The organism is Pseudomonas sp. NPDC087612, assembly GCF_044743505.1.
GTDB lineage: Bacteria > Pseudomonadota > Gammaproteobacteria > Pseudomonadales > Pseudomonadaceae > Aquipseudomonas.
This window is the reverse complement of record NZ_JBIUWO010000019.1, coordinates 1-52,307: the sequence shown is the minus strand read 5'-3', so window position 1 is coordinate 52,307 and position 52,307 is coordinate 1. Positions and strand designations below refer to the sequence as shown.

Here is a 52,307-nt window from a genome sequence, read left to right as displayed (position 1 = left end):
AATGGCACGAACTGGCCGGCGTCGTCGGCTACTGGTTGATCGGCCTGCACGCCGCTGCCGCCCTGTTCCACCACTTCATCAGCCGCGACAACACCTTCGTGCGCATGCTCCCCGGTCGCGACTAAGCCGCCTACGGCCTAGCAGTGGATGGAAGACTGATCACGAGATCTACATAGCTGATCATTTTCGTGCGGTTGCAGATATGGTTCTCGCCTGGACGTTCGGTCAATCGAAGCACTGTAATGTTGAGTTTTCTGACTGGTTTCCGGAAGGCTAGGATCGATGCTGCATCCTACAAATGCTGACCTCAGCCACTGACAAGCTAACAGACTCGCAGTGTGATCGTATAAATCAATGGACTGAGTTGCAGTTACGGCGAGCGGGCTGATCGACAAACACTCGCGAGTTTTGAGCTACCGTAGACGAAATTCGTCCACATCACTCAAGAAACAAAAAGTAAAAATAGCAGTTGGAGGATACCTACCAAGAAGATATCGAGGGTTGATAAAAATGCACCATAGATGCATTCCATTTTCCTGAGAGCATCTCGGATCCCTGACAGGTATGAAAACCTGACCAATCTCTCAACTTTCTATCAAGGCTTGAATTTACTGCCAGGCGCTGTAGCCAACTCGATCAATCTATCAATTACTGCTCGCAGCTTTGGCTGGATATAGGGAGTCTTGATCCAGATTGCGTGCATAGGTACATCGTCTCCTGCAAGCTCATCAAGCACAGAAACCAATGCACCGGTTCTAAGGTGTTCTTCCACTAACCATGTGGGCACTTGGGCAAGCCCGCAGCCCGCCAATGCAGCTGAAAGGATTGCTTCACAGTCTCCGATTTCATGCCGTATTGGAATCACATATGGCTCAGTCACACCCTCGCGGCTTTTGAGCAGCCAGCTATGCCGTAACGTCATTGGCCACCCAGTAACACACGAATGCTGCTGGAGATCTTCCTTGACAAGCGGGAAACCTCTTTGAGAAAAGTAAGAGGGAGAGCCGCAGATAACCCTTCGTTGCTCACCCAGGCGACGTGCGACCAGATCTACGTTGTCGTCAAGGTTTCCCACACGCACAGCTACGTCTATACCGTCCCCCATCAAATCAACAGTGCGATCGCTGAACGTAATTGATAGGTCAAGCTGTTCATGTTGTCTCGACAAATCCAGCAGAGAAGGCAGGATATATCTGCGACCAAATGCTGAGGGCAGATCAATCCGCACTCTGCCCGCTGGCGCCCGTTGCTCACTACCCAGTCGGCTTTCGGCTTCATCTAGGATCGCCATCGCGTTTTGGCAGTCAGCTAGGTATGAGTCGCCATCGTTGGTCAAACTCACCCGTCTGGTAGTCCTGTGCAGCAGCTTTGTTCCCAAGCGAGCTTCAAGGCGCATGATGCTTTTACTAAGCGCCGAACCGGTCATTCCCAATGCCTGCGCAGCTACGGTGAAGCTACCCGCCTGAGCGACCGTAACGAAATTTCGAATCTCAAAAAATTGGTTCTTGACCATCGCCATTGATTCCGCACAGGACTTAGACATTGGAATTCTAGGGACTTAATCAGCTTTTGTGAATGGCTTAGCCTTATCCAACGATACGAAAATGACTTCCAAAGGTAAGGACTGCGTAGACATGAACCCAGTAGAAAAGCTTCAAGACAAGATTGCCTTCGTACAAGGCGGCTCCCGAGGTATTGGCGCAGCGATCGTGAAACGCCTAGCCAGTGAAGGCGCTGCTGTCGCGTTTACCTATCAATCGTCAAGGATTGCGGCGGAAGGAATTGTCAATGAGATCGTAGGTGCTGGCGGGAACGCCATCGCTATCCAAGCCGACAGCGCGAATCCAGAGTTTCTGCAGCAGGCAATCCGTCACGCAACGGAACATTTCGGCGGGCTGGACATCCTGGTCAACAATGCAGGCATTCTTCCATGGGGCCCTCTGGAAGATCTCACACTCGCGGAAATTGACCTCACACTGGCCGTCAACGTACGCAGTGTGATTATCGCTAGCCAAGAAGCAATACGACACATGCGAGCAGGTGGACGCATTATCAATATCGGAAGCATTAACGCCGACCGAATCCCCATCGCTGGTGGTGCTGTTTATGCGATGAGCAAAGCTTCGCTTGTCGGCTTTACCAAAGCTTTGGCTCGCGACTTAGGCCCGCGCTCCATCACTGTCAATAATGTTCAGCCAGGCCCAGTAGACACTGACATGAACCCGGCTACTAGCGAGACGGCTACGCAACTTAAAAAACTAATGGCACTGGGTCGCTATGGAAAGGATAGCGAAATTGCTAGCTTCGTAGCCTACCTCGCAGGCCCTGAGGCTGCGTATATCACCGGCGCCAGCCTTAGCATTGACGGTGGATTTTCCGCTTAATACTTAAAGCTATGTGAATTTCAGGCCCTGCAGCTACGTATGCAGTGACGGGACAGCTTTGCTGTCATCCTAAATAAATGGAAGATTGACTATGAATAGCCTGACCAAATACTTAGCAACCATTACTTGTGGCGCAATGTGCTCCTTCTCCGCTTTGGCTACTGACAAGTTCCCTATTCCAGAAGGTTTTAAAAGTGGGTTCGAGGAAGTCAACGGTATCAAAATGCACTATGTCGCGGGTGGTAGCGGGCCTCTAGTTCTGATGGTGCACGGTTTCGCTCAATCTTGGTACGAGTGGAGTGAGTTAATGCCTGAGCTCGCGAAAACTCACCGAGTCGTCGCCGTTGACCTTCCAGGCCTAGGTTTATCTGATCCAATTAAAACCACTTATACCGGTGAGGACGTATCTCCCTACATTTACTCCTTCGCCAAACGCTTCAGCCCAGATGAACCGTTTAAGCTAGTCGCTCATGACATTGGTATTTGGGCGACCTATCCAATGCTTTCACAGCATCAAAAAGACATATCCAAAGTGGCCTATCTAGAAGCTGTTATCCCAGACTCGAGAATCTACAGCTTCCCAGCGTTTACATCTCAGGGCGAATCTACAGCTTGGCACTTCAGCTTCTTTTCAGCAGATGGCGCGCTACCAGAGACTCTGATTTCTGGGAATGAGAAAGTGTTCTTTTCTCACTTCATCAAAAAACATGCAGAAAAGCCAGAAGCTTTTACCGAAAAAATGCTTGACCTCTACGCAAACTCTTATTCCAAACCACACACCTTGCATGCTGCTTTTGAATACTACCGCGCACTTCCGACATCTGTGCAACAAAATGAAACGCTGCTGACAAAGGGTAAGCTTAATATGCCAATGTTGGCTGTATCGGGTAGCGGACGCGGCGGGCTTGGGCAGACTCAAATCGATCAGATGAACGAGTATGCTTCCAACGTAAAAGGCCATGTTCTGAATGGTTGCGGTCACTGGCTGATGGAAGAATGCCCTACCCAGGTCAAACCGTTGGTGGTCGATTTCATAAATGAAAAATAAAATCAAAGGCGAGTAGCTTGCTTTTGACTAAGACACCAGATAAAAGCTTTTATGGCAGTTGCTTATTTTAGAAAAATGCTCTAACTAAAACCAAAAAATTTCGGAAAGTGAAGGATAAATGAAAAAAATGGACACTCTCCAAGGAAAGATCGCTTTTGTGCAAGGTGGGTCTCGTGGCATTGGCGCCGCTATCGTCAAACGGCTAGCTCATGAAGGGGCAGCTGTTGCCTTCACTTATGCCGCTTCCGCAGAGCAAGCCGAAAAAACCGTCACCGAAATCACAAGCGCGGGTGGCAAGGCCATTGCGATCCAAGCCGACAGCAATCACGCATCCGCTGTGCAAACAGCATTGCGCCAAGCGGTTGAGCACTTTGGCGGACTAGATATTTTGGTCAACAACGCAGGGGTTCTGGCATGGGGGCCCCTCGAAGAACTTACTCTTGAAGATCTTGATCGCACACTCGCTGTCAACGTCCGCAGCGTATTCATCGCCTGCCAGGAAGCAGCGAAGCATATGAACGAGGGCGGCCGGATCATCAACATCGGAAGCGTCAATGCCGACCGCGTTCCGATGGCGGGAGGCGCCATTTACGCGATGAGCAAGTCAGCACTGGTTGGACTGACCAAAGGCATGGCTCGTGATCTGGGGCCACGCAGTATTACTGTCAATAACGTACAGCCAGGCCCCGTCGACACCGAGATGAACCCTGCCGACGGCGAAGGAGCGAGCCAGTTGCAAGCCCTGATGGCCGTGCAGCGTTATGGCAAAGCTGAAGAAATCGCCAGTTTCGTCACCTACCTTGCAGGGCCGGATGCTGGTTACATTACCGGTGCGAGCCTGACTATCGACGGTGGTTTCTCAGCATAGAGACCGCCCTCCCTCGGTTACTACGGATCATTGCCGGCGAAGCCTTTCGTCCGGCAATCGATCTGTTTTGCGTCGTTGAACGCAGCCGAAAGCGTCAACAACATCTCGTCTAAGAGTCAAAATCCAGGATCACTATCTGCGCACCTGATCGCTGATTAGCTCGGCTACCTATCTGCCCCGCCCCGCACACAGGTAGCTTCATAGCTCGTACTTAAAAGAGCTAGACTAACAAGCTTTCCATGAACTCCTCATTAGATGTGTGATGGACTGTTCTAAGCCTCATCACGAAGGGTTCATCGGCTTACGCTCCCTCAATTTTCAAGAGATAAAACAATTCCTATGGAATGGATTGCTGATCCAACGGCGTGGTTTGGCCTACTGACCCTCATCGTCTTAGAGCTTGTACTAGGCATCGACAACCTGGTTTTTATCGCTATCCTGGCGGACAAATTGCCACCCGAGCAGCGCGACCGCGCTCGGGTTATCGGACTATCTTTGGCACTCTTGATGCGCTTGGGCCTTCTGGCCAGCATCTCCTGGATGGTGACACTCACCGCACCGTTGATAGATGTGTTTGATAAATCATTCTCAGGGCGAGACCTGATCATGTTGTTCGGCGGGGTGTTCCTGCTGTTCAAGGCAACCATGGAGTTGCACGAACGACTTGAAGGGCACGTGGCCGAGCGCAAAGGCAGTGCCACATACGCCCTTTTCTGGCCCATTGTTGCGCAAATTGTCGTGTTGGACGCGGTCTTCTCCCTCGACGCGGTTATTACTGCTGTGGGCATGGTGGAAGAACTGTCGATCATGATGATTGCTGTGATCTTCTCCATTGGCTTGATGATTGTTGCCAGCAAGCCGCTGACCAAATTCGTAAACGGCCACCCTACCGTCATCATGCTCTGCCTTGGCTTCTTGATGATGATCGGTTTCAGCCTGACGGCTGAGGGACTGGGTTTCCATATTCCAAAAGGCTACCTCTACGCGGCGATTGGCTTCTCCATCCTGATTGAAGTTTTCAACCAGATTGCACGCAAGGGACGTAAGAAGAACCTGCAAGGTAAGCGGCCCGTGCGAGAGCGTACCGCACATGCAGTGCTGCGCCTTCTAGGCGGTCGAAAGGTAAGTGAAGATGAGGTGGGCGAAGAGATTGCCGACTTGCTGGAGGATGAAGCGCCAAAGGAAGTCTTCAATCGTCGGGAGCGGGTGATGATCAGCGGTGTTTTGCAATTGGCTGAACTAAAGATTCGCTCGGTTATGACGCCTCGTGGTGAGGCTGACTACATCGATCTGAGCGAAAGCACAGAACAAATCCATACACGCCTACTGAATTCGCCGTATTCGAGATTGCCTTTGATTCGCAACGGACGAATCGAGGAGCCGCTAGGATTCGTACACAAAAAAGACTTGCTAAAGGAAATGTTACAGGGAGGTGCTCCAGAAATTGAGAAGGTTTCGCGCGAGGCCATCAACCTACTAGAAAATTTTACCACTCTGAACGCATTGGAGCAGATGCGTAAAGAATCGACTCATATTGCGTTTGTGATCAATGAGCACGGTAACTTTGTCGGTATTCTATCCATGACCGATATCCTTGAGTCGATTGCGGGAGAGTTACCTGATGCCAGTGAAATAGAAGGGACGACTGCCATTGCCTAGGACAGCTCACTTTCGCCCCCTGCTACCTAGCCAACAGAGCTTTAAGATTTTCTTAAGAAACATTCGGAAAATCCAATAATTAGCAGATTTAAGGCACACCGATTTGTCTTATTCGAAAAATGCTTGCATCGTAAGGTGTGGGCATTTTTCAATCCATAAACCACTCAGAAAACAGCACCCTCGATAAATCCCGTTTAATTATGTTATAAACTGTGATAAACCCTCAGCTAATCGTTCCATAGGACACCGGAAAGAATTTTTACTTGTCCTACTACTGTTCTATAAAGCTTGGCCAATGATCTTACCAGAAAGCCCCGCCATCGACGCCCTATTGCTAATCAGCCAGACATATAAGAATCTAAAACTCTGGTAAAATAGGCGCAACAGCTAACGACTGCACCCTTGACAAGCGATGGCTTAGATCCATCAAGCTGACCGGCTTAAACAAGCAGCCATTCATACCCGCATCGAAACAGCGATCATTTTCGTACAGTTGTGCATTGGCAGTGACACCTAGGATAAAGCAGGTTTTTTTGCCTCGCTGTCGCTCTTCACCTCGAATTGTGCTAGTCAATGTATAACCATCCATAAGTGGAAGATTGCAGTCACTGATGATCACATCTACGTGATTATCTCGCCAAGCTTTTAATCCATTCACCCCATCCTCTGAGACAATTACTTTATGCCCAAGGTAATCTAACTGCTTGGAAAAGAGAAAGCGGCTGGCAGGGTGATCATCCACCACTAGGATTACCAATTTTCTGTTTTTCAGCATTGATTCGCTCATAGGAAACTCAGAAATTAATGCTATTTAAAATAGCAATAAAATGCAACCATGCTAACCGATAGAGCTTCGCCTTCTATAGATTACCGCCCAACAAAACCAATATTTATCGAGATTTATCACCGAATGGATCAGCGAGATTACGTATAGCCCCCGAACAACTCCAGGCTTAAAATTATTAATTACCTTGCCGCTTAACCACTTCAAACACTAATTTTTTACATAACCAACTTTCCAACTACCGAAAAATGGTTAGCACTGAGGCTGAACATTATCACCACACACCGAGCTTAACTTTAGATTAGGGAAATATGTGTAGCCCAACATAACTGCATTGATTGCTTTTACAAGTTCTGTAAGATCATCTGCTTTTGAGACATAACCGGCAGCACCAGCTTTCATACAGCGCATGGAAAGAATATGCGGGGAAAGCGAGGTCAATACCAAGATTTTTACTGGCATCCCCAAATCTGCGATTCTACTGAGAAACTCTAAACCATCAACCCTAGGCATCGATATATCAAGCAAAACCAGATCAGGCTTATGATCACGAAGAAGCTGAAAAGCGTCCACGCCATTATCAGCTTCTGATATTACATCAAACCCTTCTTGCTTGAGGATCATTCTCACTGTGGAACGAATGAAGGGATGATCGTCTACAACCATGGCGCTGTACATTTTTCACCTCAAGAAATGATAAAAACTTTAGAGCGACAGAAAACAAGGCATAACTTAGTAACCTCATCACTGATGAGTCACTTCCTGCAGCTCGCTCTCAAGTTCACGAAGACAAGCCTTTATCCTCTCGACCTGAACCTCATAAGGCATTTCAATATCTTCCAAGACGAACCTTTCTAGCTCACTACATGCTTCTACCAACTCAGAGTTTCCTGTCAATGTTGCACCACCGCGTATCTTATGAGCGATTCTTGCAAGACCTGGTCTATCACACTCCCGTGCTAAAACCTCCAAGTTAATACTGTCTTCACGGAGAGAAATTAAGATCTGTTCTACCAAAGGCGCATAAGACTCAGGACTCAACAGCCTGATTTTTTCCAACTCTCCACCTTTCTTAACTGCTGCCGCTTGCGCGCGGCGTGCATGACTTTGTGCTACTTCAGCTATCGCTGAGGCCAGTGTTTCGATGCTTACTGGCTTGAACAAACATCGATTCATTCCCGCAGCAAGGCACATCTCGCTCGCCTCTGACTGAGCATTAGCCGTAAGGCCAAAAATCGGATGCAAGCGCACAGCTTTTTGCTGCTCTATCTCCCGCATGCGTCGAGTTAACTCGAATCCGTTCATGCGCGGCATATTACAATCGGTAATTGTCAGATCAAATTCTGATTCAGCGTTCATCCACAACTCAAATGCAGCTTCGCCGTCATCACAAGGAACCGCTTCATGCCCTAGAAATTCCAGCTGTCGGCATAGTAACGTTCGATTTGGAGCATGATCCTCTACCACCAAAATTCTAAGTTTCTGGCCGGACTGCAGATTCGCATCTGGCGCATCTTTGTCTTGAATAATCTCGACCAACTCAGCCTCGAATAACAGGGTAAAGCACGACCCCAATCCAGGTTGACTATCAACACTCAACTTCGCTCCCAGTAGGGCAGCCAAACTGGCGCAAATGCTTAAGCCTAAACCGGTTCCTGCTGCACGGTGGGCCTGTGGATCTGCTTGAACAAAAGGTTCGAATACTTCCTTACGTTGTGCCTCATTCAGCCCCTTGCCTGTGTCTGTCACTTGGATCGCGAAACGTGCATAACCTTCAATCTGGGTACCTGGTAGTTCACGTAAGAGCAATTGAACACTGCCCTGCTCAGTGAACTTGATAGCGTTACTAATGAGGTTAGATATCACCTGATTGAGCATAAGCGCATCAATCATCACACCGTTATTCTGAACCTCAGTGACCAATCGGAACTCGATATTTTTTTTGCGTGCATTGGTCGCGAACAAGCGATAAATCGACTGAGTCAGTTCGATCAATTGGGTCGGTCGCGGCGAAGGTGTCATTGCACCTGCCTCGATTTTAGATAAGTCCAGAATATCTCCGATCAACGACAGCAACGACTGGGCAGACTGATGAGCAACTTCGAGACTTTCCTCGATCTCAGCAGCTGTACCACCACGCACGCGCAACAACTCTATCAAGCCAATCAAGGCACTGATTGGAGTACGAATCTCATGACTCATACTAGCCAGAAAAACCGACTTAGAACGATTAGCATTATTGGCGACTTCCTTAGCCTGACGTAACTGCTCTATCAATTGCGAGCGCTCTGTAACATCAAGCCAACCACCAATTACACCAATGTATTGGCCTGTACTGTTCAGATACGGAAGTATCCAGTGGTACACTCGGTACTGCTGTCCGCGCAGTTCGAAATCCATATCGTCAAATGTCGTTTGACCATTCTTAAGTGCATCCATGTAGATTTGATGGTAACGCGCGCTGATCTCAACACCAGCAACGTCGCTCTCCATCAAAGTTCTACCGATTACCGCCTCTCGTGTAATGTTGAAAAAATCCAGGTAAGCACGATTACAGTCCACCAAACGGCCCTCACCGTCTCGCACATAAAGCGCTAGGGGGGCACCATCAATCAGCGTTCTGGTGAACTGCAACTGATCCTCCAACGCCTGCTCTGCTTTCTGACGTTTATTAATTTGGACTCGCAGGTAGTAATTCCAGACTAAGAAAACTAGGCCAAACAGAGTCGCGGCCACGATGACGGTAAAAACTAAATCCTTGTAGGTACTCCAAGAGCTGGCTACTGCTGGAGGCTCATGAACTCGCCAACGATCAGTCATTGCCTTAAACTCGTCAGGACGGACTTTCAGCAGGGCAGAATTTATAATGTCTTTGAGCACTTGATGGCCAGGCCCGACTGCCATAGCGACCCTAGCAGGATGGGTTCCTATGGCTGAAGCGATATGCAAGTCTGCCTGAAAATGGTGGTTGATAAAGTAATCAGCCCCAAATTGAGTATGAACCGAGCCTTCGACTTCTCCTGCCGCTAGCATCTCGAGGCCCTTTGTTGCGTTTTGCGCCGTCACCTGAGTAATGTTGGGGAACTGATTGTGCACCGTGAAAGAAACCGGGCTACCCCACGGCAGAGCAAGACGCAAGCCATTCAACTCTTCCAGACTTTTTATACCAGCCTCATTACGACGCGTTACCACTACAAATGGGCTGATCATATAGGGGCGGGTATATTGATGCGGTTCTAAACGAAAATCTCCGATGCTCAACGCAGCGATTAGATCCACTTTACCTTCTTGTAGACTCTTCACCATATCGCTAACACTATCGCTGCGGACTACTTCAAACTCCAAACCTGTTAAACGCTCGACCAACTTCAACATGTCGGCACTGAGCCCTTTCAGCCGATTTTTGTCATCGAAAAAAGTCAACGGTGCATAAGCATCTGCCACCACGACTTTGAGCTTTGGGTGTTGTGCGATCCATGCCACTTGCTCAGGGGTAAGGTCAAGAGATTTAGGCGCAATCACAAAATTATTACTGAGCGCCCAATTAGAAGTGATCCTAAGCATATCAGCCACCGGAATTGCCGCCAGTGACTTATTTACAGCCTCTAGCAAGTACGGGTACCTTACACTAACCGCAAAATTTATATCGGCAACGCCACCCGCATTAGCATCTGCAGTAATATATAGGCTATTACGATAGTAACTTGACAAAAGAAACTCCGCAGTAACCGCATTGGTACGAACGACATCGACCTGATCATATGCTAAAGCCGCGAGAGCGTTCAGATGATTTACATAAGGTACAAGTTTGCTTCTAGGATGCTGCTCTTGTATACGCTTGATGTGTGAATCAGTCGCCCCGATATAGGCCATACGTTCTACAGCATTGTCGGCACTGGTTGTAATAGGGTCATTGATGCGTCGAATTATCACCTTATGATTCAATAAGTAAGGCTTGCTAGTTTTGAACACCGCGTTGTCGCCGTCGGTGACGTCGTTCAGCGCCAACATATCGACCTCTCCACGTGCCATCGCCTGCAGTGCTTGAGGTCTGTCTTCAAAACGCAGCATTTGCATGCGAACACCTAAGGTATTCTGCAATAGCCCCAACACGTCAGCGGTCACTCCCTCGAAGCTGTTCGGGTCAAAACCAATGTGCATCGGAGGGCGTGCCCCCCCCCAAAAAGCAACACGGATTGTCGACCTACGATCCAGCCAAGCTTGAGTTTTGCTATCGAAAACGACATCGGGAGCGGTTAAGGGCGTGTGCACAAGGAGCTTTACTCCCGTTTCACCAAAGGTGATCTGAGAAACGGAGGACAGCCAAAGCAGGCAAATGGATGTAATCCAACGATTGGCAGATATCTTCTTCAAGGTGCGAAACATCCGTTCAATGGAGCTGGAGGCTCTGTCTAGGCGATCTCTAAAAAGGAGAGCCTGGTCTGCTCTACAGTCTATACCGGCTCGTCCCAATTCAACCAAAAGATCCAGCCACATCCTGCGCTTTTGTACCTGCTATGGTGCCGTGGGGCCATGCAAACAACACTGACAAACTTGCAGCCCAGGCAGAACAAGACCTGTCTCAAATCTGACTTCTTGGTCACCTCCACCCCACCATCGGGTAGACCATAGTGGACAGGACACCTTCAGCGAATGATTTCCTTGAGCACCAGGTTGAGTTAATGTAGCTGCGCGATGAAAAAAAGCGGAGTCTTCTTCGATGATGCCTACCCTGAAGCCAAGCGCTGGAGTGCAATACCGATGAAATGGTCAGTGATGTCACCATTACGAATTATCCTCCTGGATGACCATGCACTGATTCGTGAAGCGTTAAAGATTCGCCTGAATGTGGAGGCGGATTTTAAGGTACTGGGAGCATACGCCAAGAGTAGCGAGCTAATTGACGCCCTGCGGCAGCAGAGCACTGATTTGGTGATACTTGACTACCAGTTAGCTGATGGTGAGCTTGATGGTATCAGACTGATTCAGTTAGTACGTAGTCACTATCCAGATTTGCGCATCTTAATTTTTTCGTCCATGGAAAGACCCTCAACGGTTAACCTAAGCATTCGAGCCGGCGCCAATGGCTTTGTAGGAAAGTCTCAAGAGACCGAAGAGCTCATCAAGGCTATTCGTATGGTAGCGATGGATAGAATGTACCTGGCGCCGAGCATGCTAGCCGAACAAGATAAGCCCCCTGTTCCGCAAGTAACTGACGACAATAACTTCACCACCGACAATGCCTTTCTAAACCATCCCGAGCTATCCCCAAAAGAGCGAGAGGTACTCCGCTGCTGCCTTGAGGGACTTTCCGTAATTCAGGTCGCGACCAAGTTTTCCCGCAGTAGAAAAACCATCAGCGGGCAAAAGCAAGCCGCCTTCAGAAAACTAGGAATCAAAACCGACACTGAGCTTTTTAAGTTACAGGCTCAGCTGAAAGATATTTGACTTAATAACCTTATTGCGTTCGCTTCATTACAAAACCTTATGCAGAAAATATAGAAACCTATTGTCCATTGACATGAGAGAGCGGGCTCCCCTTACAGATATTTCTATAGCATCTTCCTAAATTTTTGAGACAAGTCTTAAATTTTTATCTCACCCCTTAAGGTATTATCAAAAAATTTAAAGCTAAAACACCAAGGCTCTGGAGATGGAAAAAGTGGTTGACAAAAACCCAAAAGCACCAAGCGTCGCACTTCTTGCTCATCCAGCGCTACCGGAATATCAAGTGCTTTGTAGTGCGCAACCACTCACTGCGCTTGGCCAAATCAGCATGACAACATGCAAAATAAACTTCTCACTATAATTTTTAGTGGAGCCCAGAGAGGCCTACCCTGTATACAGACTAGGCAGTCACGCTAAAAATCACCAGTCAAATTTCCAACGCAAGACCTTTTAAATCAATTCAAAATCGTAAGCACGGACAAACAAAAATCCCCTATCAATGATGATAAACAAACTGACAGGTGATAATCTCCGGCGGCTTCCGATCCCAAGGATATTATTATGCGGCGCCTGTTAGCCTTAATATTGATGGTTTTTTCCGGACTAACCCATGCGGTACTTACCCCATTTGATGTCGAACCGCAGTTTCTCTCAGCAGAAAAAGCGTTCAGTTTCACCTCTGAACGTCTGCCCTCTGGAGAAACCCAGCTCTATTGGCAGATAGCTGACGGGTATTACCTCTATCAGCAGCGACTGACCTTCGATGGCCTACCGACTGAGCACAAACCGACGTTCCCTGAGGGCGAGACCCACAGCGATGAGTTTTTCGGTACTCAGCAGGTTTATCGACAAGGGCTGGAGCTCAAGATCCCCGCAGGAGCGACTGGTAAATTCAAGCTGGGCTGGCAGGGCTGTGCTGATGCAGGCTTATGTTATCCGCCGCAATCGCTGACCATCGATCTGGGTGGTAGCCCAGCAGTAAAGCCTGATAGCGAAGCACAAGATCAAGTTTTGGCAAGCGGCCTGCAGGAACGAGCCCTAGGCTGGAGCTTGCTCATTTTCTTTGGCTTGGGTTTGCTCTTGGCATTCGCCCCCTGCTCTCTTCCTATGCTTCCCATACTTGCTGGCTTGGTCGTTGGCAGCGGCGCGAGCCCTCGTCGTGGTTTTGCTCTCGCGGGTAGCTACGTATTTTGTATGGCCCTTGTGTATGCCTCTATGGGCGTGCTCGCCGCTATGCTTGGAGCAAACTTACAAGCACTGTTGCAACAACCCTGGGTTCTGGGCAGTTTTGCAGCGATCTTTGTACTGCTTTCGCTACCAATGTTTGGCTTTTTCGAACTGCAACTACCAAGCTTTGTGCGAGACCGCTTGGAAAACGCAAGCCGGCAGCGCAACGGCGGAAGCTTGGTGGGCGCGGGGGTACTTGGTGCGTTGTCCGGATTGCTGGTCGGCCCGTGCATGACAGCTCCTTTAGCTGGCGCCCTTTTGTACATTGCACAAAGCGGAAATGCTCTGCACGGCGGCCTGGTTCTGTTCGCTATGGGCTTGGGTATTGGCTTACCGCTTTTGCTTTTGGTGACTGTAGGCAATCGTTTCCTGCCCAAACCAGGCGCATGGATGAATCTGCTCAAGGGAGCTTTCGGTTTCCTGTTCCTTGGAACAGCAGTGTACATGCTTCGTCCTGTCCTAGATGAGTCGCTCTGGATCGGGTTGTGGGGCATTCTCTCGCTGGCTTTGGCGTACACACTTTGGCATCAACGCCACCCCCACCACGTATTCGGTATTGCATCGCTGACATTTGGTATTTGGGGCAGCCTGCTGATGGTCGGCGCAGCTATCGGCTCTGATGACGTATGGCGCCCTTTGAAAGTGCTAGGTACGGCCACATCCTCCTTAGAGAACCAGCAATCAGCAGGCCATGAAACATTCCTGAAGCTGAAGTCCCCTACACAGTTGCAGGCTGAACTTGATTCAGCAAAGGCAACTGACCAATGGGTGCTGCTGGATTTTTACGCCGACTGGTGCGTGTCCTGCCGGGTGATGGAGAAGGAAGTATTTGGCTCGAGCGAGGTAATGGAGTCTCTGAAGGATGTGCGCCTGTTGAAACTTGATGTGACTGCCGATAACGCTGATAGCCGCGAACTGTTGACCCGATACAAAGTACCAGGGCCACCAAGCTTCCTATGGATAGGCCCTGATGGAGAAGAGCGTCGCAGCCGACGCATCACTGGACAAGTTGGTGCTGAAGAGTTTCTACAACGCTGGAACCAAACGAAAGAGAGCCTTTAATGCTGACCTTTAACATCGGAAGTTTCGTCATTTCCTTGAGCCACCTGCTGCTTTTCGTGGCTCTACTCACAGCGACCATGATTGGTCGTAGAGTGGCAACACAAGGTAAACAGCGCCTAGACTCGGTTCTGTTCTGGCTGTTTATGCTGGGACTTCTGGTGGCCCGACTGAGCTTTGTGCTGATTTATCGGGAGCAATACGGTGATGACCTGTGGCGAATCGTCGATATACGTGATGGTGGCTTCCACGCGCTATCAGGTTCCATAGCCGTGGTGTTCGTGGCATTACTCTGGGGCTGGAGAAATGCCAATTTACGTCGCCCACTCGCCGCGTCGGTTATCAGCGGCATGCTCCTGTGGGGCCTGGGAACACTATCTTTGAATGTCTACGAGCAAGGTACGCGATTGCCAGAAATTCCGGTACGAACCATCAAAGGAGAAACGGTTGATCTAACCAGTTTTCAGGGACGTCCTTTGGTAATCAACCTATGGGCTACTTGGTGCCCCCCTTGCCGTCGTGAGATGCCAGTGCTGCAAAAGGCTCAAGCGGAGAATCCTCACTTGACGTTTCTCTTTGTGAACCAAGGCGAGGGAGCGGACATAGTTAACAAATTCCTGTCTAGCCAGAGCCTGCGCCTGGACAACATCCTGTTCGATGGTGGCGGGCGCCTGGGTCAAGTGGTGGGCTCAATGGCACTGCCGACAACATTGTTCTACAGTGCTGATGGTCGACTGATAAAAAGCCACCTTGGTGAGTTATCAGACGCGAGCCTGACACACGTACTCAAGCAATTTGAAAACCCTTGACCTGCTCCTCTACACGGCCCCATTCGGGGTCGTGTATCAGCGATAAATATAGCCTCTAGTGTTCACTAGTAGATCTATCAGCTCAAGCCAGATGCTGTCAGTGAATGCGAAAACGCACTTCTTTTTTGCGAGAAATAGGTTCGGCTCTGTCAATCTCCGCCTCGATGTTATCGTGCAGAAGGTCATCTTGAGGATCCACTACAGCCATAAGCTGACTAAGCGTTGACATGTCCGGTAAGGACGTAGAGATGACCTGGACGGTTTTCAGGGTAGAATGGGAGACTTTTTTTGCACTCGCATGCTCGCCTCCATAGATCAGCGCATATCGAACCTGCGGTTTGTTTGTAAGAAGCGAAAGCAAATCAAAATTTTCGCTTTTGGCAATTGAGGCGTTGATCACCAAAAGGTCAATCGGCTCACAACAAGCGTCCACCACGCTAATAACTTCACTCAAGTGTTGCATGGGTGCGACACGATAATATCCCAACTGGTTAAGTGCACGTTCAATTTTTAATCGGTAGAAATGTTGTCCATCGGCTATCAGAAATCTCAGTTCTTTATTTGGCATTTTTCATTCTCACGTTCAAGCTGAACACGATTCCATGCATATACCACCGAGGCTATCTTCGCCAAGACTCTCAAAATGCTGTGCATGGTCAGGGCAAACCACGCCACCCGATAGGGTGGCGGGCTTTCTGATAGGAAGGCCTCAGTAACGGTTGCCAACCAGTGCTGCGCCGTTAGAGACAATCACTTCAACCCGTCGATTGAGTTGCCGTCCATTGGCACTGCCGTTATCAGCAATCGGGTACTCCTCGCCATAACCCTGAGAAAGAATACGCCCCGGATCGACCCCCAATTGCGAAAGCGCTGCAGCAACCGAAGCCGCGCGGCGTTCGGACAAACGTTGATTGAAATCATCGCTCCCCACGTTATCGGTGAAACCCTCCACCCGTAGCTTGCGCTCAGGATTGGCTATTAGAAAACTGGCTAGCTGCTCGAAGCTGACTCGGCTGCCGTATTTAAGGTCTGCTTTCCCCGTGTCAAACAACACGTCCTTGAACGTAATCACCTGGCCACGTTCGGTCTGCTTAGCGTTCATGGCCTGCAATGCCTTGAGCTGCTGGGTACGTACGTCTAACTGTACCTGCGTGGTCTCAACCGCGATATTTTCCAGATCCGCTTGGGCTTTGCGTCCCAGAATCGTTTGTTCAGCAAGTGCGATTTTCTGGTTAGCAAGGTAAGTCAGCTGATCAACCGCCGGATCGAGATGATCCGCGTTAGAAGCTGCATCCGCTTTATTCAGTGCCTGAAAAGCGTCCTTGGTTTCCAATGGCGCCATGGTATTGGATAGCGGATTACTCTGCAGCGCACTAAAGCGCTCGTGAGCCTGTTTCAGTTGACTGTTAATCTCAGGTGCAGCGCAGCCAGCCACCAACAATGCCAGAAGGGAAACCGCCGGCAGTTTGATTGAGTAGTGCATATAGACTTCCTTTATTCAGCGTTACCAGCAGGTGGTGCAAACCCAGTTGAAGGCGCCTGAAGCATTTCCTTTTTAAGTACCTGTATGCCTGCTTGGGACTGCTGCAACTGGTGCTGCCACTTCGCAGCTTGAGCCTTGCGCTCGGCGAGATTGGCATCTACTTCGATCTGCTCGGCCAGGGTGCGCGCTTGAGCGTAATCTCGCTCCCCCATGGCTCGCTCCATCAGGAACATTTTGTCCTGAGCAATCTTCATTTCCATCGGTGCGTACTGTGTGGCATTGGCCGACATTGCTCTCGCGACAGCATTTTGAGAAAGTGCAATCTGATCATTTGGCTCAGGCACGCCCGCACATGCGGCTAAAGCTCCGGTCATTACTAGCAGTAATGTGACCTTTCGGGTACGGACAAAAATAGGCTCATTAGTCATCGAAGGCTCCAGAGCATTTAAACGGATAGAGTCCAGGAGTGAATCCCGAACGACTTAGTATCTGACGCGTGCGCGTCCTTTCAGTAAAATATGGTGACTTCCACCCTCCTTGCTCTGGCTAGCAGAGCAGATGAATTAACGGAGAATGGAAGTGGATCAGCAAGAATCTACTGAGAGCAGATCGAAGGAGGGATCAATTAGAGAAAGAAAGTCCACGAGTTGCGTACGATCAATTTTATGAATCAAGCGTACTTGCTGACTGGGGCTCTGATTGAACGTGCGAGGAAATCGCCGTTGAAGAGCGGAATCATAGATCAATGCATGCCGAAGGCGCGCATTCTCTAGACAAAAATCAAGCGCTTTCACACCTGCTGCGGTTACCAACTCAGCGTTGATTACAACCAAATCAAAACGCTCGAAAGGATCAGGGCTGTAGTGGGTGAGCGTTATCAAGTCGCTGAAACAACTAACAGGTGCGACTCGGTAATAACCAAGACCATTGAGGTCATTTTCAATCATCGAGCGCCGGGAGCATTCCCGATCAGCGACCAGTATTCGCAAAGACTTACCGGACAGTGGTTGATGGGGCATCGTTGAACACTCAAATAGTGACGTTTTCAGCAAGTTACCCAAAGCCCTCTCGTCGCCATACAGGATCTGTCTCAAAATGATAAAGTCAGCGCTCAGCGACCTAACTGCTTATAGAAGGCCGCGAGGGGGAAGTCATTTTCTCTCAACCGACCAATGCGCCAATCAACGTAGCAGACGCCCTATACAGTGGAACGTACCCACGCATCAAAATCTGCGTACTTCGTCGATATGCGGCACTCTGAATGGCGATATCACCGCCCCCATAACTAGCAGCAACAACCGTGGCATCCAACCTACCGGCAGGGTTCTCAATACCGACCTCAACATCCGAGAACGACTCTGTAGGCTGAATGATTCCCTGAGCCAATTTATGGGCAACCGTTCCTGGAATAAGGCAGGCAGCAGCAAGACAGCAACCACCAGATACAGCCATCGAAGCGTGACCTGTCTGTGGTGTGAAATAGCGCACAGCAATGCTTCCTCCCTGCTGTGCCGCACCAACGATGCAGACCTTTGGAATGGTTTCACTTTTTTCAAGATCGGCACGACTCATAAGTTCACCATCGCGGCGATGCAGCCCCATCTTCAAACCGGCCTCAATCCATACATGCCTCAATGCAGCAATAAAAGCAGCATCAGCTTCGAGCTCTGCAACGGGTTCATGACCTGTTTTACCAAAGCTCTTCGCGTCTGCAATCACCATGGGTACCGCCACATCGACGCACGATACTTCATGCCCGGCGATGGTATCGACGACTGTACCTGTTGGTAATAGCGTACCTGTCTTACTGCCCACCGGCGCCTGAAGAAATAAGTCAACACGTGGATAAGCGCCATCGACGCCAGGAATCTCGGAGGTCACAAGCCTGCCATTGGTATCCCGTAGCATGCGCGTGATCGTCACGACCTGAGTGTTGGTATTTCTTATCGAGATCTCTATGTCACCCATCAAGGGCGCCTGGAATAGCCCCGTATCGATGGCCCAGAGTGGCAACGCGGAGGACATATTTCCGCAATTCACGCTCCAGTCGATTTCACCATGTTCACTGGCCAATTGGGCCAGCGTGCTCACCAGTTGGCGTCCGGTTGGTGTTTCTTCAACGCTTGCCAAGAAGACCTTGTTGCTGGTGGCCACACCTCGGCCGAGCCCCGATATCTGGCGATTGCCCTTCTGATGACCAGAAAGTGGAGCGCCCATCAAATGCAACAAAAGCTCTGCGCGCAGGGACTCATCTTTCGGCACCCAATGCTCAGAGATCACCACACCGGTTGAGGTACCGCCTCTCATGTAATGCACCGGTACTTCCACGATGCCTAAGTGATTTTGAATAGGCATCTGGCTTTGCTTGGTATCAGTCATTGGCAACTGAATCGACCCGAACGTTTTAGACACTGGATTAACCAAATTCATCGAATGCCGGGCGCTTCCTAGCGTTCGGCATACTGCAAAGGGATCGCTGGCAACTGACCTAGGCATCGAACTTTTTGACTGCTAACAAAAACCTTCCAAGCTTTTGTATACGAGTTCTAGGCATTACCAGCGATTGCGGGGTGACACTTGCGTTGTCTAAGCGTTTGACGTTAGAAACGTACGCCGTAGCTAAGCCCTACGCTGGTTTGAGCGCTATTGCCAAACGTACTTTGGCCAGTGCGCACAGCCCCTGAAAGGGTCTGATTGCTTCCCAGGTCATGGGAGTATCCGATGGTTACGAATCCTCGCGTTTGATGGCGGTTCAACGCACTGCTGATATCAAAAGCCTCAACCCCTGGGAGATCGGACGTCCCGCGAAGCGCTACGCGATCAGCCTTAAGGTCATGCTCAACGCCTGCCCCAAGGGAAAGAGTACCTCGTTCTGAAACATGGCGCTCGCCGATGAACTCCAGAGTGGCCGTTGTGCGCTTCATCGAAAGCCTGTCGTAGTCGGCATTGAAGTCCGATCCCTTCTCTGTATAAGCGCTACGGCTTGTATCGTAGTAGGTGAGCGTGCCGGTTGGCGTGACAAGCCAATCCTCAATTTGAACGCCATAACCGAGGCTGGCTTGCGCAAAAAACGTCTCTAGAGAAGCGTTCCCGGTCGCTAGCATGACGTTTTCCAAATCACGTCCCCGTGCGACTTTGCCTTTGGCTTGCCCCTTACCAACCGCTATATTGGCCTGCAAACCAGTACCCGCCAAGCCTGTTTCGCTGTAATCAGCCCATACGCTGGCAGCATTATTTGCGCCCATGTCAAAACCGCTGTTGCTCAGGTTTGTTGCACTGATATTGAGTGTCGCACCGACTGTCGTCTTGCCATCAACCCCATAGCCGAGAGTAACTTGGCCGCCGCTACTGTTACGCGATCCGATATCATCAGAAGTTGCGCCTGCATTTGTAACGATACCGTCGAGGCTCAAGCACTTTTGACCTTCTTCAGCCGAGCAACTCGCCCCCATTAACTGATCTGCAACAGATTGCTGCTGGGATACCGCGATTTCAGTGTCATTAGTAAGTGCGGGAAAGGAAACAAGGAGATTATCGAAGTCCTGCATTTTTGTACGCCAAATGAAAGCACGAGTCATTCCATTTTCGGTTTCAGCACTCCCGACTATTATGCTTCCATCCGCTGAAATACCGGTCGCAACACTCCAACCTAAGTTATCAGTCCTCAGGGTTCCGAGATCAAGCATACCATTCCCGTCGTCAATCCAGCGGAAAGCACGCATTGGGCCGTCGTCGGTTTCGGCAGCACCTACAACAGTACCGCCATCTGCAGATATAGCGTTGGGTGTGCTATGCCCCAGGTTATCTGCCCTAAGGGAACCGAGGTCAATCATGCCGGCTCCGTCGTCAGCCCACCGGAATGCTCGACGTGAACCGTCATCGGTATCAGCAGCGCCTATAACACTACTACCATTTGCAGAAACTCCTAGAGCCCAGCTTTCTCCAGAACCATCTGCTTTTAATGCTCCAAGGTCGAGCATACCTTCGCCGTCGTCCACCCACCGGAACGCTCGCATACCTGCAATGTCACTTTGTGCACTCCCGACGATAACACCACCGTCTTCAGAAACAGCTTCGGCAACACTTGATCCAGAACCATCTGCTTTTAGTGTCCCAAGGTCGAGCATGCCCTTGTCATCGTCCCTCCACCGAAACGCACGACCTCCGTCTTCGGACTCGGCAAACCCTACGATAGTGCTGCCATCCGCTGATACCGCATTGGCGAGGCTACTACCGGTGTTGTCTGCCTTAAGAGTTCCGAGGTCGAGCATTCCTTTACCATCATTAATCCATCGGAAAGCGCGTGTGTTGCCCTCATCGTTTTCGGCATTTCCCACGATGGTATTTCCATCTGCGGATACATCGTTAGCGGTGCTCGCCCCTAAGTTATCTGCCCTGAAGGAACCAAGATCTAGCATACCAGTACCATCTTCAACCCAGCGAAATGCTCGAGACATTCCATCATCGGTATCCGCATAGCCAATGATGGTAGTGCCATCTGCAGATACCTTAGCCGCAAAGCTGTTGCCTAAGTTATCGGTTCTTAATGTTCCAAGGTCGAGCATACCGGCACCGTCATCCATCCAACGGAAAGCCCGGCCACTGCCATCATCTGTCATAGACTGACCTACAACGATAGCACCATCAGCAGATACGTCATATGCCCCGCTGACCCCTAAACCGTCTACATTTAAAGAGCCGATATCACAGAGAAAAGGAGCACTTACCGTCGTACCAGGGGAGCCCGACGGGCAGGATAGCTGTTTAGCACTTGCTTGAACGTTACCAGAAAATGCGATGCTGGCACTGATCGTTGTCATTGCGAACATCGTGGGCTTTAGGAAGTGCCGCATATACATTTATCTCACTAGAAGGTAATTTAAAGTCCTAAATCTAGTGACCATATATCTCCGCTGCTATGAGCTTTGTCTCAAAAATCCCCGCTAGAACCAAGAAATAATGAAAAATTATGCTCTATTTTAATCATATCGGCACAATTTTTTATAACTATTTCACTAACAAAAACACACATACCCCCGCAATAGAAATTCAATCAGGCACCAAAACCAGTTTCACTACACTCAGTAAATTAATTGCTATTTCTTTTGACCATTTTCATTACAACAACAAAAAACACTGGAACAAAAACAACCGCTAGCGTTGCGGTGACCATTCCGCCGATCACGCCTGTTCCGATTGCCTGTTGGCTTGCGGAGCTCGCACCGGTAGCCAGCGCCAATGGGACAACCCCAAGAATGAATGCCAAGGAGGTCATAACGATTGGTCGCAAACGTAAGCGTGCCGCTTGCACGGTGGCGTCGATCAGGTCGTGGCCCTCTTCATGGAGTCGCTTGGCAAACTCAATGATAAGAATTGCATTTTTTGCCGACAGACCAATGATCGTCACTAGGCCGACCTTGAAAAACACATCGTTAGGCATATCACGCAGGGTGACTGCTAATACAGCGCCGAGCACACCCAGCGGTACTACGAGCAATACCGACGTCGGTATTGACCAGCTCTCATAGAGCGCAGCCAAACACAGGAACACAATAAGCAGCGACAATCCCAGTAACAGCGGTGCTTGGCTACCGGATATACGTTCTTGCAAAGACAGCCCCGTCCACTCCTGACCAAGACCTGCTGGGCCCTGCGCAACCAAGCGTTCGATTTCTGCCATAGCTTCCCCCGAGCTGTAACCTGGAGCGGGCTCACCAGAAATACTGACAGCCGGATACCCGTTGTAGCGCGTCAGCTGGGTGGGCCCCAACGTCCAATTAGCTTTTACGAAAGCTTCCAGCGGCACCATTTTCCCGCTGTTGTTGCGCACGTGTATTTTTAGTAAATCTTCCACCTGACTGCGATGATCGCCTTCAGCTTGAACCACTACACGTTGCATCCTTCCCTGGTTAGGAAAATCATTGATGTAGGTTGAACCCACGGACGTCGAGAGCACATTGCTGATATCGGCGAAGGAAACGCCCATGGCTTTGGCTCGCCCCCGATCAACAACTAGCTTCACTTGAGGCGCTTCTGCCAGAGCACTTTCACGGACGTTGGTGAGTACCGGACTTTTCTCAGCTGCTTGTAGTAGAGCTGTACGCGCTTGCATCAGAGTCTCATGGCCCAGCCCCCCGCGATCTTGTAAGCGGAACTCGAAGCCACTGGAATTCCCCAGGCCATCCACCGGAGGGGGTAGAACAGAATAGGCTACTGCATCTTTAATTTGACGGAACACATGGCTGGCACGGTCAGCAATGGAGGCAGCTGAGTCATCAGAGCCTCGCTCAGACCAATCCTTGAGTGTGCTGAATGCAAGTGCTGCGTTTTGACCGCTACCGGAAAAACTGAAACCTAAAATGATGGTGCTGTCCGCAACTCCCGGCTCAGTAGCGTTGTGCGCTTCAATTTGCTGCACTACGTCGACAGTACGATTCCTGCTAGCACCGGGCGGCAGCTGAATATCAGTGATGGTATAGCCTTGGTCTTCGACCGGAAGGAACGAAGTAGGCAGCCGATTAAAGCAAATCACTAGACCAACCAGCAGAACGCCATAGATCAGCAAATAACGTCCACTACGCTTTAGCGCATAGATCACCCAACCTTCATAACGGGTAGTCAATCGCTCAAAGCGTCTATTGAACCAACCGAAGAAGCCGGTTTTCTCGTGGTGCTCACCTTTAGCGATAGGTTTAAGCAGCGTGGCACATAAGGCTGGCGTCAGGGTAAGAGCAAGAAACGCTGAGAACAGAATCGAGGTGGCCATCGATAGCGAAAACTGCTGATAGATCACCCCGACCGTGCCTGGCATGAATGCCATCGGGATGAACACCGCTACGAGCACAAGAGTGATACCAACAATCGCACCGGTGATCTGGTGCATGGCCTTGCGTGTCGCCTCGATGGGTGAAAGGCCTTCATTAGCCATGATCCGCTCGACGTTTTCGACCACGACAATAGCATCGTCAACCAAGATACCAATGGCCAGAACCATGCCGAACATCGTCAGCACGTTGATCGAGAACCCCAAAGCCAACAACGTAGCCAATGTGCCCATCAAAGCGACCGGTACCACAAGCGTCGGAATCAAGGTATAGCGGATGTTTTGCAGAAACAGGAACATCACTGCGAACACCAGCACCATCGCTTCAACCAACGTATAAAAGACTTTTGTAATCGAGACTTTGACGAATGGCGAGGTATCAAATGGCAACTGATACTCCACAGCGGGTGGGAAGTAGCGCGACAACTCATCCATCTTTGCCTTGATCAGGCCAGCAGTTTCCAGCGCGTTGGCTCCTGGTGCCAGCTGCACGCTAATGGCTGTTGATGGCTTGCCATTAAGGCGGGTGGAAAACTGGTATTCCTGACTACCAATCTCTACTCGAGCTACATCCTTAATGCGCACGTCTGAGCCGTCTGGGTTGGCCCGCAATACGACGTCAGCAAACTCTTCAGGCGTTGTTAACTGACCTTCCACCAACACGGTCGCCGTAATTTCCTGAGCGTTCGAATTCGGCAGATCACCGATACTACCTGCAGCGACTTGAGCATTCTGCTCGGAAATGGCGGTATTGATATCCGCAGGGGTCAGGTTGAAGCCAATCAGCTTCTGTGGATCTATCCAAATCCGCATGGCCCGTTCTGCCCCGTAGAGTGAGGCCTTGCCGACACCCTCAAGGCGTTTGATTTCGTTCATGACATTACGAGCAAGGTAATCGCTAAGCGTAACGTTATCGAGCGAACCATCTATAGATGTCAGGGTGATAAGCAGCAGGAAACTGGTCGATACCTTCTCGACTTGTAGACCTTGTTGGATGACAGCTTGCGGCAGGCGCGACTCTACGGCCTTGAGCCGATTTTGCACGTCAACCTGCGCCAGATCTGGATCGGTTCCTGGCTTGAAAGTAGCAGTGATGGTGGCACTACCAAGACTGCTTTGCGATTCGAAATAGAGAAGGTGGTGGGCGCCGTTAAGCTCTTCTTCAATCAAACTGACAACGCTTTCGTCGACGATTTTTGCAGACGCACCGGGGTACGAGGCCTGGATCTCGACTTTAGGCGGTGCGACGTTTGGGTACTGCGCCACAGGTAGTTGCGGGATTGCCAGCGCACCAGCCAAGAGGATGAACAGCGCGACCACCCAGGCAAATACCGGGCGTTCGATGAAGAACTGCGGCATAAAGTTTATGTCCGTCCTACTGCCCAATCACCTGGGCATATGATGAGGGAGTATCGTCGACCAGCACTTTTTCGCCGGCACGGGCATGCTGCAGGCCTTCAATGATGATTCGGTCACCTGGCTTGAGACCACCAGTCACAACCCAGCGGTTGTTCACTACTTGACCCAACTGCACAGGCTGTTGAGCAACTCGGTCATCAACACCTAGTAGTAACACTTGCGCTACACCGGCGCTGTTACGCTGAACTGCACGTTGCGGAACACTGATGCCTTGCTGATTGACCGCCTGCTCCAGGCGCACACGTACAAAGCTACCTGGGAGTAGGTCAAGATCCGGGTTGGGAAACTCACTGCGCACAATGACTTGGCCAGTGCCAGGGTCGACACTGATGTCGGAGAACAACAGCTTGCCCGATAGGGGGTAAAGACTGCCATCATCCTGAATTAACGTTGCCCTGACTTGCTCATGTCCAACCTGCTGCATTTGTCCGGTACTGAACGCCTTACGCAATTCGCTGAGTTCCCGGGTAGACTGAGTCAGATCGGCGTGGATTGGATCTAGCTGCTGAATCAGGGCCAATGGCGTACTTTCGTTCTCCCCCACAAGCGCACCCTCGGTGACCAGTGCCCGGCCAATACGACCGGAAATAGGCGCTGTGACAGTCGCGTAACTCAAATTCAGCTTCGCCCTGGCCACCGCTGCCTCACTGGCAGCTACATCAGCGCTAGTCTGGCGTAAGGCGCTGACGGCGTTGTCATATTCCTGATGACTAATGGCCTTGCTCTCGATCAGCTTGGCGTACCGCTTAGCCTGCAGTCTCGCCTGCATGGCGTTGGCTTCCGCTTTGCGCAGGTGAGCCTGAGCACTGTCCAGATCCGCTCTGAAGGGGGCAGGATCAATCCGATAGAGAACTTCGCCTTTTTTTACATCGCTACCTTCAAGAAAAGTGCGCTCGAGCACTACCCCACCGACACGAGCACGTACTTCTGCACTACGCGGCGCATTGATTCGACCACTGAGCTCACTGTGGATCGAGAGTATTTCGGTTTCTACCGTTTCAATACGAACAGTGGCGAGCGGTGTGTTTTCTTGCCCAGAGGGCGCCTCACCACATGCTACGAGCATCAGCGACAAAGCAATTAGAGTAGTTCTAGCGAACAGTTTTTTTGACACGCAATTACCTCAGAAGCGCGCTACGCCTCAATACGTCGCGCGCAATAAAACCCTGAAATGTCAACCTTAAACCCACCAAAACATTTAAGCCTATATGCTAAAAACAACAGCGACAAAAAGCATATCTAGCCAATATTTCAGTACTTATAACTGCTGAGCACTTAACATTTTCTCTCTGCTTTCAGTTCACTTTGCTCCGCGACAGATTTTTCTTCCTTACTCGCTATATCTCGCCCTGCAACCTGCGCTTCTAGCATCTTTTCATATCGTTCCATGACACGATCACCACCACCCTCGGCTTGAGAAACAACTGGCAGCATGAGCAGGATAGCCAACGAGGAGACTCTAACAATAGACATATGCAACCTTAATATATAAGCGGACAGCAAAATTACTGTTAGACAATCTTCCTCCAAATAAATTAAGTGAAAATTAAATCCAGAATTTTTTTCAGAAAAAATTTAGAAACATTTAGTTACACGGACAATAAAGGCATAATCTCTCCCGACATCGAAACTGATCAACTGAAAGAATCCAATATTTATCTTAGCAAACGAGCTATCAGTGGCCTCAGGTCGCATGCGCTTAAGGCTTTCCCACCATGACTCGCCGCGCCTCAGAATCGATAAGTCAACCCCGCACCAAATGCATTAGCCCAATTTTCATACTTAGCGCTGTAACTCTGACCGTGTCCACTGTTGTTCAGGTTAACGGCCTCTTCTTGCAAATAGGAGTAAGCTACATCAATCGTCAGACTATCAGTTGGGCTCCATCCAGCCCCCAAGCTGAAGATCGTACGGTCGCCACTTGGTATTCTCGGAGAGCGATCAGTGTTGTTCACTGGTGATTGGTCAAACGACAACCCTGTACGTAATACCCATTGCTTATTCAGCTTATAAGACGCACCGACTGCATGGGCCCAGGTATCGTGCCAGTTTTGCTTCTCAGTGATTTCACCGAACTGGCCTACTAATGCGCCTGGCACCTCCGAATTCTCGACAGTGATGTCCTTAAGTCGACTCCACCGAGTCCATGTACTGCCGGCATAAAGTGTCCATTGATCGTTCAGCTCATGAGTGACCGAAACGTCGACAGATTCTGGAGTAGTCACATCTAGAGAGGCATCAAATTTCTGACTTTTGCCAAGCCCCGCCAAGGCAAAAAGGCCGTATTCGATCTTGGTATCACCTTCAAGCTTGTAATCAACCTTGGAATGGTAAGTCAGGCCCACCCGCGTGCTATCAGTTAACTTGGCCAGTAAACCAACATTGAAGCCCAAAGCGATGTCGTCACCCTTGATGCGAACGCTACCGTCTGGCGCTGCTTGGGTAAGCGAAAAATCTGACTCCAGAGCACCTTCAATACGGTTGATGGTAGGGCCGAAACCAACAGAAACTCGCTCGTTGAACGCGTAGGAAACGGTGGGCTGAAACGTGACAACTTCAACTCCGCTCTTAGTCCCGAAGTATCTACCAGCAAAACTGTTCTCATAGTCGGTGACTAGGCCAAAAGGGGCATACACCCCAACACCTACCGTCCATTGATCATCGAGTGGTTTGACGTAATACCCCATGGGAATGCCGATGAGAGGAACCATGTCGCCATCGTTTGTGCCGCCGTTAGGGAAATAACTGGCATCACTAATATCGGTATGCGCATTGATCAGCGTGACACCGCCAGTGACCTGCTCGCGCTTGAGCCGTGACATACCTGCCGGGTTACCATAAACAGTGCTTGCATCCTCAGCAGCAGAAGAGCGTCCAGCGAACCCGGTGCCCATACCACTGATACTTTGCTCATTGATGGCAAAACCCGAGGCAAAAATGGAGGTTGATGCCAATGCGATAGCGAGTCCGATTGTACTTTTAAACATGGTTCCACTCATAAGCAACCCTCTATAAAATCAGGCCAAAAGTTACCAAAACATCATCAAGCATGAAGACCTCTAGCTCTCGAACTGAAAGGATCATACGACCACCTGCAACACAGACATCCTCCGCTGCAGGTCTCTTAAGCGAAAACCCCAGGTAACTCGCACCATAGACCTCGCGATCAACGCATAGGTAAACAGGCTTCTCTCTACGCATGAATAAGGGATGCATTCCCTGCCGAATGCCCCCTATTGGCCAAGAAGACTAACGCAAAGCAGAGTCGCGCATCATGAGACTTGTCTCAAAATTGCAAACCGCATATTTCCTCTCAGAAATCGCGACACTCCAACGTGTTAACGTTCACTTAATAAATCTGCGTTTCTATCTTGAGCCATGAACAAAAACATTCTCTACACTTCATCCACTGCCCTTCTAACCCGCTGCAGACTGCTACCCAACCGCTCCCCTCCTGCAAACTAACTAGAGCTCCACGAAAACCCATCCTGTTTTCTGATGCGATCAATATATTTCGCCATGTTTCCTACATGGAAAATAACTTTGGCAGACCAGTTACGGTCACCAATTTCTCAAAAACAATTGAGTAGATAAATCTCGACCACCCTACAGTAGCGTTACACAGAATAAGTACGCTCGGAGCAGATACTGAGGAATTCCCCCAATGGTTCAACTTGATTTCTATGGAACCCTTGTGGCCGCATCGATGGTGCTGTTGCTGGGTCGCGGCCTTGTAGCCCGTGTTGGATTTTTACGCACATACAATATTCCAGAACCTGTGGCGGGCGGCTTGCTTGTGGCCTTGTTACTCCTGGCATTACGTGGCTTTGCGGACATCGAAATCCGATTTGATACGTCGCTCCAAGCGCCGTTAATGTTGGCGTTTTTCGCCACCATTGGACTTAGTGCAGACTTTGCCAGCCTTAAAAAAGGCGGACGAGTGCTTGGCATCTTCCTGCTGGTGGTGACCGGGCTTCTAGTGGTTCAGAACGCGATGGGCATAACGCTGGCGACGGCACTAGGACTTGATCCGTTGATGGGACTGCTGGCTGGCTCCATTACATTGTCAGGCGGTCATGGTACAGGCGCAGCTTGGGGTTCAGTTTTCAGCGAGAAATACGGGCTGACCTCTGCGTCAGAGCTTGCAATTGCCTCAGCAACATTTGGCCTGGTCTTGGGGGGATTGATCGGGGGGCCGGTCGCTCGCTTACTTATCAAGAGGGTGCAAACTCCCGGCGTTGGCCAAGTCGAACAACGATTACCAAAGGGCTTTGAACAGCCAAATCAGCAGCGACAGATCACGGCATTTACCTTCATAGAAACCTTGGCGTTGCTGGCAATCAGCTTGCAGGCGGGTACGTTCCTGAGCAGTTGCATACAAGGTACAGCGTTTGAACTGCCGACATTTGTCTGTGTTTTGTTCGTAGGTGTTGTGCTACGCAATGGGCTTTCAGCCTTAGGCTGGCACAAAGTCTTCGAGCATGAAGTCTCCGTGCTAGGGAATGTGAGCTTGTCACTATTCCTCGCGATAGCGCTGATGTCCCTCAAACTGTGGGATTTGGCAGCACTTGCTTTGCCGATCTTCATTCTTTTAACTGCACAAACCTTGGTCATGGCGCTCTTCGCTGTCTTCGTAACGTTCCGTGTTATGGGGAAAAATTACGATGCTGCCGTATTGGCCGCTGGACACTGTGGATTTGGACTGGGGGCTACACCGACAGCCATCGCCAATATGCAAGCCGTGACGCAACGCTACGGGCCCTCACAGATGGCATTTTTGGTCGTGCCCATGGTCGGTGCTTTCTTTATTGATATCACTAACGCAATCGTCATCAAGCTTTACTTGGCGCTGCCGTTTTTGTGACGTACAGGTTTTTGCCCAAAGATGGCGCTATTTGATCAACTGGTTTCTCAGCGCCAGTCAAAAACGTGCAACCTACAAACGCTCCTTCACCTGAAAATATGAAGGGGCGCGCACATGATGCTTCGGCTGCCTGCCGCGCGGCGGCTTTGGGTGAACAGTTCGTTAACGCGACTGCGCAAAACCAGTCGCTCAACATCTGAGGATCGACGCTTAGCTGACGGAATGATCCTGGGTTCGTGGAATCACTTGAAATTATGGCTCAGCAATAATTATGCCCCAGCGATAATTTTTCGAAGCAGTATCTACTTCCGATTACGCTGAGCATTGCGGTAAGCGTCGCAGTAGCGAGGAGCTCAAGCTATCAGCGCATCAGTATGCGTCCTTGGAGCCACTCCAGACCCTTGCATCAGTTCAATCGCCCTGACGTACCGGCTACTCACCGCCTGCACAACTAAGCACACCGACTTTTTGGGATGTCCATGATGATTAAGGTGCTAATAGGGTCAATCCTCGACGCGCCTCGTGTTGAGACCAGTTGGATCTGGCACATGGCGCGTGTGGCCTTTGCCTTTGCACGCAAACTCAATCAAACTCGCGCCTAGAATAACCATAACCGCATGATTACCAAAGGCATGGTAGTAGCTGATCTTCTCATTCTTATCTGACGGAGCAATGAATTACTATTCGGTAATAAAAAAGGGCCCTGCATAAGGCCCTTTATTTGTACAAAAAGCAACATCACTTTGCGAGCCAAGACTCCACGGTGCTAGAACCGTATTGAGCCTTCCACTCCTTCAGAACTTTATGATTCCCGCCTTTGGTTTCTACGACTTCGCCTGAATGAGGATTTTTATAAACCTTAAGTTGGCGAGGTTTACGAACGCCTGCTTTGGATTCGGTAGCTGGTGCACGATGACCGGCTTGTGGATCAAGCAGATTGATTACATTTCTCAAGCTGTAGCTGTATTCATCAAGCAATGCTCGCAATTTACTCTCAAATTCCATTTCCTTTTTCAGGCCGGAATCGCTTTTCATCGACTCGAGCTCCGCGAGTTGAGCAGCCAGTTGTTGCTCGAGCTTTCGGTATTCAGCCAGACGGGACATATGAACTTCCTTAACGTTATGGCGGCGCGACATGCGCACACCTCATAGTAAGTGATTATTCAGATTTAGTCACCCACCGACCTGAGAATTTGGAAGCAGTCAGTTAAGAACAGGAAAGCTCTAATCTTTGACCAGTCCACCGTTTCTTGAACCTCAACCAAGGATAGCATCAAATATCGCTGACTACTTCAGAGCTTCCTCAGGCGCGCCCATACAGTTGCTTCGATTTTCACATAGCCATAAGCTTTGCAGGTGATGACAAGAGGCGAGTTTGGCATACTGTTTAAAAAAGTCACCGATGCTGACAATCCCGCTTTACGACCCTGCTCAAATAAACTGGAGGGGCATTGTTGCTACTTAACAGTGTCGGCAAGCGTGCAGCTCTCGAATTTAGTGGATTCTGAATAACACAGTTTATAACTGCTTTCACTTTATGCATATCCAGGCACCAGGGCGTCGGCAGAGGTTCAGCGCAACGCTGAAAATCGCCTATTTTTAAGACAATTCCTATAGTCCTTACCTCCACTCATCTCAATACTTGGTTCCGAACCAAGCGTCTGTACTAAGCCCAGGGCATGAGGCTTTTCTTATGGCATGCAGCGACAATGTGGAGTCTGAAGGATGAAAAAATGCCCAGGACATATCTGGCTGTGGGAGGAGGACGAGTACATCGCATTGCGTGAAGCACTAAACAAACATGATCCTCTGGTCTCAATAGCTCAAATGGCTATATTTCTGGGTACTGATGAGGCAACAATCAGCGCCTATTTAACAGGGCGACTCTCACTGGATGCGAATTTTGCGCTCATGCTCGAAGCGCTAACTGGTATTCTTGTGAAAACGTACAGTCCGCGTCTAGCGCAGGAGATCTCGAGATTTAATGGTGCTCGCCCTAAACGCAAAAAAAATGCCACTTCATTTTCCCGTCGACAGCCCCCCGAATCCTATTCCCTCTGACATAGGCGGGTGGCCCGAGACCTCAAAACACCACTTCGAATTTTCGGCGGGATGCCGGCTGTCGCACTCCCCCAACTGTAGATTTCCTGCGAGCCCTTTTAGGATCAGGTCACCTCTCAAATAGCAGGGGACTGATCATGGGCGTGTAGAGTTACCTGAAATTATGGCTCAACAATATTTATGTCCCAGTGATAATTTTGCTAAACAGCAGTTTCCGATTTGGCTGAACGCTGCGGTGATCGTGGCGATAGACAGTACCTTAGACTATCAGCACGACTCAGTGTATGGCCTTGGAGCCAAGCGCCTTGCGTGTCATCGGGCATCCGTTCAGCCTGGTCAGTGGTTAAGCAATAAGCCGACCTGCAACAGGTGACTTAGTATGCGCATGATAGCCTAGGCACAGACATCGCAGTTCTGAGAATCCACCTTGAGCACAACCAACGTACCCAACGATTTCAACGCACTGATTAGCGCACCAAAATTTTCAGACGACCCGAATGGACGGTGTCAAATGAAGCGGTGGCAGCTCATCGCTGAGGACATCTACAAAAGCACTTCTATCGAAGCGTTGCTTGAAGCCAGGGGCAAAGCTGAAGGCTACATCCATGGTTTGGTAGACGCTGGGCATCTATCGACGAAAGACACCGACCGTGACTATCTCATTTTGAGTATTGTTCAAAGGCGGCGTGAGTTTCTGCAGAAATTGCTGAACGATTACGGATACTGCACGAATCGTGGCTTTTGAAAACATCCAGTAGCTGCAGATCAAAGGAGATAGGTAGCGGTAATGCTCCTCACCGCAGCTTTGACGCATCGAATGAGGCTCTAAGAGCGCTATCGCAATCGTTTTTTTGAAGTCTGGTGGAGCATTCATACCGTCAATTGGAAGCGATCGGCGGACTTAAGAAGCTTGAGAAAGCTAGCTCTGCCAAGCTCTCGCTTGAAGCTAGCGACGACGTAATTACCGTCTTGGGTTTCGAGCAGCCAAAACCGGCCTTCCTTTCGAGCCAACTGAATCTTACCGGTGCGGAGGATAGAGCCGTCTGCTTTGTGGTACGCATCGTCACGCTCGGAATGGTCGAAAGAACCCCCTAAGCATGTGTCATCGACGAACACTGCATCACTGATGAACGCGGTAATCGGTACCGTGTACTTGTGAAGGCTTGCTTGCACCAAACGACCCAGTTGAAAGTCGCTCACCTCTTTACTATGAAACTCAACTGTAATTACTTCTGGCATCTGGCCGAGACTCCACAACGATTAAAAAACTGTTTTTGTATCAGTGCAGTGCCTTTGAGCACCCACGAGCGCCATCACCTGCCCAGTCACAAACCACGTAAAGGCTATTCAGTGTCTGCACCACCAGATATCCTTGAATCTTTTGGGAGGTCATGATGACGGAGGTTCGAATCGGCTCACCATCATCGAAGCGTTTCTCTCGATCACCAAAAACTACACCTCTCAAAAAGCGCTCTCCTGGCCCATACTCGACGGAAGATAAGTAACCAGTAATCTCGAGACCCACCTCGGCCTGCATCGCTTTGGTAACGCTCGTGGGAATAGCGGACGGAGGTGTAACGACGGGTTTGTGTGTGGAGAGCGGTGCGCTGCGTTTGACCATTTGAAACCTCTTGTATTGATGACGCCTATCTCGCATTAATTTTTCGCAGTCGAGTACGTCGACGCCATCGATCGCAAGTTGCGTGCGCGAAAGCCTGGACGCCTCGACTCATCTCATCAGACTTCGACCACAAGATCCGGCACGAACCCAGTACGCTCGCCTGGATAGCCTCGCGGATTCGAAATGACCCGGCAGCCCGAGACGATGGTGTCGACGGCATGATGGGTGTGGCCAAAAATCCACATATCAGCTTGAGCTACTAAGTCATGCCATTGGTTGAAATAAGCCGCCCCTAGGTGACCTTCGTGGCCATCACCCGCGACATCCTGGATCGGACAGTGATGAGTGATCACCACTGTTTTGCCGTCAAATTCCTTGGCTAATTCAGTCGCCAAGAATTCACGAGTGCTGATGTTTCGCGCGATTAGATCGACAGGACGAAGCTTGCTGTATCCCTCACCGATGCGGATGCGCTTGAAGTCGTTCATCCACTCGACACTCACTCTCATCGCCGCGTTGTAGTCCCCAGTCGCAGTGAAATCTGTCCACGCTGTTGCTACCAAAAATCTGGTGCCGCTGATGATGAGACTTTGATTGTCCAGGACGTGCACATGCTCTGCGGCAGCCTCTCGCATCTTGGTCAGCGTTCGATCAAGATGGCCTTTGTAGTACTCATGGTTGCCACAGGCATAGATCACCGGACAGCTGAAGGTCTCATTGGCCCACCCCACCCCGCGACTCCTTACCGAGATGTCGCCGGCCAGCACGACCAGATCGGCATCTGTCGCGGGGGGGTGAAAGTCGACGAACTCCAGATGCAAGTCGGAGTAAATCAAAAGCTTCATTGGATCGGGAGTTCCATGTTGTGCGCCGTGTCGCCCTCCAGCATCTCCAAGGTAGCGGGGGACTGGATACGAAGTGTTTACTTAAAGGTCATACTGAAAGGGTGAGAACGCGTTGCGGTGTCTATCGCTCACCAGATCTCGGTTGTTCGGCTTTAGCCGGCTACGGGAGGAAGATTTGAATTACTCATGCTCACCTCAGGCTCGACTCAATTCGTCTTCATCTGCGATTCACTCATCATCTAATTTCAGACGTTCAATTAGCTCCGCACGGAGCTCGTCGAGGCAAACTTGACCATCAACATAGCGCTGCAGTTCTGCTAGGTGCTCAGCAGTAAGCTGTCCTCCCTCGAGTGCCTGACAGCCGATTTCTACGGCAACAGCTATGCGACGTCGCTCACGTTCATGCTCATCGATTTGCAAGATCCACCTCCCACCACTTAGCCAAAGCCTCCGCAGAGCAGGAAGCCTGGGTTTGAAGCGCTTACTTGAAAGCTTTGCTGAAACGCCACTTGTGCATCAATCACGATGCTCGCAGTTACAGTACCCGACTACTTTGAGATGACTCGCGGCTTTTCGATCACGCCGGTGAGCTGTCTGCAATCAAATCTAATCAAAACGTGCTCCTGCAAATTTAAAGCGCGCTACCAAACCCACCGCCAAACAGCAGCGTGCATCGATGTGCTAAATAAGCTAGATGTGAAGTATTGCAGCGTCCTTCATCTTCCTCAGTGTTTGATCAATGTGGCCATCGTAATACTCGTGATTTCCACACACGTAGATCACGGGGCACTGAAATGTTTCGTTCGGCCATTTCACTCCACGCGACTTCAGATCGATGTCGCCGGCAAGGATGACTACGTCTGCATCGATCGAGGCTGGTTCGAACAGGGAGAACTCCTTGTGCAAATCTGAGTAGATGTGAAGCTTCATGAAAGTCGCCGTGCTGTACCGTGCTCCGCGCATTCCTGAACTGGTTGCTTCGTATTGTCGTAGATCGTTCGAGTGCCTGTGAGTGAACCGACTTCCATGCCACCTTGAGCACTGTTGTATACCGCTCCGCTTGCAACCTTGTGAATCAAGACGCACTCACCGTTTTGATCGTATCCGATGACCAGACTGACTAGCTTCTCCATACGCTCTGAAGAGCCCCCGTTCAACCAAGGTGCGGTCACGACCTGAATCTCTTCAACCAAGCAAGTTGGGCTCTGCTCCGCCAGTAGGTCGGACAGTAAGGACGTATCCGTTGGCATAAACTTCTTAGTGCGGTGCTTGGTTCCTTCATTGAAGCGAACGGTGACGTAATACCAAGGATCCATTGACTCAAGCTCCACCATTCGCCAAGCAGTACGCCCAGGCCCAGGGAAGCCTGGTCGGCCGACTAAACAAGATTCATGTGAAATAAACATGCCACGTTTCCCTTTCTATCCGATGCAGTGATTGACCTCGAGTCGTTCCACTGACGATCTTTCATGCCTTGGCTTCCCGTCGATTCCAATTAAGCCACCTCCTCTGGATCGAAGCTCCGAGGCTGCTTGGATTTCTTCCAATTCCAACCTGAAAACCCCTGTCAATACATGTGATATGTTCGCAACTAATCCTGCTAAAGCCGCTTACGAACTGCCTGAAAAACCCTGGAACCGCAAAGCAACGCGCAATAGTTCAGAGGAGCTACACCTGATAATTCCGATACTACCACCATTTTGGGTTTATCGAAACGACAGCGTTATGGCTCTATCCTCGCTTTTAGGACAGATCATGTCGCTCAAGAAAGAAATTGCCGGGGCGATCAGAGCAATCCGGACTATTCGAGGCGTCGACTACGGGGATTTGGCAGATGTCATCGCAAAATCCAGTATCGGCAACCTTGAGCAAGGAAGGCACAGCATCACACTTGAAAAGCTGATTGAGCTTTCAAACTCACTTGAGTTCGATACTGTCGCCCTGCTGACCCTCTGCGTCGCGATCCAGAACGGTGAACCTACTGACACCACCCTAAAGCGAGCACGTGCTCAGTTGGACTCATTCAGAGCTGAGGGAGGGGAGGAGCTTTTCAGAAGCCAGTTTGTGGGCAAAGACCTTAAGAAGCGGTCTCCAGGTAAACCTGGCAATACCAAGAATGCTGAGGCAGTGAGGGAGCTTAAGGCTTCAGGATTAAGCCAAGCGGAAGCAGCGGAGAAACTTGGGTTAGCTAGGTCGACAGTGCACCGATATTGGCAGGTTTGACTGCCTCACATTTCCACTCGTGTGAAGAACCTTGAGCAGCGTCTGGGGCCGCGCTTTTTAACCGACAGGGCGGGAAGACAAGATGTTGAGTAGTGCCCGGTTGTATCCCATATCGGCGCGCAGTATGAGTTCTCAGCTTTTCACGGCTTCGGATGTCGTGCCACTGAGTGGCACCTGAGGTCATAGAAGGTGTCAGGAGGATATCTACACGTGCAAACGGAGTGGACACCTATTCAAAAAGCCTTTGATTGACTTTAGGTACCGCCCCTCGTCTCACGCGCTTATCGAGCAGCTAGCTACGGCATACGCTCTGGCGCTCACTAAGGTGGTCTGTTGCGTACGATGCGGAGCGCCATCCAAGACAAAATGTAAACCTCGGAAGCCCTGGATTACTGGCTCTCTAGGCGTTTTACACTCAGCGCGGATGAGCTAGGACGTTCACATTACGAATGGAGGTTTACATTTGGGGGGTGAAAACCACCTGAACAGAGGGGGTTTACTTTTTCTGTAGAGTCGGTGCTATCATGGATGCGTCGGGTGAACGCTAGGCAGCTAGAAACTCCTCAGATACAGCGGATGCCCCAAAATTACCGCTGTTCTGTCCCAACCCTCTGGGACGTTTACATTTCCCCGCCTTAAAAAATAGCGCCGTGGTAAAACGGTCGCACAACACCACCGCGCCACGGGCCAGGGCCGGGCGAATGACTTCGGCCAGGTGCTGGGCACGGGCGGCAAACACCAGCAGCAGCTCGGTGTCGGCATCCATCTTCTCTTCACTGGGGGCCAGCAGCAGTTCGCGGATTCGCTCGGCCAGTGGCGTGCCGCCCGGCTCGCGGGTCAGCACGACATCCAGGCCGGCGCCGCGCAGGTGCTCGGCGAGGTACTCGCGATTGGTGCTTTTGCCCGCGCCTTCAGGGCCTTCCAGGGTGATAAACAAGCCGCTCACAGGCAGTCCTTACAGTGGGTCATTGCGGGGAGGCCGCGTCGCTGGCCGGCGCCGCTTGCTCGGTCGCCGGCTCAGGGCTGACATCCGGCGATTGCGGCGCCGGCGGCTGGGCCTCGGGTTCAGGTTCGGTAACCGGGGCCGGGCTCGAACGGTAGTCGGCACGGCGCTTGATCTGGTACTCGCGCACGGCCGAATTGTGCGCATCGAGGTCATCGGAGAACACATGGCTGCCATCGCCACGCGCCACGAAATACAGGCTGCTGCCCGGCGTCGGGTTCAACGCGGCATGAATGGCTTCGCGGCCAACCATGGCAATCGGCGTCGGCGGCAGGCCGGCGTTGGTGTAGGTGTTATACGGCGTCGGCTCGCGCAGGTCGGCGCGGGTGATCTTGCCGTTGTAGCGTTCGCCCATACCGTAGATCACCGTCGGGTCGGTCTGCAGCAGCATGCCGATGCGCATGCGCCGCACGAACACCCCGGCAATTTGCCCGCGCTCTTGCGGTACGCCGGTTTCCTTCTCGACCAGCGACGCCATGATCAGCGCCTGGTACGGATCGCGATACGGCACATCGCTGGAGCGCTCAGCCCATTCCTTGGCCAGCACTTCTTCCAGGCGCGCGTAGGCCTGCTGGAGGAACTCGACATCGCTCATGCCACGCACGAAGCGATAGGTATCGGGGAAGAACCGACCTTCAGGGAACACCCCCGGATGGCCGAGCTTGTCCATGACCTCGGCATCACTCAGGCCGTCGATGGTTTTCTTGATCTTCTCGTGCCTGGCCAGCGCCGCACGCACCTGGCGGAAGTTCCAGCCCTCGACCAGCGTCAGGGTGTACTGCACCACATCACCGCGACGCCAGACCTCGAACAGCTCGCGCACGGTCATGCCCGGGGTCATGCGGTACTCGCCGGTATGCAGCGGCACGCCAGCCATGTTGAAGCGCCAGTACAGGCGTAGCCAGAAGGCGTCTTCCAGCACCCCGTCGTTCTGCATGCGGTAGAACATGCGGTTGGGGGTGGTACCGGTGGGCACGTCGAGCAACTGCTCCTGGGACACGTGCAGGGTCTGCTCCAGCGCCGATTTTACCTTCCAGGCCGAATAGCCCAGCGTCAGGCCGGCCAGGATCAAGCCGATCTCCAGCAGCACCAAGAATTTACGTCTCACAAATCAGGCATCCAGTAGCGTACGGGCAATGGCCTGCAGTTTACGGGTGAGCGGCCCCGGCGGCCAGTTCAGCGATGTAAAAGCCTGTACCGGCCAGATGCCATAGACGCTGTTGCAGACAAACACTTCGTCAGCTTGCTGCAGGTCCTGCAGGCTCAGGTCGGTAATCTGCACAGCGATTGCGGCGTCCCTGGCGTGATCGAGCAAGGCTGCGCGCATGACCCCGGCCACGCCGCAGCGGCTCAGGTCGGCAGTCTGCAGTTGGCCGTCGCGCACCAGGAACAGGTTGCTGTACACCCCCTCGATGATGCGCCCGGAAACATCGCGCATCAAACCTTCGGCGTGCGCGGCATCCTGCCACTCGGCACGGGCCAGCACCTGCTCGAGGCGATTGAGGTGTTTCAAGCCTGCCAGCAAGGGTTGCTCGGCCAGACGGGTCTGGCAATCGAACAAGCGAACGCCCTGTTCGGCATGCCCTGCGGGATAGGTGGGCAAGGGATTGCCCTGGAGAATTCGTCGTGGCGCCACGCCAGCGGCCGGCGCGTAGCCGCGCTGGCTGTCGCCGCGGGTAACAATGAGCTTGAGCACGCCGTCACCCAGCAAGCTGGCATAACGGCATAGCTCGTCGCGAATCAGGCCGTGATCGGCGCTGATCGCCAGGCGCTGGCAACCCAGCGCCAGGCGCTCGAGGTGGTACTCGAGCAACGATGGCCGACCTGCGCGCACGGCGATGGTCTCGAACAGACCATCGCCATAGGCCAGCCCCCGGCTTTGCAGGGTTAGTGCATCTGCCGGCAGGCCATCGACCCAGCTGTGCATCAGCCGGCGAACCGGCGGAACACCAGCGAGCCGTTGGTGCCACCAAAACCGAAGGAGTTGGACAGCACCACCTCGATCGGCATGTTGCGCGCCTGGTGCGGCACGAAGTCGAGGTCGCAACCTTCGCTCGGCTCGTCCAGGTTGATGGTCGGTGGCGCCACCTGGCTGTTGATCGACAGCACGCTGAAGATCGCCTCGACGGCACCGGCAGCGCCAAGCAGGTGCCCGGTCATCGACTTGGTCGAGCTGACGGCCAGCTTGTAGGCGTGATCGCCAAACACCGACTTGATCGCCGAGCTTTCTGCCAGGTCGCCGGCCGGCGTCGAGGTGCCGTGGGCGTTGATGTAATCGACTTCGCCGGGGTTCAGGCCGGCATCGCGCAGGGCGTTGGCCATGCAGCGCGCGGCACCGCTGCCATCTTCTGGCGGCGAGGTCATGTGGTAGGCATCGCCACTCATGCCAAAGCCTACCAGCTCGGCATAGATGGTCGCGCCGCGGGCCTTGGCGTGCTCGAGTTCTTCGAGTACCAGCGCACCGGCACCGTCGGCGAGGACGAAGCCATCACGGCCCTTGTCCCACGGACGGCTGGCGCGGGTCGGGTCGTCGTTGCGGGTCGACAGCGCCCGCGACGCACCGAAACCACCCATGCCCAGGCCACAGGCGGCCATTTCCGCACCGCCGGCGATCATCACGTCGGCTTCACCGAAGGCGATGTTGCGCGCAGCCATGCCGATACAGTGGGTACCGGTGGTGCAGGCGGTGGAAATAGCGTAGTTAGGCCCCTGTACACCCAGGTGGATCGACAGGAAACCGGAAATCATGTTGATGATCGAACCCGGCACGAAGAACGGCGAAATACGCCGCGGGCCCTGGTCATGCAAGGTCCGGCTGGTTTCTTCGATGTTGGTCAGGCCACCGATACCCGAGCCCATGGCCACGCCAATGCGCTCGCGGTTGGCATCGGTCACTTCCAGGCCGGCGTTACGCACTGCCTGAAAACCGGCTGCCAGGCCGTACTGAATGAACAGATCGAGCTTGCGGGCTTCCTTGACCGACAGGTACTGCTCGACTTCAAAGCCCTTTACCGAGCCGCCAAAACGGGTGGAGTAGGCAGACAGGTCAGTATGCTCGATCAGACCTATGCCACTGCGGCCAGCCAGAATGCCCTGCCAACTGCTCGGCACATCCGTACCCAGTGGCGACAGCATACCCATACCGGTGACCACGACGCGTCTACGCGACACAGCACTCTCCTTATTCAATTGACTACATCTCTTGTAAAGAAAAAACCGCACGCCGGCGAAGGCAGTGCGGTTTTTCCATGACAAGAAGCGACGACTACAACGTCTTAGGCCTGGTGGCTGGTGACGTAGTCGATAGCAGCTTGAACAGTAGTGATCTTCTCGGCTTCTTCGTCAGGGATTTCGGTCTCGAATTCCTCTTCCAGAGCCATCACCAGCTCAACGGTGTCAAGGGAATCGGCACCCAGATCTTCGACGAAGGAAGCAGTGTTCACTACTTCTTCTTCTTTAACGCCCAGTTGCTCGGCGACGATTTTCTTGACGCGTTCTTCGATGGTGCTCATACCTTGTTTTCACTCCTAATGGACATATGTCAGGCAGCTGGCCGGTGTGTAAGTGTATAGAAAGACGTCTGCTTTTCAAGCGCAACACGCCTTGCAAGACCACACCTGCCAACCGACTAGAATCTGGTTGCAGCTTTATAACGGATTTTAGACAGCTCGTATGACATTTTTTTGATGCAATCCGTCACATTCAATTTTACATGTACATGCCGCCGTTGACCGGAATGGTCGCGCCGGTGACATAACCTGCACCTTCGGAGGCCAGGAAAGCCACCACATTGGCGATCTCCTGAGCCTGGCCCAGACGCCCCAGGGGGATCTGGGTCTGCAGCGCTTCACGCTGAGCTTCAGGCAGCTCGCGCGTCATGTCGGTGTCGATGAAGCCCGGGGTCACCGAGTTGACGGTGATCGCGCGGGAGCCGACTTCACGCGCCAGGGCGCGGCTGAAGCCTTCCAGGCCGGCCTTGGCGGCAGCGTAGTTGACCTGGCCGACGTTACCCATGGCACCGACCACCGAGCCGATGCTGATGATACGACCCCAGCGCGCCTTGGTCATGCCGCGCAGCACGCCCTTGGACAGACGGTAGAGGCTGTTCAGGTTGGTGTCGATGACGTCGAACCACTCGTCGTCCTTCATGCGCAGCATGAGGTTGTCGCGGGTGATGCCGGCGTTGTTGACCAGAATGGTCGGCGCACCGAACTGCTCCTGGATCTTGGCCAGGGTAGCGGTGACCGACTCGTCGCTGGTCACGTTCAGCTCAAGGCCAGTGCCGGTGATGCCGTGCTCCTTGAGGGTCGCGGCGATACGCTCGGCGCCCGAAGCGGAGGTGGCGGTACCGATCACGGTAGCGCCCAGACGGCCCAGCTCCAGGGCGATAGCCTGGCCGATACCACGGCTGGCGCCGGTAACCAGGGCAACTTTACCTTGCAGGCTCATGCAAGTTTCTCCTAAATCAGGCCAGCGCCGCACGAGTGGCGGCGACAGCATCTGGGGTATTGAGGTTGTAGGTGGTCACGCCATCGGCGCAACGCTTGTTCAGACCGGCCAGAACCTTGCCCGGGCCGCATTCGACCAGGTTGACCGCACCCTTGGCGGCCAGGGTCTGCACGCACTCGACCCAACGCACTGGCTTGTACAGCTGCTCCAGCAGATCGCGCTTGAGGGTGTCGAGGTCCGCGGCAACGGCAGCGCTGACGTTTTGCACCAGCGGGATTTGCGGGGCCTGCCAGTCGATGGCATTGACCGACTCGGCAAAGCGCTCGGCTGCCGGGCGCATCAGCTCACAGTGCGACGGCACGCTGACCGGCAGTGGCAGTGCGCGCTTGGCGCCAGCAGCCTTACAGGCTTCCATGGCACGCTCAACGGCGGCCTTGGCACCGGCGATGACTACCTGTCCTGGCGAGTTGAAGTTCACCGCGCTGACCACTTCGCCCTGGGCTGCTTTTGCGCAGATATCCACGACAGCGGCATCGTCCAGACCCAGGATTGCCGCCATGGCGCCCTGCCCGGCCGGTACGGCCTCTTGCATGAGCTCGCCGCGGCGCTTGACCAGTTTAACGGCGTCACCCAGGCTCAGGCTGCCGGCGGCGACCAGGGCGCTGTACTCACCCAGGCTGTGACCGGAAACGAACGCCGGACGCGCGCCGCCCTCAGCCAGCCACAGGCGCCACAAGGCGATCGAGGCGGTAAGGATGGCCGGCTGGGTTTTGTCGGTTTGGTTGAGTTGCTCTTCCGGACCGTTCTGGGTCAGCGCCCAGAGGTCATAGCCCAGAGCCTCGGAGGCCTCACGGAAGGTATCAATGACCAGCGGATGCTGGCCGCCCAGCTCGGCGAGCATGCCGAGGGACTGCGAACCTTGACCGGGAAAGACGAATGCGAGGGATGCAGACATTGAACAAGCCCCTAGTGATCTTGTCGTCGGAAATAAAGCGCCCAGCATCAGGCTGAGCACAAGAAACTGAAGAGTTGGATGGCAACGAGGACCAAGCGGTCACATTTAACCACTTCCTGAGGCATATGCCTAAAGCAACAGGTCTTCCAGGCGCCCGTGCAAACGTTGCGGCAGGTTCTCCTGGATCTCGATCAAAGCGCGCTGGATGGCGCTCTGCAAGCCCTGCACCCCGGCAGAGCCATGGCTCTTGATGACAATACCCTGCAGGCCGAGAAAGCTTGCGCCATTATGTCGCGCCGGCGCCAGGTCAGCCTGCAGGCGGCGCAGCAGCGGCATGGCCACGGCGCCGGCCAGGCGCGCGCCGAGCCCGCCCTTGAACAACGCCTCGATGCGCGAGCCGATCATGGTCGCCAGGCCCTCGCTGGACTTGAGCAGGATATTGCCGACAAAACCGTCGCACACCACCACATCCGCCTCGCCACGGTACAAGCCGTCACCTTCGACGAAACCGATGTAGTTCAGGCCGCGGGCGTTCTGCAGCAGGCTGGCCGCAAGCTTGACCTGCTGGTTGCCCTTGATGTCTTCAGTGCCAACATTGAGCAAGGCTACGCGCGGGCGCGAGATACCCAGGGCCTGGGCGGCCACCGAGCCCATCACGGCAAACTGATAGAGGTTTTCTGCACTGCAGTCGACATTGGCGCCCAGGTCGAGCAGCTGGCAATAGCCGGTCTGGGTGGGAATGGCGGCAACCATGGCCGGGCGATCGATACCGGGCAGGGTTTTCAGCACATAGCGCGAAAGCGCCATCAGCGCACCGGTGTTGCCGGCACTGACGCAGGCTTGAACCTTGCCATCACGCAATAATTCGAGGGCCACGCGCATGGACGAATCGGGCTTGCTGCGCAGCGCCTGTGACGGCCGCTCGTCCATGCCGATCACTTCGCTGGCGGCCACGATCTGCAGGCGCGCGCGATCCGCTGCCGACTGGCCAGCGATCAGATCTTCAAGGAGGGAGGGTTGACCGACAAGGGTCAGGTGCAGCGAGGGGGTAGCCGACAGGCAAGCAATACTCGCCTGAACAATGCTGCGGGGACCGAAGTCCCCGCCCATTGCGTCAATCGCGATGATCTGAGCGGACAAGGATTACTCGTCAGCGCCCTTGTCGATCACTTTACGACCACGGTATACGCCTTCTGGCGATACGTGGTGACGCAGGTGCACTTCACCAGTGGTTTTCTCTACGGACAGAGCGTTTTCCGAGAGGGCGTCGTGCGAACGGCGCATGTCACGGGCAGAGCGGGATTTTTTGTTCTGCTGAACAGCCATAATTGATTAACTCCTAAACGTTTGGGTCACGCTTTAACTGCGCCAATACACTGAACGGGTTGGACCGTGTTACCTCGTCCTTGCTCGGTTCGGGCTCATCGGCGCCCGCCGGCTGCTGGCATTCTTCCGGATGATGAGCAGGCACGATAGGCAAGGCGAGCAGAAGCTCTTCCTCGACCAAGGCCTGCAGATCCAAAGGATCTTCGCCCAGTTCCAGCACGTCATAACCTTTCGGCAACGACTGGGTATTCGCACCCTCCTTCACCACGGCGTAAGTACATTCGCTGTGGATCGGCAGGGTGACCAGCTCAAGACAACGCTGGCAAACCATCTTGACCTCGACGCGCAGGTCGGTGTGGATAACCACAGCTTTCTGCTCGTCGCGCTCAAAATCGAATTTAGCCTGCACCGTACCGACAGTGTCGGAAAGCGGGTCGCAGAGTCTCTCCAAATCGGCGAGCTGCAGTGTTCCTTCGAGGGAAACACCACGATCGGCCAATTTGCGCGGGTCAACGTGAGGTGGAATCGGGTCATTCAACATAGGCGCAGCATTCTAGGGATGACCCCCGCCCCTGTCAAAGGAAATTCGGCTCCGTTCAGCATGTTAGAATCGTTTCACCTGTTCAGGAGTCTATCATGCTGCCTTTATTACTGGCTTCCAGCTCACCCTATCGGCGCGAACTGCTCGAACGCCTGCGCCTGCCATTCAGCTGGGCCTCGCCGGATATCGACGAACATCGGCTGGACGAAGAGCCCGCCCTTGAGCTGGTCAAGCGCCTGGCCCGGGAGAAAGCCCAGGCCCTGGCCGGCAGCCATCCCGGGCAACTGATCATCGGCTCCGACCAGGTCGCGGTGCTCGGCGAGCAGATCCTCGGCAAGCCGCACACCTTCGAGCGCGCCTGTGAGCAACTGCTGGCAGCCAGCGGCAACCATGTGACCTTTCTCACCGGCCTGGCGCTGCTCAACAGCGCCACCGGCCACTGCCAGGTCGACTGCGTGCCGTTCACGGTAAACATGCGCGAACTGGACCTGCCACGCATCGAGCGCTACCTGCGCGCCGAACAGCCCTACGACTGCGCCGGCAGCTTCAAGGCCGAAGGCCTGGGCGTCAGCCTGTTCCAGAGCACCCACGGCGTGGATGCCACCAGCCTGATCGGCCTGCCACTGATCCGCCTGGTAGACATGCTGCAGGCCGAAGGCGTCAGCCTGCCCTGACGCGCACAAAAAAGCCGACCTCGATGGTCGGCTTTTTCAATGCATCAGGCAATCAACGCAGCGATGGCCCCTGAAAGCCCATCCACATCGCCAAGTGCTCGGCCACACTGGCCCCCAGGCGCTTGGAGAAGCGATCGAACGGCGACTCCTCGACGGTGAAGTCAACCAGCTCCTTCTCCCCTACCACCTCGCGCGCCACGTAACCGGCGCTGCCCAGGCCATCCACCAGGCCCAGGGCCAGGGCTTGCTCGCCCGACCAGATCAGACCACTGAACAGCTCAGGGTGCTCCTTGTCCTTGAGGCGCTCGCCACGACCCTGCTTGACACTGGCAATGAACTGCTTGTGGGTGGTTTCCAGCACGCCCTGCCAGAACGCCGTCTCTTCAGGCTTTTGCGGCTGGAACGGATCAAGGAAGGCCTTGTGCTCACCCGCGGTATAGGTACGACGCTCGACGCCGAGCTTTTCCATGGTGCCGACAAAACCGTAACCGGCCGCCGTTACACCGATGGAGCCCACCAGACTGGCCTTGTCGGCGTAGATCTGATCAGCGGCACTGGCGATATAGTAAGCGCCGGAAGCGCCGAGATCGCTGATCACCGCATACAGTTTGATCGTCGGGTATTCGGCACGCAGGCGGCGGATTTCATCGTAGATGTAACCTGACTGCACCGGACTGCCGCCCGGGCTGTTGATACGCAGGATCACCGCCTTGGTTTTCGGGTCCTTGAACGCTTCGCGCAGGCCGCTGACGATATTGTCGGCACTGGCCGGCTCCTGGTCGGCGATCATGCCGCGCACCTCGACCAGCGCGGTATGGCTGACGCTGCGCGAGGCCGCCTTGTCCATGTTCATCAAAGGCGTGAACAGGGCAAAAATGCCGAACAGGTAAACAAAGGTCAGCAGCTTGAAAAAGATCCCCCAGCGCCGCGCCCGACGCTGCTCCTGAACACCGGCCAGAAGGGTTTTCTCCAGCAGCTTCCAGCTCTTCTGTTCTTCGTTGCTGTCGTTACTTTCGGCGCTGGGCGCCTTCCACTCGTCAGCCATGCTCACCTACCCTGGAATGTACTGCTGCAGGCGTGCAGCGAAGCCAGGCCTGCAACTGTGAAAAATGATCGATACACACCTGTGGCCCGAAGGCACTCAAGGCCTCAAGCGACATGGCGCCGTAACCCACCGCCACCGAATGCATGCCGGCATTGCTGGCCATCAACAGGTCGAAGGAAGAATCTCCGACCATCAATGCACGCTGCGGTTCGACCTGGCAATGGGCAAGAATCTCCTCAAGCATCTGCGGGTGCGGCTTGCCGCGGCTTTCGTCGGCTGCACGGGTGATATCGAAGTAATCTTCCCAACCGTTGGCGCGTAACACCCGATCAAGCCCGCGCCGGGCCTTGCCGGTGGCTACCGCCAGGCGATAACCCTCGGCACGAAAGGCCTCCAGCGACTCAACCACACCCTCGAACAGCGGCGAAGGCTGGTCATCCAGGGCCATGTAGACGTCGGCATAGTGCTGGCGAAACTGCACGATCTGCTCGGCATCCAGTTGCGGATACAACACGCTGATGGCCTCGGGCAACGCCAGGCCAATGATACCTTTGACCGCGTCATCCGCGCAGATGGCATAGCCGGCGCGACCGGCGGCCAGGTGCATGGCCTCGACGATGCGGCCGATGGAGTCGGCGAGGGTACCGTCCCAGTCGAAGATCAGCAGGTCGTAATTACGCTGCACCCAGGCGCTCCACGGTCTTGGCCCACATTTCGTCCACCGGCGCTTCGAGCTTGAGCTCGCCGCCATCAGGCAGCGGCACGGTCAGGGCGTAGGCATGCAGGAACAGGCGCTTGCCACCCAGGTCGCGAATCTCGCGGGTGAAATCTTCATCGCCATACTTGCTGTCGCCAGCAATGCAATGCCCGGCATGCAGGGCATGCACGCGGATCTGGTGGGTACGACCGGTGATCGGCCGCGCCTCGACAATGGTGGCAAATTCGCCAAAACGGCGCAGCACGCGGAAGATCGTCAGCGCTTCCTTGCCTTCGTCATTGACCTCGACCATGCGCTCGCCGGAGCGCAGGTTGCTCTTGAGCAACGGCGCATTGACCTGCTTCTTGGCGGTGGCCCAATGACCGCGGACCAGGGCCATGTAGCGTTTGTCGACACCGTCGCCGCGCAGGGCAGCGTGCAAATGGCGCAACATGCTGCGTTTCTTGGCAATCATCAACAGGCCCGAAGTGTCGCGGTCCAGGCGATGGACCAGCTCCAGCTCCTTGGCGTCCGGGCGCATCTGACGAAAGGCTTCGATCACGCCGAAATTCAGGCCGCTGCCACCGTGCACGGCGATGCCGGCCGGTTTGTTGAGCACAATCAGCGCCTTGTCTTCATAGACAATCGCCGCCTCAAGGCGCTGAAGCAAGCCCTGGGCCACCGGTACCGGCTCGTCGCGCTCGGGCAGACGAACGGGCGGCACGCGCACGATGTCGCCCGCCTGCAGCTTGTACTCGGGCTTGATCCGGCCCTTGTTCACGCGCACTTCGCCTTTACGCAAAATGCGGTAAATCAAGGTCTTGGGAACACCCTTGAGCTTCGTTACGAGGAAATTATCGATTCGTTGGCCGGCAAGTTCCGGCGCGACCTCGATCAGCTGGACGCCGGAGGTCGGAGGGGCAGTAGTCGTCATTTGCCAATCATAACAATTTTTTATGGATTTGAAGCACTTAATGATTGCTGCTATAGTCGCGAACGCCGCCAAAAGCGGCTGGCCAGCGGACTCACGGCTTTCAGCCGGCCCTGACCGACGCAATTCTCGAGGACGCGAGGCCGTCCGACGGGGCTTTCGCCAGTTTACAGAAATGCCTGGAATCGCCACCAGCGCCGTGCAGAGAAGACCGATAAAAAACTACAAGAGCGGTATTTCACCCTCCCCCACGTTTTTTTCGCTGCCACTCTGTCAGTGCCGTCAATTTCACGCAGTCATGGCGACGGCTTCGGAAATACCAGCCTTGGACATAAAAGGCGCGGGCTCCCGTATGGAGCTGGCGAAAATGCAACCCGTTGCGGATTCAGCGCGCGGCAGCACCCGAATTATCAGGGATACGTGTAGGGTGGAGATGCACAACCGTCGGACCGTGTAGTACTGCGTCCAGTCCACCGGCCTATTGGCCAGGCGACCGGACCCGGTCTTGATCAAGATGCCCCACGGGCGTCCACGGCCGAAGGCTGATTCCTCCTCCTGACTGAGTGCATTTGACACCACAGCAAGCAGGACGCGTCGTCGCGACTTCGGCAGTACTGGGTGACCAGTCGGACTCGAAAGTTGCTGGACACGGGGGTGGCCCGCCACCCCTTGCGCACCTGACACCGACCGTGAGAAGTCGTGTGTGCCGAACGCCGTTTCCGGCAGCCCGGAAACCGACGGTATTACATGAAAAGAATGCTGATTAACGCGACTCAACCCGAAGAGTTGCGTGTAGCTCTGGTGGACGGCCAACGTCTCTACGACCTGGACATCGAGTCCGGCGCGCGTGAGCAGAAAAAGGCCAACATCTACAAAGGCCGGATCACCCGGATCGAACCTAGCCTGGAAGCCGCTTTCGTCGACTTCGGCTCCGAGCGTCACGGCTTCCTGCCGCTGAAGGAAATCTCCCGCGAATACTTCAAGAAGTCGCCCGAAGGCCGGGTGAACATCAAGGAAGTGCTCAGCGAAGGCCAGGAAGTCATCGTCCAGGTCGAGAAAGAAGAGCGCGGCAACAAGGGCGCCGCCCTGACCACCTTCATCAGCCTGGCCGGTCGCTACCTGGTGCTGATGCCGAACAACCCGCGTGCCGGCGGCATCTCCCGTCGTATCGAAGGCGAAGAGCGCAACGAACTGCGCGAAGCCCTCAACGGCCTGGTCGCCCCTGCCGACATGGGCCTGATCGTGCGCACTGCCGGCCTTGGCCGCAGCAGCGAAGAAATGCAGTGGGACCTCGACTACCTGCTGCAGCTGTGGACCGCGATCAAGGAAGCTTCCCAGGACCGCGCCGCGCCATTCCTGATCTACCAGGAAAGCAACGTCATCATCCGCGCCATCCGTGACTACCTGCGTCAGGACATCGGCGAAGTACTGATCGACAGCATCGACGCCCAGGAAGAAGCCCTGACCTTCATCCGCCAGGTCATGCCGCAGTACGCCAGCAAGATCAAGCTGTATGAAGACAGCGTGCCGCTGTTCAACCGCTTCCAGATCGAAAGCCAGATCGAGACCGCCTTCCAGCGGGTCGTCGACCTGCCGTCCGGCGGCTCGATCGTTATCGACCCGACCGAAGCCCTGGTCTCCATCGACATCAACTCGGCGCGCGCCACCAAAGGCAGCGACATCGAGGAAACCGCCCTGCAGACCAACCTGGAAGCGGCTGAGGAAATCGCCCGCCAGCTGCGCCTGCGTGATATCGGCGGCCTGATCGTGATCGACTTCATCGACATGACCCCGGCCAAGAACCAGCGCGCCGTGGAAGAAAAAGTCCGCGAATGCCTGGAAGCCGACCGTGCCCGCGTACAGGTTGGGCGCATCTCGCGCTTCGGCCTGCTGGAAATGTCCCGTCAGCGCCTGCGTCCTTCGCTGGGCGAAAGCAGCGGCATCGTCTGCCCACGCTGCAGCGGCACCGGCATCATCCGTGACGTCGAATCGCTGTCGCTGGCCATCCTGCGCCTGATCGAAGAAGAAGCCCTGAAAGACCGCACCGCCGAAGTCCGCGCGCAAGTGCCGATTCCGGTTGCCGCCTTCCTGCTCAACGAGAAACGCAATTCGATCACCAAGATCGAGCTGCGCACTCGGGCGCGTATCGTCATCCTGCCGAACGACCACCTGGAAACCCCGCATTTCGAAGTCCAGCGCCTGCGCGACGACAGCCCGGAAGCCCTGAGCAGCCAGTCCAGCTACGAAATCGCCGCCGCCGAGACCGAAGAAGTCCAGCCGACTGCCGCTACCCGCACCCTGGTGCGCCAGGAAGCTGCGGTCAAGACCGCTCCGGCCCGCGCCAACGCTCCAGTACCTACCGAAGCTGCCGCGCCAGTGGCTGCTCCAGTCCACGCTCCTGAGCCAAGCCTGTTCAAAGGCCTGGTGAAGTCGCTGGTCAGCCTGTTCGCCGGCAAGGACGAGCCTGCCGCCGCCCCTGTGGTTGCCGAGAAGCCCGCCACCGAACGCCCGCAGCGCAACGAAGAGCGCCGCAACGGTCGCCAGCAGAGCCGCAACCGCAACGGCCGTCGCGACGAAGACCGCAAGCCGCGTGAAGAGCGTGCCGAGCGCGCCCCGCGTGAAGAGCGTCAACCTCGCGAAGCCCGCGAAGAAGCCCCGGCCCGCGAAGAACGTGCACCACGTCAGCCGCGCGAAGAGCGTCAAGCTCGCGCCCCACGTGAAGAGCGCCGCTCCCGTGAAGAGCGTCCGGTCCGCGAACTGCGCGAGCCGCTGGACGCCGCCACCCCGGCGGTCCGTGAAGAACGCCCTGAGCGCGCCCCACGTGAAGAGCGCCAGCCTCGTGAAGAACGTGCTCCACGCGAAGAACGCGCCCCACGTGAAGAGCGCGCCCCGCGCGAAGAACGTGCACCGCGTGAAGAGCGTGCCCCACGTGAAGAGCGCGCTCCGCGCCCACCGCGTGAAGAACGCCAGCCGCGCCCGGCCGAACAGGCTGCCGACGCTGCTGAAGAGCAACTGCCAAACGAAGAGCTGCTGCAGGATGACAACCAGGAAGGTACCGAAGGCGAACGCCCTCGCCGCCGCTCCCGTGGCCAGCGTCGTCGCAGCAACCGTCGTGAGCGTCAACGCGATGCCAACGGTAACCTGGTAGAAGGTTCGGAAGACGGCAGCGACGAGCAGCCTCAAGCCAGCGAACTGGGTGCTGAACTGGCCGCAGGCCTGGCCGTGACCGCCGCTGTTGCCACCAGCAACATCAGCGCCGCTGCCGAAGCCGAAGCCAACCAGCAGGCTGAACGTGCCACCGCTACTGTCGAAGAGCAGGCGGTTGTTGAAGTCGCGGCCAGCGAAACCGTCGTCGAAGCAACTCAGCCAGTAGTTGAAGCGGCTGAAGTCGCCGAAGTGGCTCAAGCAACTGAAGCAACCGAAGTGGTAGAAACTGCCCAGGTCGCTGAAGTCGCTGCCGCGCCGGTTGTCGAACAGCCCTTCACTGCCCCGGTCGAAGCAGCAGAAGCCGTAGAAACCAGCATCGCGCCGGTTATCGAAGCCCCTGTTGCCGCCCCGGCTGAAGTGGTCGAGCCGGTTGCTGCGGTCGAGCCAGCGCCTGAAGTCCAGGCACCTGTAGTGGCCGAGCCGGTAGTCGTTGCTGAAGTGGTCGAAGCGCCTGCGCCAGTAGTTGCCGAGCCTGCAGCGGTTGAAGAGCCAGCGGTTGAAGCTCCTGCCAGTGCTCTGACCAGCAACGGTCGCGCACCGAACGACCCACGTGAAGTACGCCGTCGCAAGCGTGAAGCCGAAGCTGCCGCAGCCGCTGCTGCAGTGGCCGCCGCCGAAGCCAGCGCTGCTGTAGTCGCTGAAGAGGCGCCTGCTGCACCGGCTGAAGAAGTGGTTGAAGAGAAAGAAGAGCACAAACCGCTCGTCTGATCTTCCAGGCTGAAAAAAAGCCCCGCCAGGTGACTGGCGGGGCTTTTTTATGGTTCTTCACGGAATCCCGGGGGCTATGATTCTTGGGTTGGGTTGCGGGCTTATCCATTCGGTGTGGCGCCGCTGTTGGCCCCTTCCGCCCTTAC

General features: G+C 53.7%; 45 protein-coding genes and 3 pseudogenes. 14 read left to right on the top strand and 34 right to left on the bottom strand.

The features are described from left to right. Positions 1-125: cytochrome b (locus ACIOVF_RS27675; protein ID WP_401294117.1), on the top strand; the 125-nt coding region annotated here is incomplete at its 5' end. Positions 126-595: 470 nt separating this feature from the next. Here the strand turns inward: ACIOVF_RS27675 and ACIOVF_RS27670 are convergent. After that, on the bottom strand, positions 596-1,513 hold the full coding sequence (locus tag ACIOVF_RS27670; protein WP_401294112.1) for a LysR family transcriptional regulator: 918 nt from the start codon (positions 1,511-1,513) through the stop codon (positions 596-598). Positions 1,514-1,634: 121 nt separating this feature from the next. On the opposite strand from ACIOVF_RS27670, the gene ACIOVF_RS27665 reads away from it, so the two are divergent. The 4 genes and pseudogenes from ACIOVF_RS27665 to ACIOVF_RS27650 form a co-directional block, all read left to right on the top strand. After that, the gene (locus tag ACIOVF_RS27665) at positions 1,635-2,384 is read left to right on the top strand and encodes a 3-oxoacyl-ACP reductase family protein (protein WP_401294109.1); all 750 of its coding nucleotides are present in this window, start codon (positions 1,635-1,637) and stop codon (positions 2,382-2,384) included. Between the two features lie 91 nt (positions 2,385-2,475). After that, entirely contained in the window at positions 2,476-3,432 is a 957-nt protein-coding gene (locus tag ACIOVF_RS27660; RefSeq protein ID WP_401294106.1) for an alpha/beta fold hydrolase, read from the top strand. Between the two features lie 127 nt (positions 3,433-3,559). Further along, a complete protein-coding gene (locus tag ACIOVF_RS27655) occupies positions 3,560-4,300 on the top strand; it encodes a 3-oxoacyl-ACP reductase family protein (RefSeq protein WP_401294115.1) in 741 nt (246 codons plus the stop codon). Positions 4,301-4,639: 339 nt separating this feature from the next. Next, positions 4,640-5,953: pseudogene (locus ACIOVF_RS27650) on the top strand (CBS domain-containing protein); the annotation flags it as partial. Positions 5,954-6,317: 364 nt separating this feature from the next. On the opposite strand, the gene ACIOVF_RS27645 reads toward ACIOVF_RS27650, so the two are convergent. From ACIOVF_RS27645 to ACIOVF_RS27635, 3 genes are all read right to left on the bottom strand, one after another. Next, positions 6,318-6,746 (bottom strand): response regulator, encoded by a 429-nt coding sequence (locus tag ACIOVF_RS27645; protein ID WP_401294103.1) that lies wholly within the window; start codon positions 6,744-6,746, stop codon positions 6,318-6,320. A gap of 249 nt (positions 6,747-6,995) precedes the next feature. After that, positions 6,996-7,421, bottom strand: a complete 426-nt coding sequence (locus tag ACIOVF_RS27640) for a response regulator transcription factor (protein ID WP_401294100.1) — start codon at positions 7,419-7,421, stop codon at positions 6,996-6,998. 66 nt (positions 7,422-7,487) lie between these two features. Continuing rightward, positions 7,488-11,117 carry a transporter substrate-binding domain-containing protein gene (locus tag ACIOVF_RS27635; RefSeq protein ID WP_401294097.1) on the bottom strand — a complete coding sequence of 1,210 codons (3,630 nt, stop codon included), beginning with the start codon at positions 11,115-11,117 and terminating at the stop codon, positions 7,488-7,490. A gap of 321 nt (positions 11,118-11,438) precedes the next feature. On the opposite strand from ACIOVF_RS27635, the gene ACIOVF_RS27630 reads away from it, so the two are divergent. The 3 genes from ACIOVF_RS27630 to ACIOVF_RS27620 all read left to right on the top strand — a co-directional run bounded on the left by ACIOVF_RS27630 (position 11,439) and on the right by ACIOVF_RS27620 (position 15,286). Then, complete coding sequence (locus ACIOVF_RS27630; RefSeq protein WP_401294094.1) at positions 11,439-12,191, top strand: response regulator; 753 nt, start codon at positions 11,439-11,441, stop codon at positions 12,189-12,191. 561 nt (positions 12,192-12,752) lie between these two features. Continuing rightward, positions 12,753-14,480 (top strand): protein-disulfide reductase DsbD, encoded by a 1,728-nt coding sequence (gene dsbD, locus ACIOVF_RS27625; protein WP_401294091.1) that lies wholly within the window; start codon positions 12,753-12,755, stop codon positions 14,478-14,480. Further along, a complete protein-coding gene (locus tag ACIOVF_RS27620; RefSeq protein ID WP_401294088.1) occupies positions 14,480-15,286 on the top strand; it encodes a prolipoprotein diacylglyceryl transferase family protein in 807 nt (268 codons plus the stop codon). Before dsbD ends, ACIOVF_RS27620 begins: the two co-directional genes overlap by 1 nt. A gap of 97 nt (positions 15,287-15,383) precedes the next feature. On the opposite strand, the gene ACIOVF_RS27615 is transcribed toward ACIOVF_RS27620, so the two are convergent. The 10 genes from ACIOVF_RS27615 to ACIOVF_RS27570 all read right to left on the bottom strand — a co-directional run bounded on the left by ACIOVF_RS27615 (position 15,384) and on the right by ACIOVF_RS27570 (position 28,010). Continuing rightward, positions 15,384-15,854: a response regulator gene (locus ACIOVF_RS27615; protein WP_401294085.1), complete on the bottom strand. Its 471-nt coding sequence runs from the start codon at positions 15,852-15,854 to the stop codon at positions 15,384-15,386. Between the two features lie 141 nt (positions 15,855-15,995). Further along, the gene (locus ACIOVF_RS27610) at positions 15,996-16,769 is read right to left on the bottom strand and encodes an OmpA family protein (protein WP_401294082.1); all 774 of its coding nucleotides are present in this window, start codon (positions 16,767-16,769) and stop codon (positions 15,996-15,998) included. Positions 16,770-16,780: 11 nt separating this feature from the next. Next, entirely contained in the window at positions 16,781-17,197 is a 417-nt protein-coding gene (locus ACIOVF_RS27605; protein ID WP_401294079.1) for a DUF4398 domain-containing protein, read from the bottom strand. Positions 17,198-17,353: 156 nt separating this feature from the next. Continuing rightward, complete coding sequence (locus ACIOVF_RS27600; protein WP_401294076.1) at positions 17,354-17,716, bottom strand: hypothetical protein; 363 nt, start codon at positions 17,714-17,716, stop codon at positions 17,354-17,356. A gap of 214 nt (positions 17,717-17,930) precedes the next feature. Then, positions 17,931-19,148 carry a PrpF domain-containing protein gene (locus ACIOVF_RS27595; RefSeq protein WP_401294073.1) on the bottom strand — a complete coding sequence of 406 codons (1,218 nt, stop codon included), beginning with the start codon at positions 19,146-19,148 and terminating at the stop codon, positions 17,931-17,933. Positions 19,149-19,369: 221 nt separating this feature from the next. Beyond that, positions 19,370-21,589: an autotransporter domain-containing protein gene (locus ACIOVF_RS27590; protein ID WP_401294070.1), complete on the bottom strand. Its 2,220-nt coding sequence runs from the start codon at positions 21,587-21,589 to the stop codon at positions 19,370-19,372. Positions 21,590-21,858: 269 nt separating this feature from the next. After that, the gene (locus ACIOVF_RS27585; RefSeq protein WP_401294068.1) at positions 21,859-24,951 is read right to left on the bottom strand and encodes a multidrug efflux RND transporter permease subunit; all 3,093 of its coding nucleotides are present in this window, start codon (positions 24,949-24,951) and stop codon (positions 21,859-21,861) included. A 16-nt stretch (positions 24,952-24,967) separates the two neighbouring features. Further along, complete coding sequence (locus ACIOVF_RS27580; RefSeq protein ID WP_401294065.1) at positions 24,968-26,125, bottom strand: efflux RND transporter periplasmic adaptor subunit; 1,158 nt, start codon at positions 26,123-26,125, stop codon at positions 24,968-24,970. Between the two features lie 161 nt (positions 26,126-26,286). Beyond that, positions 26,287-26,484, bottom strand: a complete 198-nt coding sequence (locus tag ACIOVF_RS27575) for a co-regulatory protein PtrA N-terminal domain-containing protein (protein WP_401294062.1) — start codon at positions 26,482-26,484, stop codon at positions 26,287-26,289. Between the two features lie 257 nt (positions 26,485-26,741). Further along, positions 26,742-28,010, bottom strand: a complete 1,269-nt coding sequence (locus tag ACIOVF_RS27570) for an OmpP1/FadL family transporter (RefSeq protein ID WP_401294059.1) — start codon at positions 28,008-28,010, stop codon at positions 26,742-26,744. Positions 28,011-28,675: 665 nt separating this feature from the next. Here ACIOVF_RS27570 and gltS point away from each other — a divergent pair. After that, a complete protein-coding gene (gltS, locus tag ACIOVF_RS27565; RefSeq protein WP_401294057.1) occupies positions 28,676-29,875 on the top strand; it encodes a sodium/glutamate symporter in 1,200 nt (399 codons plus the stop codon). Between the two features lie 738 nt (positions 29,876-30,613). Here gltS and ACIOVF_RS27560 read toward each other — a convergent pair. Beyond that, positions 30,614-30,979, bottom strand: a complete 366-nt coding sequence (locus ACIOVF_RS27560) for a histone-like nucleoid-structuring protein, MvaT/MvaU family (protein ID WP_401294054.1) — start codon at positions 30,977-30,979, stop codon at positions 30,614-30,616. 621 nt (positions 30,980-31,600) lie between these two features. Here ACIOVF_RS27560 and ACIOVF_RS27555 point away from each other — a divergent pair. Next, positions 31,601-31,936, top strand: coding sequence for a hypothetical protein (locus ACIOVF_RS27555; RefSeq protein WP_401294051.1), 336 nt, complete (start codon positions 31,601-31,603; stop codon positions 31,934-31,936). A 427-nt stretch (positions 31,937-32,363) separates the two neighbouring features. Continuing rightward, positions 32,364-32,681, top strand: coding sequence for a hypothetical protein (locus ACIOVF_RS27550; protein ID WP_401294049.1), 318 nt, complete (start codon positions 32,364-32,366; stop codon positions 32,679-32,681). A gap of 125 nt (positions 32,682-32,806) precedes the next feature. Here the strand turns inward: ACIOVF_RS27550 and ACIOVF_RS27545 are convergent, their stop codons facing one another. From ACIOVF_RS27545 to ACIOVF_RS27520, 6 genes and pseudogenes are all read right to left on the bottom strand, one after another. Continuing rightward, positions 32,807-33,175, bottom strand: coding sequence for a hypothetical protein (locus ACIOVF_RS27545; RefSeq protein WP_401294046.1), 369 nt, complete (start codon positions 33,173-33,175; stop codon positions 32,807-32,809). 40 nt (positions 33,176-33,215) lie between these two features. Further along, positions 33,216-33,557: a hypothetical protein gene (locus tag ACIOVF_RS27540; RefSeq protein WP_401294044.1), complete on the bottom strand. Its 342-nt coding sequence runs from the start codon at positions 33,555-33,557 to the stop codon at positions 33,216-33,218. Positions 33,558-33,673: 116 nt separating this feature from the next. Continuing rightward, positions 33,674-34,402, bottom strand: a complete 729-nt coding sequence (locus ACIOVF_RS27535) for a metallophosphoesterase (protein WP_401294041.1) — start codon at positions 34,400-34,402, stop codon at positions 33,674-33,676. Between the two features lie 228 nt (positions 34,403-34,630). Beyond that, positions 34,631-34,822, bottom strand: coding sequence for an antitoxin VbhA family protein (locus tag ACIOVF_RS27530; RefSeq protein WP_401294038.1), 192 nt, complete (start codon positions 34,820-34,822; stop codon positions 34,631-34,633). A gap of 273 nt (positions 34,823-35,095) precedes the next feature. Then, positions 35,096-35,332 (bottom strand): annotated as a pseudogene (locus tag ACIOVF_RS27525) (serine/threonine protein phosphatase); the annotation flags it as partial. Then, complete coding sequence (locus ACIOVF_RS27520; protein WP_401294035.1) at positions 35,329-35,718, bottom strand: hypothetical protein; 390 nt, start codon at positions 35,716-35,718, stop codon at positions 35,329-35,331. The pseudogene ACIOVF_RS27525 and the gene ACIOVF_RS27520, both read right to left, overlap by 4 nt. A gap of 439 nt (positions 35,719-36,157) precedes the next feature. On the opposite strand from ACIOVF_RS27520, the gene ACIOVF_RS27515 reads away from it, so the two are divergent. Next, positions 36,158-36,625: a helix-turn-helix domain-containing protein gene (locus ACIOVF_RS27515; RefSeq protein ID WP_401294032.1), complete on the top strand. Its 468-nt coding sequence runs from the start codon at positions 36,158-36,160 to the stop codon at positions 36,623-36,625. Positions 36,626-37,253: 628 nt separating this feature from the next. Here the strand turns inward: ACIOVF_RS27515 and tmk are convergent. The 10 genes and pseudogenes from tmk to ACIOVF_RS27465 all read right to left on the bottom strand — a co-directional run. Continuing rightward, a pseudogene (gene tmk / locus ACIOVF_RS27510) lies at positions 37,254-37,571 on the bottom strand (dTMP kinase); the annotation flags it as partial. Positions 37,572-37,590: 19 nt separating this feature from the next. Then, positions 37,591-38,736 carry an endolytic transglycosylase MltG gene (mltG, locus tag ACIOVF_RS27505; protein WP_401294029.1) on the bottom strand — a complete coding sequence of 382 codons (1,146 nt, stop codon included), beginning with the start codon at positions 38,734-38,736 and terminating at the stop codon, positions 37,591-37,593. Positions 38,737-38,739: 3 nt separating this feature from the next. Next, positions 38,740-39,555 carry an aminodeoxychorismate lyase gene (gene pabC / locus ACIOVF_RS27500; protein ID WP_093380584.1) on the bottom strand — a complete coding sequence of 272 codons (816 nt, stop codon included), beginning with the start codon at positions 39,553-39,555 and terminating at the stop codon, positions 38,740-38,742. After that, positions 39,555-40,799, bottom strand: a complete 1,245-nt coding sequence (gene fabF / locus ACIOVF_RS27495; RefSeq protein WP_045195160.1) for a beta-ketoacyl-ACP synthase II — start codon at positions 40,797-40,799, stop codon at positions 39,555-39,557. Before fabF ends, pabC begins: the two co-directional genes overlap by 1 nt. 104 nt (positions 40,800-40,903) lie before the next feature. Then, positions 40,904-41,140, bottom strand: a complete 237-nt coding sequence (gene acpP, locus ACIOVF_RS27490) for an acyl carrier protein (RefSeq protein WP_003175607.1) — start codon at positions 41,138-41,140, stop codon at positions 40,904-40,906. Positions 41,141-41,336: 196 nt separating this feature from the next. Further along, complete coding sequence (gene fabG, locus ACIOVF_RS27485; RefSeq protein WP_038994156.1) at positions 41,337-42,077, bottom strand: 3-oxoacyl-ACP reductase FabG; 741 nt, start codon at positions 42,075-42,077, stop codon at positions 41,337-41,339. A 16-nt stretch (positions 42,078-42,093) separates the two neighbouring features. Next, positions 42,094-43,032 (bottom strand): ACP S-malonyltransferase, encoded by a 939-nt coding sequence (gene fabD / locus ACIOVF_RS27480; protein WP_213603587.1) that lies wholly within the window; start codon positions 43,030-43,032, stop codon positions 42,094-42,096. A 129-nt stretch (positions 43,033-43,161) separates the two neighbouring features. Next, entirely contained in the window at positions 43,162-44,172 is a 1,011-nt protein-coding gene (gene plsX, locus ACIOVF_RS27475; protein ID WP_082075402.1) for a phosphate acyltransferase PlsX, read from the bottom strand. Between the two features lie 3 nt (positions 44,173-44,175). Beyond that, positions 44,176-44,358: a 50S ribosomal protein L32 gene (rpmF, locus tag ACIOVF_RS27470; protein ID WP_010223221.1), complete on the bottom strand. Its 183-nt coding sequence runs from the start codon at positions 44,356-44,358 to the stop codon at positions 44,176-44,178. 13 nt (positions 44,359-44,371) lie between these two features. Next, positions 44,372-44,899 (bottom strand): YceD family protein, encoded by a 528-nt coding sequence (locus ACIOVF_RS27465; RefSeq protein ID WP_045195168.1) that lies wholly within the window; start codon positions 44,897-44,899, stop codon positions 44,372-44,374. A gap of 95 nt (positions 44,900-44,994) precedes the next feature. Here ACIOVF_RS27465 and ACIOVF_RS27460 point away from each other — a divergent pair, with 95 nt between their 5' ends. Beyond that, positions 44,995-45,573, top strand: a complete 579-nt coding sequence (locus tag ACIOVF_RS27460; RefSeq protein ID WP_401294023.1) for a Maf family protein — start codon at positions 44,995-44,997, stop codon at positions 45,571-45,573. A gap of 52 nt (positions 45,574-45,625) precedes the next feature. On the opposite strand, the gene ACIOVF_RS27455 is transcribed toward ACIOVF_RS27460, so the two are convergent. The 3 genes from ACIOVF_RS27455 to rluC are packed head-to-tail and all read right to left on the bottom strand — an operon-like array spanning position 45,626 to position 48,249. After that, positions 45,626-46,618 carry a S49 family peptidase gene (locus tag ACIOVF_RS27455; protein ID WP_401294020.1) on the bottom strand — a complete coding sequence of 331 codons (993 nt, stop codon included), beginning with the start codon at positions 46,616-46,618 and terminating at the stop codon, positions 45,626-45,628. Then, the gene (locus tag ACIOVF_RS27450; RefSeq protein WP_045195174.1) at positions 46,611-47,303 is read right to left on the bottom strand and encodes an HAD family hydrolase; all 693 of its coding nucleotides are present in this window, start codon (positions 47,301-47,303) and stop codon (positions 46,611-46,613) included. Before ACIOVF_RS27450 ends, ACIOVF_RS27455 begins: the two co-directional genes overlap by 8 nt. Further along, on the bottom strand, positions 47,293-48,249 hold the full coding sequence (gene rluC / locus ACIOVF_RS27445) for a 23S rRNA pseudouridine(955/2504/2580) synthase RluC (protein ID WP_045195176.1): 957 nt from the start codon (positions 48,247-48,249) through the stop codon (positions 47,293-47,295). Before rluC ends, ACIOVF_RS27450 begins: the two co-directional genes overlap by 11 nt. Before the next feature lie 744 nt (positions 48,250-48,993). On the opposite strand from rluC, the gene rne reads away from it, so the two are divergent. Beyond that, the gene (gene rne, locus ACIOVF_RS27440) at positions 48,994-52,161 is read left to right on the top strand and encodes a ribonuclease E (RefSeq protein WP_401294016.1); all 3,168 of its coding nucleotides are present in this window, start codon (positions 48,994-48,996) and stop codon (positions 52,159-52,161) included. Positions 52,162-52,307: the final 146 nt, after the last annotated feature.

Excerpts from the sequence above, each read along its gene's own strand:
- ACIOVF_RS27555 (WP_401294051.1), top strand. The coding sequence starts at position 31,601 with ATGAAAAAATGCCCAGGACATATCTGGCTGTGGGAGGAGGACGAGTAC.
- ACIOVF_RS27660 (WP_401294106.1), top strand. The coding sequence starts at position 2,476 with ATGAATAGCCTGACCAAATACTTAGCAACCATTACTTGTGGCGCAATG.
- fabD (WP_213603587.1), bottom strand. The coding sequence starts at position 43,032 with ATGTCTGCATCCCTCGCATTCGTCTTTCCCGGTCAAGGTTCGCAGTCC.
- ACIOVF_RS27600 (WP_401294076.1), bottom strand. The coding sequence starts at position 17,716 with ATGATTGAAAATGACCTCAATGGTCTTGGTTATTACCGAGTCGCACCT.
- ACIOVF_RS27610 (WP_401294082.1), bottom strand. The coding sequence starts at position 16,769 with ATGCACTACTCAATCAAACTGCCGGCGGTTTCCCTTCTGGCATTGTTG.
- ACIOVF_RS27515 (WP_401294032.1), top strand. The coding sequence starts at position 36,158 with ATGTCGCTCAAGAAAGAAATTGCCGGGGCGATCAGAGCAATCCGGACT.
- ACIOVF_RS27460 (WP_401294023.1), top strand. The coding sequence starts at position 44,995 with ATGCTGCCTTTATTACTGGCTTCCAGCTCACCCTATCGGCGCGAACTG.
- ACIOVF_RS27630 (WP_401294094.1), top strand. The coding sequence starts at position 11,439 with ATGAAAAAAAGCGGAGTCTTCTTCGATGATGCCTACCCTGAAGCCAAG.
- ACIOVF_RS27605 (WP_401294079.1), bottom strand. The coding sequence starts at position 17,197 with ATGACTAATGAGCCTATTTTTGTCCGTACCCGAAAGGTCACATTACTG.
- ACIOVF_RS27455 (WP_401294020.1), bottom strand. The coding sequence starts at position 46,618 with ATGGCTGACGAGTGGAAGGCGCCCAGCGCCGAAAGTAACGACAGCAAC.
- ACIOVF_RS27590 (WP_401294070.1), bottom strand. The coding sequence starts at position 21,589 with ATGACAACGATCAGTGCCAGCATCGCATTTTCTGGTAACGTTCAAGCA.
- gltS (WP_401294057.1), top strand. The coding sequence starts at position 28,676 with ATGGTTCAACTTGATTTCTATGGAACCCTTGTGGCCGCATCGATGGTG.
- acpP (WP_003175607.1), bottom strand. The coding sequence starts at position 41,140 with ATGAGCACCATCGAAGAACGCGTCAAGAAAATCGTCGCCGAGCAACTG.
- fabG (WP_038994156.1), bottom strand. The coding sequence starts at position 42,077 with ATGAGCCTGCAAGGTAAAGTTGCCCTGGTTACCGGCGCCAGCCGTGGT.
- ACIOVF_RS27520 (WP_401294035.1), bottom strand. The coding sequence starts at position 35,718 with ATGGATCCTTGGTATTACGTCACCGTTCGCTTCAATGAAGGAACCAAG.
- rluC (WP_045195176.1), bottom strand. The coding sequence starts at position 48,249 with ATGACGACTACTGCCCCTCCGACCTCCGGCGTCCAGCTGATCGAGGTC.
- ACIOVF_RS27465 (WP_045195168.1), bottom strand. The coding sequence starts at position 44,899 with ATGTTGAATGACCCGATTCCACCTCACGTTGACCCGCGCAAATTGGCC.
- pabC (WP_093380584.1), bottom strand. The coding sequence starts at position 39,555 with ATGCACAGCTGGGTCGATGGCCTGCCGGCAGATGCACTAACCCTGCAA.
- ACIOVF_RS27620 (WP_401294088.1), top strand. The coding sequence starts at position 14,480 with ATGCTGACCTTTAACATCGGAAGTTTCGTCATTTCCTTGAGCCACCTG.
- ACIOVF_RS27535 (WP_401294041.1), bottom strand. The coding sequence starts at position 34,402 with ATGAAGCTTTTGATTTACTCCGACTTGCATCTGGAGTTCGTCGACTTT.
- rpmF (WP_010223221.1), bottom strand. The coding sequence starts at position 44,358 with ATGGCTGTTCAGCAGAACAAAAAATCCCGCTCTGCCCGTGACATGCGC.
- ACIOVF_RS27585 (WP_401294068.1), bottom strand. The coding sequence starts at position 24,951 with ATGCCGCAGTTCTTCATCGAACGCCCGGTATTTGCCTGGGTGGTCGCG.
- ACIOVF_RS27560 (WP_401294054.1), bottom strand. The coding sequence starts at position 30,979 with ATGTCCCGTCTGGCTGAATACCGAAAGCTCGAGCAACAACTGGCTGCT.
- ACIOVF_RS27545 (WP_401294046.1), bottom strand. The coding sequence starts at position 33,175 with ATGCCAGAAGTAATTACAGTTGAGTTTCATAGTAAAGAGGTGAGCGAC.
- ACIOVF_RS27575 (WP_401294062.1), bottom strand. The coding sequence starts at position 26,484 with ATGTCTATTGTTAGAGTCTCCTCGTTGGCTATCCTGCTCATGCTGCCA.
- ACIOVF_RS27665 (WP_401294109.1), top strand. The coding sequence starts at position 1,635 with ATGAACCCAGTAGAAAAGCTTCAAGACAAGATTGCCTTCGTACAAGGC.
- ACIOVF_RS27540 (WP_401294044.1), bottom strand. The coding sequence starts at position 33,557 with ATGGTCAAACGCAGCGCACCGCTCTCCACACACAAACCCGTCGTTACA.
- ACIOVF_RS27640 (WP_401294100.1), bottom strand. The coding sequence starts at position 7,421 with ATGTACAGCGCCATGGTTGTAGACGATCATCCCTTCATTCGTTCCACA.
- rne (WP_401294016.1), top strand. The coding sequence starts at position 48,994 with ATGAAAAGAATGCTGATTAACGCGACTCAACCCGAAGAGTTGCGTGTA.
- ACIOVF_RS27615 (WP_401294085.1), bottom strand. The coding sequence starts at position 15,854 with ATGCCAAATAAAGAACTGAGATTTCTGATAGCCGATGGACAACATTTC.
- ACIOVF_RS27670 (WP_401294112.1), bottom strand. The coding sequence starts at position 1,513 with ATGGTCAAGAACCAATTTTTTGAGATTCGAAATTTCGTTACGGTCGCT.
- ACIOVF_RS27595 (WP_401294073.1), bottom strand. The coding sequence starts at position 19,148 with ATGACTGATACCAAGCAAAGCCAGATGCCTATTCAAAATCACTTAGGC.
- dsbD (WP_401294091.1), top strand. The coding sequence starts at position 12,753 with ATGCGGCGCCTGTTAGCCTTAATATTGATGGTTTTTTCCGGACTAACC.
- ACIOVF_RS27655 (WP_401294115.1), top strand. The coding sequence starts at position 3,560 with ATGGACACTCTCCAAGGAAAGATCGCTTTTGTGCAAGGTGGGTCTCGT.
- ACIOVF_RS27570 (WP_401294059.1), bottom strand. The coding sequence starts at position 28,010 with ATGAGTGGAACCATGTTTAAAAGTACAATCGGACTCGCTATCGCATTG.
- ACIOVF_RS27645 (WP_401294103.1), bottom strand. The coding sequence starts at position 6,746 with ATGAGCGAATCAATGCTGAAAAACAGAAAATTGGTAATCCTAGTGGTG.